Here is a 56450-nt window from a genome sequence, read left to right as displayed (position 1 = left end):
TTGCGCAATGGGCATAACAGGCTCCTGTGATGTTGTCGTCTTCAATCCTACTGCACTCTTTATCCCACTTCTTCCAGCGCTTGGGCCAGCGGCACATAAAACTCTTCAAACAGCGCATTCACCGCATCGCGAGATTGATCAGTAACGAAGCCGGCCTCCAGCACCAACACCTGATACACGCCCCGTTTAATGGCCTGTTCGCTCAGGTGGTTGGAGTTTTCCCGCGTGGTGCACAGAAAACGCACCCACGATGTGAGGATGATCCAGGCATTGAGGGTCAGGGATTCGATCTGAACCTTGTCCATGCACAGAATGCCGGCCTCGACGAAGCCCGCGTAGATGTGCGTGCCCTGGATCAGGCAGCGCTGGGAAAAGCGCCGGTAACGGGCAGCCAGTTCGGGATCGCTGTCGAGCAAGTGCTCGAGGTCGCGATGCAGGAAGCGGTAGCGCCACATGGCGGAGAGCAATTCCTTGAGGTAGAAGCGCTTGTCTTCGACTGTCGCGGCGCGACCCTGGGGCGGGCGCAGGAAGCTGTCCACCAGGTTTTCGTACTCACTGAACAACACGGCGATGATCGCCTGCTTGTTGGGGAAGTGGTAGTACAGGTTGCCCGGGGAAATCTCCATGTGGGCCGCAATGTGATTGGTGCTGATACTGCGCTCGCCCTGTTGATTGAACAGCTCCAGGCTGTTCTGCACGATGCGCTCGCTGGTTTTGATCCTAGGGGCCATGGCTTGAGCTTTAATTGTGCGATGGGGGCATCTTACGACCTATCCGCCCGTGGTTAAAACAAAGCCGCACCAAAGTGCCATTTGACTTCCTAGAGCATAAACTCTAAAAAGTTCCTCATTACAATAAATCCGGAGCCGACCATGCCTGCTGACATTGCCTACTTACAGAACCTGCAGCAGCCTCTGGAAGAGCTCCAAACCCTGTTCAACGCTCAGCGCGCGGCGTATGCAGCCAACCCGATGCCGCCCGCGGCACAGCGCCAGCAATGGCTAAAAGCATTGCGGGAGCTGCTGAGCACCGAACGCCAGGCCCTGATCGACGCCATCAGCCAGGATTTCAGCCACCGCAGCGCCGATGAAACCCTGCTCGCCGAACTGATGCCCAGCCTGCACGGCATTCACTATGCCAGCCGGCACCTCAAAGACTGGATGAAAGCCTCGCGGCGCAAAGTCGGCCTGGCCTTTCAGCCGGCGTCGGCCAAAGTCGTTTACCAACCGTTGGGCGTAGTCGGGGTGATCGTGCCGTGGAACTATCCCCTTTACCTGGCCATCGGGCCGCTGGTGGGTGCATTGGCGGCGGGCAACCGGGTGATGCTCAAACTCAGCGAATCGACCCCCGCCACCGGTTTGCTGCTCAAGGAATTGCTGGGCCGGGTTTTTCCCCAGGACCTGGTCTGCGTGGTGCTGGGCGAGGCCGATATCGGCGTGGCGTTCTCGCGGCTGCGTTTTGATCACTTGCTGTTCACCGGCGCCACCAGCATCGGCAAACACGTGATGCGCGCGGCGGCCGAGAACCTGACGCCGGTGACCCTCGAACTGGGTGGCAAGTCTCCGGCCATCGTTTCCCGCGACGTGCCGCTCAAGGACGCCGCCGAACGCATCGCTTTCGGCAAGACCCTCAATGCCGGGCAAACCTGTGTCGCCCCCGACTACGTACTGGTGCCGGAAGACCGCGTCGGCTCTTTCGTCGAAGCCTATCGTCAGGCGGTTCGTGGGTTTTATCCGACCCTGGCCGACAACCCGGACTACACCGCCATCATCAATGACCGACAACAGGCGCGGCTCAACGGCTACCTCAGCGACGCCACCAGCAAGGGCGCGCTGCTGATTCCGCTGTTCGATCAGGGCCAGGACCGACGCATGAGTCATAGCCTGCTGCTCAATGTCAGCGACGACATGACGGTGATGCAGGACGAAATCTTCGGCCCGCTGCTGCCGATCGTGCCGTACAAGGATCTCGATGAAGCATTTGCCTACATCAACCAACGGCCGCGTCCGCTGGCCCTGTATTACTTCGGCTACGACAAGCGTGAGCAAAATCGCGTCCTCGACGAAACCCATTCCGGCGGTGTTTGCCTCAATGACACCTTGCTGCACGTCGCTCAGGATGACATGCCATTTGGCGGCATCGGTGCCTCGGGCATGGGCCACTACCACGGCCACGAAGGTTTCCTGACCTTCAGCAAGGCCAAGGGCGTGCTGATCAAACAGCGTTTCAATGCGGCGAAGCTGATCTATCCGCCCTACGGCAAATCCATTCAGAAACTGATCCAGAAACTGTTTATCCGCTAACGATCATCACCGCCGGGTAATAACAATAATGAGCCCAAGCCTGTTCGACACACCCGCGCTGTCACGGCGCGGCCTGCTTAAATTCAGCCTCGGCGCCACTGCCTTTCTGGCCACGGCCGGATTAGGCGCAAGCCTCAGCGGCTGCTCGTCGAGTACCCCGGCCAGCGGTTTCGCGATTTTGCGCAGCGGCGACCTGCTGTTTTTGCGGGCACTGATCCCGGTGATGCTCGACGGCGCCGTGGCCGTCGAAAAAATGCCGGACGCCGTGGCCGAGACCCTGCAGTACCTGGATAACGGTCTGAATCACCTGTCGCCGGAAATGCTCAAACTGACCCGGCAATTGTTCGATGTGCTGGGGATGAGCATCACCCGCGGCCCCCTGACCGGGATCTGGGGCAGCTGGGAAAATGCCAGCAGCGAAGCTATCCGGCGTTTTCTCGACCGTTGGGAAAACAGCTCATTGAGCCTGCTGCGCATGGGCCACAGCTCCTTACTGCAAATGGTGATGATGGCGTGGTACAGCCGGGCGGAGTCGTGGGCGCATTGCGGGTATCCGGGGCCGCCTTCGGTTTGAGACCGTGGAGCCCCCTATCGCGAGCAGGCTCGCTCCCACAGGGGTTACGCGATCCATGTGGGAGCGAGCCTGCTCGCGATAGCGTCTGCAGCCTCACCACAGAATCCAAAACAATAAGAGAACCCAAACATGCCCGTACCCGATCCGTTCCGCGAAGGCCTGGCCCGTGGCTGGAAAACCTACAACGGCGCCCGACTGAGCCAGGACCTGACCCTCGAAGCGGACGTGGCAATCATCGGCAGCGGTGCCGGCGGCGGGACCACCGCCGAAATCCTCAGCGCCGCCGGCTACAAGGTGTTGCTGATCGAAGAAGGCCCGCTCAAGACCAGCAGCGATTTCAAGATGCTCGAAGACCAGGCCTACACCAGCCTCTATCAGGAAGGCATCGGGCGCATGAGCAAGGACGGCGCGATCACCATTCTTCAGGGCCGGGCGGTGGGCGGCACCACCCTGATCAACTGGACCTCGAGCTTTCGCACCCCGGCCCCGACGCTGGAACACTGGGCCAAAGAACACGACGTCAAAGGCCACACGCCGACCGAGATGGCGCCCTGGTTCGAGCAAATGGAACAACGCCTGGGTGTCGCCCCCTGGATGATCCCGCCCAACGCCAACAATGACGTGATCCGCAAAGGCTGCGAAAAACTCGGCTACGCCTGGCATGTGATCCCGCGCAACGTGCGCGGCTGCTGGAACATCGGCTACTGCGGCATGGGTTGCCCGACTAACGCCAAGCAATCGATGCTGGTGACGACCATTCCGGCGACGCTGGAAAAGGGTGGCGAACTGCTCTATCTGGCCCGCGCCGAAAAGCTGTCGATCAAGGACGGCAAGGTCACTGGCTTGCACTGTGTGGCAATGGATGAGCGTTGCGTTGCGCCTACCGGACGCACGATTACGGTCCAGGCGCGGCATTACGTGCTGGCGGGCGGCGGGATCAACAGCCCGGCGCTCCTATTGCGCTCCGAGGCGCCAGACCCTCACAAGCGGCTGGGCAAACGGACATTCCTGCACTTGGTGAACATGTCCGCCGGACTGTTCGATGAGGTGATCAACCCGTTCTACGGCGCGCCGCAATCGATCTATTCCGACCATTTCCAATGGCAGGACGGCACCACCGGCAAGATGTCTTACAAATTGGAAGTCCCGCCATTGCACCCGGCGCTGGCCAGCACCTTGCTCGGCGGTTTCGGCACAGAAAGCGCCCGGCACATGGAAAACCTGCCGCATACCCACGCCATGCTGGCGTTGCTGCGGGACGGTTTTCACTCGGACAGCCCCGGTGGCAGCGTCGAATTGCGCAGTGACGGCACGCCAGTGCTCGACTATCAGGTTTCACCCTACGCCTGGGACGGTGTGCGCCGGGCCTTCCACAGCATGGCCGAGATCCAGTTCGCCGGTGGCGCCAACGCCGTGATGCCGATGCATGCCGACGCTCGTTATGTGAAAACCCTCGCCGAAGCGCGCGCATTGATCGACGAATTGAGCCTTGAGTTGTACCGCACACGCCTGGGGAGCGCCCATGTGATGGGCGGTTGTGCCATGGGTGAAGACCCGAAAAACGCCGTGACCGACAGCCTCGGTCGACATCACCAACTGCACAATCTGTCGATACATGACGGCTCGCTGTTCCCCACCAGCATTGGCGCAAACCCACAATTGTCGGTCTACGGGCTGACGGCGAAACTGGCGACTTCACTGGCCGAACGCCTGAAAAACCCATGAAAACGCGGAAGATTCCCATCGTCTATAGTGCTTTCTTACCCAACAGGCGACTTGGCCGACCGGGAAGGCTGCGATACCATCCGACTCCCCAACGGATTCCCGCCAGGACGACGCGATGAACCGAGTGTTGTACCCAGGTACCTTCGACCCTATTACCAAGGGCCATGGCGATCTGGTCGAACGCGCCTCGCGCCTGTTCGATCACGTGATCATCGCCGTCGCCGCCAGCCCGAAGAAAAACCCGTTGTTTCCCCTGGAACAACGTGTGGAGCTGGCCCGCGAGGTCACCAAACATTTGCCGAACGTTGAAGTCGTCGGTTTCTCGACGTTGCTCGCGCACTTCGCCAAAGAGAAGAACGCCAATGTGTTCCTGCGTGGGTTGCGCGCGGTGTCGGACTTTGAATACGAATTCCAGCTGGCCAACATGAACCGCCAACTGGCGCCGGATGTGGAAAGCCTGTTTCTTACTCCGTCCGAGCGTTATTCGTTCATTTCCTCAACGCTGGTCCGTGAAATCGCAGCCCTGGGCGGCGATATCACCAAGTTCGTCCACCCGGCGGTGGCCGACGCCCTCACCCTGCGCTTTAAAAAGTAGGAGCTGCCGCAGGCTGCGATCTTTTGGGGTTACCGCCGCCTGCGATCTGCTGCACTTGATCGCGCCCGCGTGCACTGCGGGCGCCAATGCGGCACAATTGCGCGCATTGGTTTATTGCGCCTGGGCCTGCCGCCCTGGCTGGAGTTAGCATGTCCCTGATCATCACCGACGATTGCATCAACTGCGACGTCTGCGAACCCGAGTGCCCGAACGCCGCCATTTCCCAGGGCGAAGAGATCTACGTGATCGACCCGAACCTATGCACACAATGTGTCGGCCACTATGACGAACCGCAGTGCCAGCAGGTCTGCCCGGTGGATTGCATCCCGCTGGACGAGGCCCATCCGGAGACTGAAGAACAGTTGATGGAGAAGTACCGGAAGATTACCGGTAAGGCTTGAGTCAGATATTTTTGTAGTGTTTGTGCCGGCCCCATCGCGAGCAGGCTCGCTCCCACATTGGATTTGTGAACGACACTGATCAAATGTGGGAGCGAGCCTGCTCGCGATGAGGCCATCAGCTACAGCGAAGACTCTGAATCTGCCTCACTCCTGCTGCTCAAACCCCTCCCCGATACACCCCAGGCAACGCACAAATGCGGCTTTCGCCGGGTCGACCACCAACGCCTGCCCAGCATCGCCAATGCCGCCACCCAGCGCGGTAAACGGCAACGACACCACAAACGCCCCGGCACCGATCACCGTCGCCACCACCAATAACGGTCGGGCAATCAGTAAATCGCCAAGCATGGCGTAGGCCGGTGGGTTCTGGATGGTGTAACGCGGATCGCCGCTGCCGTTCTCAGCCGCCAGCGCGGACGCACCGACACTCAGCAGCAGCGTGACGACAAGGGTTCGAAACAGATTCATGGCACGGTCCTTCGGCTAGGCAGTGAGAACACTGACTATAGACCGTAGCCGATATCAGCTCTGACAACGCGGACAAAAGACACTGGCGCGCTGCCCAAGCTTGACCTCTCGCAACCCCGTGCCACAGACCTTGCAGTGTTCACCGCCACGGCCGTACACGAACAGTTCCTGCTGGAAATAGCCCGGCTGACCGTCGCCACCGATAAAGTCCCGCAACGTGGTGCCGCCGCGCTCGATGGCGAGGGCAAGGATGCGCTTGATCTCGATCGCCAGCTTCAAATAGCGCGCCCGGGAAATGCTCTTGGCTTCACGGCGCGGGTCGATGCCCGCCGCAAACAACGCTTCGGTCGCGTAGATATTGCCGACGCCGACCACCACCGCGTTGTCCATGATGAACGGTTTGACCGCCATGGAACGCCCGCGCGATTGCTGGAACAGTCGCTCGCCGTCAAACAGGTCGGTCAACGGCTCCGGCCCGAGTCGGATCAGCAGTTCATGGTTGAGTGGGTCCAGACTCCAGAGCATCGCCCCGAACCGTCGCGGATCGGTGTAACGCAGGGCCAGGCCCGATTCCAGTTCAATGTCCACATGCTCATGCTTGGCCGCCGGCATGCCGACTTCCACCAGCCGCAGATTCCCCGACATGCCCAAATGACTGATCAGCGTGCCAACTTCGGCATTGATCAACAGGTACTTGGCGCGGCGCTCCACCAGCACGATGCGCTGGCCGGACAACCGCACATCCAGGTCTTCGGGGATCGGCCAGCGCAGACGGCGCTCACGCACGATTACCCGGCTGACGCGCTGGCCTTCCAGGTGCGGCGCTATCCCGCGGCGGGTGGTTTCGACTTCCGGCAGTTCAGGCATGGGGCTCTCGAATCAGGCGAGGTTCGACACTCAACGAGTGGCGAGGTCGCGAATCTCTTGTTTCTGGGTTTCGAAATCGTATTCCGATAGACCGATGTAATCGAGCACAAGGGGCCCGACACTGTTCCATTCATGGTCTTCGGACTGGTTGCCCAGCACCCGGAAGGAGGCGCAAATGTGCTCGGCCATCTTCAGGAGCGCCAGCAAGTTTTTCAGCGGCGTATTGCGCGACGACTCATCGCTGAAAATAGCCAGGGCGTTGTGATGATTGGCGATGGCCTGGGTGACATGTTCCGGCAGGCGCCAGGATTTGGCGGTGTAATACCCGACCACGGCGTGGTTGGTGTTGTATTGCTTGTTCTCGGTATCCACTACGCGGCATTCGGCGCTGGCATTGCCATAGGCCTGTTCCAGCACTTTCATGTAATCGGGGAATTTCTTGAGCATCAGCGGGATGCCGCAATCGTGGAACAGGCCCAGCGCATAGGCTTCATCACCGGCCTGGACACCGACGCGTTTGGCCAGGGTCAGGCACGTCATCGCCACGTCCTGCGCCGTGTCCCAGAAACGGTTGAGGGTGACGATGGCGTCGTCGTTGAGCTCGCCCTTGATCGACTGTGCATTGATCAGGTTGATGATCGAACGGCTGCCCAACAGGTTCACTGCCCGCTGGATCGCGGTGATTTTGTTGCTCAAGCCGTAATACGGCGAGTTGACGATTTTCAGCAAGGCGCCGGAAAGGCCCGGGTCCTGAGAGATCAGCTTCGCGATCACTTCCAGGTCCGGATCGGGCATGTACTGCTCCATCTGCAGATCCACCATTATCTGCGGCTGGGGCGGCACGCTGATGCCTTGCAGGGACTGTTGAATCTGTTCGGTCGTCAGTTCTTGGGACATCAGTACGCACTCCGGGTAAGGCGGGGATTCTAACCCTTAAGAAGATGGGTCCGACACATCCGCGGCTATGTCGCCGAAATTTCATTTATTGCCCAGAACAAATGCACTCCCTGTGGGAGCGAGCCTGCTCGCGATAGCGTCGGATTAGCCAACATTGATGCTGAATGTACCGCCGTCATCGCGAGCAGGCTCGCTCCCACAAGTTGCTGGCCCCTCACCGCATGTCCATCCGCCAAGCCGAGCCCTTGCGCAACACGTTATACTCCCGCTCTTTTTTCCGGAGCGACGTCATGTCCCTGCCTAGCCTGCGCCTCAAAGCCAACGCCGACCGTCGCCTGCGAAACGGCCACTTGTGGGTCTACAGCAACGAAATCGATGTAGCCGCTACTCCTTTGCACGGCTTCAAGGCCGGCGATCAGGCGATCCTCGAAGCCGCCGGTGGCAAGCCGCTGGGCATCGTTGCCATGAGTCCGAACAACCTGATCTGCGCCCGCCTGTTGTCGCGCGACATCAAGTTGCCGCTGGACAAGTCGCTGCTGGTGCATCGCCTGAACGTTGCCCTGTCCCTGCGCGATCGCCTGTTCGACAAGCCGTTCTATCGCCTGGTCTACGGTGACTCCGACCTGTTGCCAGGCCTGGTGGTTGACCGTTTCGGCGACATTCTGGTGGTGCAGATCGCCTCGGCGACCATGGAAGCTCACAAAGATGACGTGATCGCGGCGCTGACCCAAGTGCTCAAGCCAAGCGGCATTCTGTTCAAGAACGACTCCGCCGCCCGTGATGCCGAAGGCCTCAACCGCTACGTCGAAACCGTGTTCGGCCTGGTGCCGGAATGGGTCGCGCTGGAAGAGAACGGCGTGAAATTCGAAGCGCCGGTCATCCAGGGACAGAAAACCGGCTGGTTCTACGACCACCGCATGAACCGCGCGCGTCTGGCGCCTTATGCCAAAGGCAAACGCGTACTGGACCTGTACAGCTACATCGGCGGCTGGGGCGTGCAAGCGGCTGCCTTCGGCGCCAGTGAAGTGTTCTGCGTCGATGCTTCGGCCTTCGCCCTCGATGGCGTGGAGCGCAACGCCGCGCTGAACGGTTTCGCCGAAAAAATGACCTGCATTGAAGGCGACGTGTTCGAAGCCTTGAAGGAACTGAAAGCCAGCGAAGAGCGTTTCGACGTCATCGTGGCCGACCCTCCTGCGTTCATCAAACGCAAGAAAGACATGAAAAACGGTGAAGGTGCTTACCGTCGTCTGAACGAGCAAGCCATGCGCCTGCTTAGCAAGGACGGCATCCTGGTCAGTGCTTCGTGCTCGATGCACCTGCCGGAAGACGATCTGCAGAACATTCTGCTGACCAGCGCCCGTCACCTGGACCGCAACATCCAGATGCTGGAGCGCGGCGGACAGGGCCCGGATCATCCGGTTCACCCGGCGATTGCCGAGACCCGCTACATCAAGAGCATCACCTGCCGTCTGCTGCCAAACAGCTGAGTACGCTGGTTTGACGGGGAGCCAACAGGCTCTCCGTCAGCCGTTTTAACGCCACAACATCCTCTCTTCAATCCCGATGTCTTACTCTTGCGGTCCTACTGGCTTGCAGGACGTTTCCTTGCATCCATTATTTAAAAGTAGATAACTTACAAACTTGCTCCAACCTACAGATCGCTCCGACAATATTACTGGAATATTCCTACCTAATACCCCCTTGATAAGAATTCATTACCGCCTATGATTAAGTTGTCACCGCAAAGTGTGACACTCACTATCAATGACAAGGAGTCTAAAACATGAAAGCAATTACTCTGGAAGCTAACAAGATCGCTAATCTGGCTTTTCTGGTTGCGCCAAAAGCCCGCTAAGTAAATGAGACGCTGGGGAGTGCCGGCTACCCAGCGTTTTCTATGGCACAGTCCAGAGCGAACCGCCCATCATGCAGATAAACCCCTACCTGTTCATACTTCCCCGCACGCCCGGCCAGATAGTCTGGGACTACAAGAACCACAAACAATTTGAACTGAACCTGGAATACTCAACCCGACTTATACAACTTATCGACAACCCCAAACTGTATAACGACAACCATACAATAGACACTCAGCTTTTAAATGCCGGAATACTCACAACCTCAATACAAGAGGCTATTGAATGGGGCTGGGATGAACTGTCAAAAATATTCCATATCGGCACAAAGAACATTCCCTGCGAACATGTTCCTGAGAATATTCATGAATGGTCGAGACACTATTTGGACCATTGCACCGAAGTATTGAATGCGCCCACACCGGACGACAGACTTTCGGAGTGCCGCGCACATGAACTCATTGCTCTGCCAAAACCTTTCTGCCTGCCAGAAGGCTCTCTTGCAAACGCCCTCCTCGGCCGAAAAACCTGCCGCACTTTCACGGATGCAGCGGTTTCACTGAAGGATGTCAGCACTCTGCTTTACCTGTCCCTGGGTTATTTGCATGAGCGTGACAACGACGTCGACGAAACCATCGTCGAAGGTCTCGGTGCCCGGCGCAGCAGCCCGTCCGGGGGCGGACTGAATGCTTGCGAAGGTTTTCTTCTCGTACAAAACGTCAACGGCCTGAATCCCGGGCTCTACGCCTACCATCCCTGCGATCACTCATTGAGCTTCATCAACCCATTGCCTCGCTTGCCACTGGGGCAGTTGCTGTGTGGGCAACATTTCATCAATAACCTGCCAGTGGGTCTGTTCATCACCAGTCGATTCGACAAGCTGTGGTGGAAATATGAGCACTCGCGAGCCTACCGAATGGCTTACGTCGAAGCTGGCCATATTTCCCAAACCTTTCAACTGGTGGCCACTGCGCTGGGGTTAAACACGTGGCTGACCGGCGCGCTGACGGACGATCAGGTCGAAACGTTACTGACGCTCGAGAACAGCGCGGAACAACCGTTGTTTTTTGTTGGCTGTGGCCACAGCGACGGACAGGTGATGTGCAAGGAATTGAAAGATCTGCTGAACAATCGGGAGCCGCAACAATGACCGCCCCCATCATAGCGCCGGTAGACCGCCCCGTGTCCTGGGCTCTGCGTTTCACCCTCGGCGACTGGAATACTCGCGCGTCGGTACGAACCAGCGAGCATGACTACCTGTTACCGCCCGACCTGGAACAGCAACTGGAAACACGCCACTGGTCCCCCCCGATGTTCCTGGCCTACCTGAAACACCCGGCTATCCAAGCGCTGGGCCAGACCGTCATCCATCGGCTGTCGGCCAATCACCTGGTGTACTTCCTCGACTACACCACTTTGCTTGAACACCGCATCGTCAACCGATCCGTGGAAACCATCATCCACGGCGAACTGAAGGTCAACATCCCTTCGCGGATGAAAACCGCCGCGCTTCAGCTTTATACCGACGAGGGTTATCACGCGCTGTTCTCCAACAGCCTTGCCGAGCAGATTGCCGGGTTCTACGGGATCAGCCCGCGCCCGGTCATGCCGCACCGCATCATGCGATTGAACACCCTGCTCGACCGCACACCTGATAAACACAGGGCGCTGGCCTGGTTTCTCGTCGGGTTCGTATCGGAGACGATCATTGCCAGGGAACTGCTCGACGTCTGCCGTGACGACCTGGTGTCCAGCGTCCTGGCAATGCTCAGGGATCATCTGGCGGACGAGGCGCGCCACAGCCGCTACTTCTCTGAAGTGTTCCATTACCTGTGGCTGACGTTGAACAGCCGTCAACGAACGTTCGCCGCCAGGCTGCTACTGGACATCATCCGGATTTTCTTCGAGGTCGATGAGCGGTGGATGCGGCAAAGCCTGCAGGGCGCAGGTCTCGACGAGACCGTCGTCACGCAGGTTCTCGGCGAACTGACCAGCCCGCAAGCCACCCGTCAGCGTGCACGCTCCGGCGCTGGCGCGACGCTTCAGGCGCTGAAAAAAGCCGGCTTCTTCGACCTGCCTGACAACCGTCAACTTTTCATGAAGGCAGGACTGATCGATGAATGAAAGACGATCTGCACCGACCGTCAAACAACGTCGGGGGGCCGTCAGCCTGTTGTTGGCAATGGTGCTGCTTGGCGTGTTCCCGCTGGATGTCCTGCTTCCCTCATTCCCTGCGCTTGCCGAACACTTTCGCAGCGCGCCCGCCGACATTGCGCTCTCGATCAGTCTGTTTGCCGTTGGCATCGCGGCGTCTCAACTGCTGATCGGGCCGTTGTCGGATGTGATCGGGCGCAAAGGACTGCTGCTCGCCGGCATAACCGTTTCGATGCTCGGTGCGGTGGGCTGCATACTGACCACGGATTATTCCCACTTTCTTCTGTTCCGTATCATTCAGGCGCTCGGATGCGGGTGTTTCGTACTGTCACAAGCGCTGGTTCAGGATCTGTTCGAGGGTGAGGAACGTGACCGCTTGCGGATCCTGATGGTCACCGCCACCGGCATTTTCATCTCGGTCTCACCCTTGGCCGGTACGTTCCTGCAAGCCACCCTGGGTTGGCAGGGCAGTTTCTGGGTATTTACCGCACTGGCTGCCATCGTGCTGCTCAAAGCCTGTTTTTTTCTCGAAAACACTCGCCCGGCGGCAACCGGAGCGCGACCGGCTATCTTCCAGCCCTACCGCCGGGTCTTGTGCGATTTCGACTTCCTGTCCTACTGGCTGATTTCAGCCTTCGCTTTCGCCTGCCACTTTTCCTTCATCGTCATTTCACCGCTGATTTTCATGGATCAACTCCAGCTATCGGCCTATGACTTCTCGCTGATCCTGCTGGTATATGGCGGTGCCTACATCGTTGGCGGCAGTGTTGCGATTCTGCTGGGTAAGCACATCAGTCCCGGTCATCAAATCATCAGCGGGCTGAGCCTGATCCTGCTGTCCGGCCTGATCATGCTTTACCTCTCAAACCACTTTGCGCTGTCACCGATCACCGTGCTGATACCGATGCTCATCTGTACCGCCGGCACCACCATCGCCCGACCGGCCGCCACCTCCAAAGCCATGAGCCTGTTCCCTGAAAATGCAGGAACCTCGGCGTCGGCCGGCAGCACGGTGATTTTCATCTGCGGCGGGTTGATCAGTGCACTCATCAGCTTGAGCCCCGCCAACTTGCAATCCACGCTGGGATACAGCTTCATCGTCTTGAGCGGCGTGGCGCTGGCACTTAATAGCCGTATCAACAGTCGTGTCAAAAGCCCAAGAATCAGCCCAAGCATCGAATAATCCCGCCAGTCGTCATCCCACACGCCTCGTCAGCGCTGGATCAGCGCTTTCCGGCATTCCCTCCTGACGCCAGCGGTGTAGAATCGCAAGATTCATCGCCAGTCATCCCCCGGCGGGTTTATGAGCTCAAGCTGAAGCGCGCGGCGATCCCGCAAAGTTATCGGCAACTTCCGGACACACGGCCATTTCTGAGTGTTCCAGACGTCAATAGAAGCTCACTTCCCTTTTGATACCTGATTAGCCGCCCGGAGTGCTTCATGCCTGATTACCGCTCGAAAACATCCACCCACGGCCGCAACATGGCCGGTGCCCGCGCACTGTGGCGCGCCACGGGGATGAAAGATGACGACTTCAAGAAGCCGATCATCGCCATTGCCAACTCCTTTACCCAGTTCGTACCGGGCCATGTGCACCTCAAGGACCTGGGCCAACTGGTCGCTCGCGAAATCGAACGGGCCGGCGGCGTCGCCAAGGAATTCAACACCATCGCCGTGGATGACGGCATCGCCATGGGCCACGACGGCATGCTTTATTCGCTGCCGAGCCGCGAGATCATTGCCGACTCCGTCGAATACATGGTCAACGCCCACTGCGCCGACGCCATCGTCTGCATCTCCAACTGCGACAAGATCACCCCTGGCATGCTGATGGCCGCCTTGCGCCTGAACATCCCGGTGATCTTCGTGTCCGGCGGTCCGATGGAAGCCGGCAAGACCAAACTGGCCAGCCACGGTCTCGACCTGGTCGACGCCATGGTGATCGCCGCCGACTCCAGCGCATCCGACGAGAAAGTCGCCGAGTACGAGCGTAGTGCCTGCCCTACTTGCGGCTCCTGCTCCGGCATGTTCACCGCCAACTCGATGAACTGCCTGACCGAAGCCCTCGGTCTTGCGTTGCCGGGCAACGGTTCGACCCTGGCCACCCACAGCGATCGCGAACAGCTGTTCCTGCAAGCTGGCCGCACCATCGTCGAGCTGTGCAAACGTTATTACGGCGAGAACGATGAGTCGGTGTTGCCGCGCAACATCGCCAACTTCAAGGCGTTCGAAAACGCCATGACCCTGGACATCGCCATGGGCGGTTCCACCAACACCATCCTGCACTTGCTGGCCGCGGCCCAGGAAGCCGAGATCGATTTCGACCTGCGCGACATCGACCGCCTCTCCCGCCATGTACCGCAACTGTGCAAGGTCGCGCCGAACATCCAGAAATACCACATGGAAGACGTGCACCGTGCTGGCGGGATCTTCAGCATCCTTGGCTCCCTGGCCCGTGGCGGCCTGCTGCACACCGACCTGCCGACCGTGCACAGCAAGACCATGGCCGAAGGCATTGCCAAGTGGGACATCACCCAGACGACCGACGAAGCCGTGCATCACTTCTTCAAGGCCGGCCCGGCGGGCATCCCGACGCAAACCGCGTTCAGCCAGTCGACCCGTTGGGAAACCCTGGACGACGACCGTGAAAACGGCTGCATCCGCAGTGTCGAACACGCTTACTCGAAAGAAGGCGGCCTGGCCGTTCTGTACGGCAACATCGCCCTGGACGGTTGCGTGGTGAAAACCGCGGGCGTCGACGAATCGATCCACGTCTTCGAAGGCAACGCGAAGATCTTCGAAAGCCAGGACAGCGCCGTACGCGGCATCCTTGCCGACGAAGTGAAGGCTGGCGATATCGTGATCATTCGCTACGAAGGCCCGAAAGGCGGCCCGGGCATGCAGGAAATGCTGTACCCGACGTCTTACCTGAAATCCAAAGGCCTGGGCAAAGCCTGCGCCCTGCTCACCGATGGTCGTTTCTCCGGCGGCACTTCGGGCCTGTCCATCGGCCACGCTTCGCCAGAAGCCGCTGCCGGCGGCGCGATCGGTCTGGTGCAGGATGGCGACAAGGTACTGATCGACATTCCGAACCGCTCGATCAACCTGTTGATCAGCGATGAAGAAATGGCCGCGCGCCGCGCCGAGCAGGACAAGAAAGGCTGGAAACCGGTGGAAGTGCGTCCACGTAAAGTGACCACTGCACTGAAAGCCTATGCCCTGTTGGCCACCAGCGCCGACAAGGGTGCGGTACGTAACAAGGCGATGCTCGACGGGTTGTAATACTTAACCGTCGAACAAAAAAATGCCCCGCCAAGTGCGGGGCATTTTTTTGACCAAAATCCCCCAAACACTGGAGATCAACTGTGGGAGCGAGCCTGCTCGCGAAAGCGCCGGGTCAGTCAACACCAATGCTGAATGACACACCGCCTTCGCGAGCAGGCTCGCTCCCACATTTAGATCCTCGGTGCTTACTGAATCTCTTCCGGCTTCACGATCACCCAGTTCTTGTCCGCCGTCACCGCCAACCCTTCTTTGGCCTGGGCCGCAGCGTGCTTGGCCATCATGCCGTTAATCTGGGTCATGTACTTGTCTTTGCGGTTAACCCACAAATGAATGCCGCCCTTGGACACGTCGACGCTGTGGAACAGCATGTAACCGTCGCTGCTCGGCGTATCACCACCCACCAGCACCGGTTTTTTCCATTCATCGATGTAGGTCAGGATCGCCGCCTGCTTGCCGGCCATCCAGGTTGCCGGAGTCCACAGGTACGGGGTCAACTCGAGGCCAAGGTTGGCCTTCTCGTCATACTTGCCGGCCGTGATCTGCTTACGCGCCGTGGTCAGCTCGCCAGTCTTGCGGTCCTTGAGCATCGTGGTCACGCCGATCACGTTCTGCGGTTTGACGTTGTAGCCGTACTTCGGATCGGCAGCGACCATGCGCACCAATTCTTCGGAGGCGGCGGTCATCACGTAGACCTCAATGCCGTTCTCCATCAGCTTGTTGTAGAGCTCGGCCTGGCCGGTGAAGACTTTCGGTGGCTGGACGTCGATGGTCTTGACCACGTCGCCGTCGTAATAAGTGCTCGGCACCGGTTTGCCAGACGCCATCAGCTCATCGACGTTGCCCTTGAGCTCTTGAAGCGTGAAGCCGGAAAACACTTGGGCGACCCATGGATAGCAGACCATGTCGTCGATTTCGCAGAGACGATAGTAGTAGCTGAACAGGCTTTCCTTGTGGTCGGCGGTGTCTTTGAACGGGATCAGTTTCAGGGAGGGATCGAGGCTCTCGCGGGTGATCAGGCCCTTGTTTTCCATGAACGGCAGCAATGACTCTTCGAGGTCATAGCGGTAACTCGTGTTGTCCATGTCGAACACCGCGAAGTTACCCTTGTTGGCATTGGCCGCGATCATCGCGTCCAGCGCCTTGGCCTGATCGGCTGGCCAGTGCTTCAAATCGGTAGCGAATACCTGCCCGGCAAGGCCCAGGCCCAAACTCAATCCCAATGCGGCGGCTAGAAATTTCGGTGCAAGCTTCATCGGCGTTTCTCCCTGAGTCAAAGAAATCGACGCTAACAAATAAGTGTGACAGTCCTCGTCTGCCCGCGACCGCTTACATCCTGATCCCGCCAGAGGCATTCCCCACAGCGTCAGCCGCTTATTCCAAAAGCGACAGACAACCGCTGTTTTTGATATTAATTCATTACATATCAAGCTGTTAGGCTTGCCAGTTCGCAGCTGCGCCGGAATGCGGCTGACACGTTTATTGGAGCCTCTATGAATCTGCCGCTGATCCTCAATCTGCTGGTATTCCTCGCCTTGCTCGTTGGCCTGGCGCAAACCCGTCATACCACTTGGAGCCTGGCCAAAAAGGTTCTGCTGGCACTGCTACTGGGCGTGGTGTTCGGTGTTGCTCTGCACACGATTTACGGTGCGGGTAACCCGGTCCTGAAAGCCTCGATCGGCTGGTTCGATCTGGTGGGCAACGGTTATGTGCAGTTGCTGCAAATGATCGTGATCCCATTGGTGTTTGCCTCGATCCTCAGCGCCGTGGCGCGCCTGCACAACGCTTCGTCGCTGGGCAAGATCAGCTTCCTGACCATCGGCACGCTGCTGTTCACCACCGCCATCGCGGCGCTGATCGGCATCGGCTTGACCAACCTGTTCGGCCTCACCGCCGAAGGCCTGGTCGCCGGCACCCAGGAAATGGCTCGCCTGCAAACCATTCAGACCGATTACGCGGGCAAGGTCGCTGACCTGAATGTGCCGCAGCTGCTGCTGTCGTTCATCCCGCAGAACCCGTTCGCCGACCTCGCTCGCGCCAAGCCGACTTCGATTATCAGTGTGGTGATTTTTGCCGCGTTCCTTGGGGTCGCGGCGCTGCAACTGCTCAAGGATGACGTCGAGAAAGGTCAGAAAGTGATCAACGCCATCGACACCTTGCAAGCCTGGGTGATGCGTTTGGTTCGCCTGGTGATGAAGCTGACGCCATACGGCGTATTGGCGCTGATGACCAAAGTGGTCGCCGGCTCCAACCTGCAAGACATCATCAAACTCGGCAGTTTTGTGGTGGTGTCCTACGTCGGCCTGGGCTTGATGTTTGTGGTCCATGGCGTGCTGGTGTCTGCGGCCGGGATCAACCCGCTACGGTTCTTGCGCAAGATCTGGCCGGTGCTGACGTTTGCCTTTACCAGCCGCTCCAGCGCCGCCACCATTCCGCTGAGCATCGAAGCCCAGACCAGCCGTTTGGGGATTCCACAGTCCATCGCCAGTTTCGCCGCCTCGTTCGGCGCGACCATTGGCCAGAACGGCTGTGCCGGTCTGTACCCGGCAATGTTGGCGGTGATGGTCGCGCCGACCGTGGGCATCAACCCGCTGGACCCACTGTGGATCGCGACGTTGGTGGCGATTGTGACGCTGAGTTCGGCCGGGGTGGCCGGGGTCGGTGGTGGTGCAACCTTCGCCGCGTTGATCGTGCTGCCGGCCATGGGTTTGCCGGTGTCACTGGTGGCGTTGCTGATTTCGGTTGAGCCGTTGATTGATATGGGTCGTACGGCGTTGAACGTCAGTGGGTCGATCACCGCTGGGGCGATTACCAGCCAGATCATGCAGCAGACGGATAAAGCGTTGCTGGAGACGGATGAGCATTCGGAGTTGGCTCACGCTTAAGTCTTTCAGCGACTGGGCGGGCCTCTTCGCGAGCAGGCTCGCTCCCACAAGGGATCTATGGTGTTCACACGGTGTGTGTTTCACCACAGAACCAATGTGGGAGCGAGCCTGCTCGCGATGCTTTTAAACCTTTTCCCAAACTTCGAAGTTGTAGGCAGGCTTGTCACCCTCCGCCGGATTCGGAACATTCGACACCAGTTTCCACTGGTTCAAATCAAACGCCGGAAACCACGCATCCCCTTCCGGGCTCAGCGCCACGCGGGTCAGGTATAGCCGATCAGCCTGTGCCAACCCTTGCGCATACAACTGCGCGCCGCCAATCAACATCACCTCATCGACGCCCTGCTCGTTCGCCCATTGCTGCGCCCGAACCACCGCTGCCTCCAGCGACGGATACACCTCCGCGCCTTCCAGTTGCAGATCAGTCTGACGGCTGACCACGATGTTCAACCGGCCCGGCAGCGGACGACCGAGGGAATCCCAGGTCTTGCGCCCCATGATGATCGGCTTGCCGAGGGTGGTGGCCTTGAAGTATTTGAAGTCCCCCGGCAAGTGCCAGGGCATGCTGTTGTCGATGCCGATCACACGGTTTTCACCGAGGGCTGCGATCAGGCTGAGGGGGAGTGATTTAGTCATGTCGGCGAGGATACCAGAGCCTCCCTTACCCCGATAAGCGTCACAGCGGTTATGCTCATCGCTCAATTAAGCGACGGGATGGCGCGTGACTGAACTGACTCCACTGCAAAACCTCTGGCTGAGCGAAACCATCCGCCTGCGTGAAGAACACGCAGGCCCCTTGGACGATCTGGAAGCCAATCGAATCGCCCGTAGTGCCGGCGGCGACCTGCCGACGCGTATTCAACGTCGTGCCCAATGGCTGGCCGAGCGCGACGGACAGACCCGCGCCCTCAAACATTGGCTGCAAGGCGCGCGACTGGCGCTGATCGTGCTGGCCGTATTGGCGGCGATCAGCGGAGCCGGGCTGGCGTTTGCCGCGCTGGGCGACGGCCAGACCCCGGTCAATGTGTTCTGGGCGTTGGGCAGCCTGCTCGGGTTGAACCTGATTCTGTTGCTGAGCTGGGCCCTGGGCCTGGTGTTCGCCGGCGAACACGGTGCCGCCCTTGGACGCTTGTGGCTGTGGCTCAGTGAAAAATTCGCCCGCGATGCCAACGCCGCGCAATTGGCACCGGCCCTGCTGCTGTTGTTGCAGCGGCACAAACTCAATCGTTGGGCGCTGGGCGTGCTGGTCAATGGATTGTGGTTGCTGGCGATGCTCAGTGCTTTGGTGATGGTGCTGACACTGATGGCGACCCGGCGCTACGGCTTCGTCTGGGAAACCACCATTCTCGGCGGCGACACCTTCGTCGCCATGACCCAAGCCCTCGGCGCTCTGCCGTCCCTGCTGGGTTTCAGTGTGCCCAGCGTAGAGATGATCCGCGCCAGCGGCGATGCCGCATTGAACATCGAAAGCGCCCGTCAGGCCTGGGCGGCGTGGCTGGTGGGCGTGTTGCTGGTGTACGGCGTGTTGCCGCGCTTGCTGCTTGCACTGTTCTGCCTGTGGCGCTGGAAAACCGGCCAAGCGGCCTTGCGTCTGGATTTGAACCTGCCCGGCTATGCCCAACTGCGCGAACGGCTGATGCCCACCAGCGAACGCCTGGGCATCAGCGATGCCGCGCCTGAACAACTTCATCGGGCTGAAAACGCGGCCAGCGACCTGCAAAGCGATGGTGCGCTGTTGGTGGCCATCGAACTGGACGACCAACGCCCCTGGCCGCCGCAGCTGCCGAAAAACGTCAACAACGCCGGCATCCTCGACAGCCGTGAATCCCGGCACAAACTGCTCGAACAGCTGAGTCGCTTTCCCCCGGCGCGTCTGGCCATCGCCTGCGACCCGCAGCGCTCGCCCGACCGTGGCAGCCTGGCACTGATCGCCGAACTGGCTCGCAGCGCTACCGCCACCCGCGTCTGGTTGCTGCAAGCGCCGCCCGGCGCGGCGCTGGATGCCGAACGCCTGGGCGACTGGCATGTTGCGCTACAACAACTGGACCTGCCCTTCGCCGACTGCGCGCCGTTGAACTGGCTGGAGACGGGTCATGACTGACGCCTGGAAACAGCCCTTGAAACTCGCCGTGGTCGGTCACACCAACGTCGGCAAAACCTCGCTGCTGCGAACGCTGACGCGAGACGTCGGCTTCGGCGAAGTGTCCCATCGTCCCAGCACCACTCGCCACGTCGAAGGCGCGCGATTGTCGGTCGACGGCGAGCCGTTGCTCGACCTCTTCGACACGCCGGGCCTGGAAGACGCCATCGCCCTGCTCGACTACCTCGAGCGCCTGGAACGCCCCGGTGAACGCCTCGATGGCCCGGCACGGCTGGCACGATTCCTTGAGGGCAGCGAAGCCCGGCAGCGCTTCGAACAAGAAGCCAAAGTACTGCGGCAGTTGCTCGCCTCGGATGCTGGCCTCTATGTGATCGACGCCCGGGAACCAGTGCTGGCCAAGTACCGCGACGAACTGGAAGTACTGGCCAGTTGCGGCAAACCGCTGCTGCCGGTGCTGAACTTTGTCAGCAGCGCCCAGCATCGCGAACCTGACTGGCGTGAAGCCCTGGCGCGATTGGGCTTGCACGCATTGGTACGGTTCGACAGCGTCGCGCCGCCGGAAGATGGCGAACGTCGACTCTACGAAAGCCTCGCGCTGCTGCTGGAAAACTCCCGCGAACAACTGCAACGTTTGATCGCCGATCAACAGGCCCAACGCCTGGCCCGACAGCAAAGTGCAGCTCAGTTGATCGCCGATTTATTGATCGATTGCGCCGCCTGCCGCCGCAGCGTGGTCAGCGAGGCGGAGCAGGAACAGCAAGCGATCAGTGAACTGCGCAAAGCGGTGCGTGAGCGCGAACAACGCTGCGTCGAGGCCTTGCTCAAGCTCTACGCCTTCCGCCCACAAGACGCGGCGGCCAGTGACCTGCCGCTACTCGATGGCCGCTGGGGCGATGACCTGTTCAACCCGGAAACCCTGAAACAGCTCGGTGTGCGGGTCGGCGGCGGTATCGCGGCCGGCGCGGCGGCCGGGGCCGGGGTCGATTTGCTGGTGGGCGGCCTGACCCTCGGCGCGGCGGCACTGGCCGGGGCAATTGCCGGCGGCGCCCTGCAAACCGCCCGCAGTTACGGCAGCCGCCTGCTGGGCAAGATCAAAGGCCAGCGCGAACTGACCGTCGACGACGGTGTGCTACGGCTGTTGGCCTTGCGCCAGCGGCAATTGCTGCAAGCCCTGAACCAGCGCGGGCACGCGGCGATGGACAGCATTCAGGTCGCCACGCCGCAGGACAAAACCTGGCGCGAAGGCAAACTGCCGGAAGCGCTGAACAAGGCGCGGGCGCATCCGCAGTGGTCGTCGCTTAATCCGAATTCGAAGTTGAGTCAGGCGGAGCGGCAGGAGCAGGTTGAGGTGTTGGCGCAGCAGTTGTAAAAACCGGAATAATTGTGGTGTTTGGATTGGCCCCATCGCGAGCAGGCTCGCTCCCACAGGGGATTAGCGTCGTTTACAGATCCAATGTGGGAGCGAGCCTGCTCGCGATGGCAGCCACTCGGTTCCGAGGCCCTACGCGGCCAACAGCCGCAACGCCTTCTCCTTCAAGATGCCCAGATCAATCACCGGCACCCACATCTCCTTGGCCAACTCATCCCACTGACGCATCCGCAAACTGACGATACACAACGGATCCTGCTCGAACGCCTCAGCCTCGACAGCTGTCATCACCCCGCCCTGATACTCAAGCGTCCGCCGACTGGCTTCGCTCAAGCGCTCGTAGTACCCGGGCTCTTTGAGTGTCAGATAACGCTTGGCTTGAACGTGGTACTCCACCAGCCGCGCCAGGCGTTCGCTGAAGCCGGCGCGACGCAAATAATCTGCGCCCAGGCGCTCATGGCTGACCACGCCAAACCCGCCCATGCTCTCGGCACTCTCGCTACACAGGTGCCCGATGTCATGAAAGAACGCCGCCAGCACCACCTCGTCATCGAAACCCTCGGCCATCGCCAATTGGGCCGCTTGTGACATGTGCTCGATCTGCGACACCGGTTCGCCTATGTAGTCGTTGTCGCCAAAACGCTCGTACAGACCGAACACCCCGGCGATCACTTGCGCATGGCCGTCCATCAACCGTCTCCCAATAAAGCCGCGACGTTACGTTCAGCCATCGCCGGCCCGACGCTCATGCCGACACCGGTGTGCATCAGCGCCATGCTCACACCCGGCATCGGACGCAGAAAGGAGAACGGCCCCGGCCCGCGTGAACCGTAAACGCCCTGCCAGCGTTCGACCACTTGCACCTTGCAGCCCAACGTCTGCTCGGCCAGTTCAATCATCCAGTCGTCCACCTGCTCGGCATTGAACGGTGATGGATCGCTGCCGTAATGGTGGGAATCGCCGATGATCAACTCACCATAAGGGGTCGGGCTGATCAGCAAGTGAATGCCGTTTTCATGCAGATGGGGTGCATCGCGCAGAATTTGCGCCTGTACCGCGGCGGCTTCCGGCAAATCGGCGAAGGCGCCGTAATGCACACAACTCAGACCGGTGAGCAGCGCATGTTGCAGGTTGAGGTTGATCTGCGGGCGAGCGCGGAGCATTTGCAGACGGCAGATTTGCAGGTTGAGTTCGGCAATCGGCTCGGCCAGCAGCGTCTGATAATCGTGGCCGGAGCAGACGATGATTTGCTCCGCGCTGAAGGTGCCGGCGGTGCTGTGCAAGCGGCCCGGCTCGATGTCGCGCACCAGCGTGGAAAAGTGAAACTCGACGCCCAACTCGCGGCGCAGGTAATCGATCAACGCCGGAATCGCTTCGCGGGAATACAGCTGCTGGTCGTCCATGCCGTGCAACGCGGCGCGGTGATGGCTGAACTGGCCGCCGTATAAATCACGCAATGCTGCACCGCGCAGCAATTCGACGCGGTAACCGTGCGCCATGGCGCGACCGGCGCAGAAGGCTTCCAGCAGGTGTTCTTCCGCTTCGGTGCGGGCGAACAGGTACGAGCCGTTGCGCTTGAGTTGCAGGCCCGCCAGTTGTGCCCATTGACCCCAGATGTCGCGGCTGGCCTTGGCCAGTTCAAGCATCGGGCCGGGTGGCTGGCCGGTGACCAGTGCCTGGCCGAAGTTGCGCACCGAGGCGCCGAGTGGCGTTTCGCTGCGCTCGAAGACTTTGACCTTGAGGCCGCGTCTGGCGGCGGCATAGGCGTGGGACAGGCCGAGAATGCCGGCGCCGACGATCAGCATGTCGTTGTGGTGTGTCATGGGGTTTTGCCTTGAATTTAAGACCGCTATCGCGAGCAGGCTCGCTCCCACAGGGGAACGCATTCCAATGTGGGAGCGAGCCTGCTCGCGATGGGGCCCTGTCAGCCTACGAAGATTTACTTGGCAGCCACTTTCTCGGACTTGCCGTCATAACGCTTGCGCCATTCGGTGAGGATCTCGTCGCGATTCTTCGAGGCCCAGGCAAAGTCGTTCTTGATCAGGCGTTGCTCATAATCAGCCGGCAGTTCGGTCTGTGGCTTGGCGATACCCGGTTGCGCGAGCACCGCGAAGTTCTCTTTATAAAGCTCCATTGCCGCCGGGCTTGCAGAGAAGTCAGCCAGCTTCTTCGCCGCGTCTTCGTGCGGTGTGCCTTTGATCACGGCGGTGGCTTCGATCTCCCAGCCCAGGCCTTCTTTCGGCAGGATGATGTCCAGCGGCGCGCCCTGGCGCTTCAACTGAACGGCCGGGTACTCAAAGGAAATACCGATCGGGAATTCCCCGGCGGCGGCGAGTTTGCACGGCTTGGAACCGGAGTGAACGTACTGGCCGATGTTCTGGTGCAGGTCGTCCATGTACTGCCAGCCCTGCTTCTCGCCGAAGGTCTGCAGCCAGGCGCTGACGTCGAGAAAACCGGTGCCGGACGAGGCCGGGTTAGGCATGACGATTTTGCCTTTGTACTCAGGCTTGGTCAGGTCCTGCCAGCTCACGGGTTTGCTCAAACCCTGCTTTTCGGCCTCGACCGTGTTGAAGCAAATGGTCGCTGCCCAGACGTCCATGCCAACCCAGGCCGGTGGGTTTGCCGCGTCACGATAGTTGCCGCCGATCTTGCCCAGGTCCTTCGGCGCGTAGCTTTGCAGCATGCCTTGCTGATCGAGAATCGCCAGGCTCGACGCCGCCAGGCCCCACACCGCGTCAGCTTGCGGGCGGGCTTTTTCGGCCAGCAGTTTGGCGGTGATGATGCCGGTGGAATCACGCACCCACTTGATCTCGACGTCAGGATTGGCCTTTTCGAAGGCCTCTTTGTAGGTCTTCAGTTGTTCGGCTTCGAGGGCGGTGTACACCGTCAACTCGGTTTTCGCCGCAAAGGCGTTCAGGCTGAAAGCGGTGAGGACAGCAGCGGCCAGGGCCAAAGGCTTGAACATGATCGTTTCCTGTTTGAGTTGAGGTGTGTGGGGGCAAATCAATGGCCGGGCGCGGTCTGCCGCCAGGCCTGGGAGCGTCGCAACAAACCGCGCGAAGCCCAGGCCAGCAGCAGGGACACGCCCGCCGAAGTGAACAGAATCAGGGTCGACATCGCCGCCGCGCCGCCGACATTGCCGGCGTCGTCCATGTTCAGCACCGCCACCGCCGCGAGGAGGGTGTCGGGGCTGTAGAGGAAGATCGCCGCCGAGACGGTGGTCATGGCCGAGACGAACAGGTAGCGCACGATATCCAGCAACGCCGGCAGGCAGATCGGCACGGTGACCCGCAGGTAATGCCGGTACAGCGGCGCCTTGAGCGACAGCGCGGCGGCTTCGAACTCGGCATCGAGTTGGCGCAGCGCGGTGGTGGCGGTCATTTGTGCGGTGGTCAGATAGTGAGCAATGGTGCAGACCACCAGCAGGGTCATGGTCCCGTAGAGCACATGCAGCGGATTGCCGGTGAGGTTGAAGAAGAAAACGTAACCCAGGCCCAGCACCAGACCCGGCACCGCCATCGGTACGAAACTGAGCATGCGCAGTGTCAGATTCAGCCCACGCTGGCCCTTGGTTTTTTCCATCAGGTAGGCACCGGTGAAGATCAGCACACTGCCGATCAACGCCGTACACAACGCCATCTTCACGCTGTTGCCGTAGGCCAGCCAACCGCCGCCCGCCGTGTCGTTGAACTGGTAATGGCTGAGCGACAGCGACAGGTTGTACGGCCAGAATTTCACCAGCGATGAGTACACCGCCATGCCGAACACCAGCAGCAATACCGCGCAGATCAGCAGCACGATCGCCAGGTAGCAGCCGTCGCGCAGTTTCGACGGTGCCGGTTTGAAGACTTGTGCCCGACCGCTCATGGAGTCGCCATGACGCCGACGCAACCAGGCGTCGACACCGAAGCTGAACAGCGCCGGCAGCAGCAAGACCATGCCGATCAGCGCGCCGCGACCGAATTGTTGCTGGCCGACCACGGCTTTGTAGGCTTCCAGTGCCAGCACTTGATAGTCGCCACCGACCACCACGGGCACGCCGAAGTCGGTGATGGTCAGGGTGAATACGAGGCAGAACGCCGCGAACACCGCCTGACGGGTCGCCGGCCAGGTGATGCTGCGAAAGGCTTTCGCCGGACTCGCGCCCATGCTGGAGGCGGCATCGAACAGTCGCGCATCCGCCAGGGACAGCGCCGACAGCAAAATCATCAAGGCGTGTGGGAAGGTGTAGATGACCTCGCCCAGAACAATGCCCCAGAAGCCGTAGATGTTGTCCGAGAGCAAACCGCGCAGCATGCCCTGATTGCCGAACAGATAAACCAGCGCAATCCCCGGCAGCATCGACGGCGCCATCAGCGGCAACAGCGACATACCGCGCCAGATGCCTTTACCGGGAATCAACGTACGTTGCAGAGCGTAGGCAAACAGATAGGCCAGCGGTACGACGATGGCCGCGACGCTAAGGGACACTTTCAGGCTATTACTCAGCAGCCAATGAAAATTGGCGCTGGTCACCAGCTCACGGGCGGCAACAAGCCCCCCACCCTGTCCCGCTTCCGAGCTGAAGCCACGCCAGAAGATCGCCAGCAACGGCATCAACACCGCGACGCCGAGCAACACCAGCAACAGAACCTTGCCGCCGACCACGAACAGCCGATCGCCGATCTCGACACGGGAGGTCTGCCGAACCTGCTTGTGCGGTATCGGCAGCGCGACATTCGCGCTCATCAGGCAAACACCTGCAGGCTGCGCGGCGGCAAGGCGACCATGATCTGTTGGGCGCCGAGACGCGGCATGGCTTCCGGCGCCAGTTCCGCCAGCAATGCATGACCCGGCAGTTGATCGAGTTCGAAGCTCATGCGGCAGCGGTTGCCGAGAAAAGTGATCTCGCGAACCTTGGCCGGGAACAGATTCTCTTCATGCACCGGCGGGTTGACGTTGATCGCCTCGGGGCGGCAGAACAAACGGCCCGAGGCCGTTTTGGCACTGCCTTCGGCCAGGCGCATGTTCATCCCGCCAACCTGCGCATGGCTGTCGCTGCTGCGGTGGAACGGCAACCAGTTGCCCTGACCGACGAACTCCGCGACAAACGGTGTGGCCGGGCGGTCGTAGATTTCCTGTGGCGTGGCGTACTGCTCGACCTTGCCGTTGTTCATCACGGCGATGCGGTCGGCCATCAGCATGGCTTCGTCCTGATTGTGGGTGACCATCAGGGTGGTGACGCCGAGGTTGCGCTGCAATTGGCGCAGTTCGGTGCATAGATGCTCACGGACCCGGGCGTCGAGCGCCGACATGGGTTCGTCCAACAGCAACAAGGACGGCGCCGGAGCCAGGGCGCGAGCCAGTGCGACCCGTTGCTGCTGACCGCCGGATAACTGGCCGGGGTACTTTTTCTCACTGCCGGTCAGGCCGACCAGTTCCAGCATCTGACCGACACGCCGGCGCACTTCATCGCGACCACTGCCGGCGAGGCCGTAGGCAATGTTCGCCTCGACGCTGAGATTGGGGAACAGTGCGTAGGACTGGAAGAGAATGCCGTAGTCCCGTGCCTGAGGTGCCAGGTGGGAAACGTCGCGATCGCCCAGGTACAACTCGCCGCTGTCTTGTTTCTCAAGGCCGGCGATGCAGCGCAGCAAGGTGGTTTTGCCACAGCCCGACGGCCCCAACAGACACACCAATTCACCGGCCGCCACGTCGAGGGAAACGTTATCCAGCGCGGTAAATGCGCCGAAGCGTTTCTGCACACCGCGCACTTTCATCGGCGCGCCGGGGTTGGTCAGGGCAGTTGCAGTCGAGTGGTTCATGGACAGGCCTCATCAAGCAGATGAGGGTCATCCTAGGTTTGTAATGCGTCCGTCATGTGGCAGCGAGGCAAAAACGGCCGATAGTGGTATTCGGGGATTTTGGTTGGGGGTTCAGGTTCTGTGTTGTTTGATCTGGCGTCATCGCGGGCAAGCCTCGCTCCTACAGGGGAATGCGATCAACCTGTAGGAGCGAGGCTTGCCCGCGAAGAGGCCATCAGCATCGCCACACGTCTCAGGCCGGAGCCATTTCCTGCGCCAACCCCAGAAACGCCGCCGGCAGCCGCGCCCCTTTTCGCTCCTTGAGGCAGTACAGATACTCAGGAATCTGCGGCGCATTCTCGATAGTCAGCACCCGCAATTGCGGATCATGCGGCACTTCCTGCCGGGCAATGATGCTGATACCGATGTTGCGCAACACCGCCTCACGAATCGACTCGCGGCTGCCAATCTCCAGCAACGGCCCGAAACTCACCCCGGCGCTGGCCAACAGCTCTTCGGTCAAGCGCCGAGTGGTCGAGCCCGGCTCACGCATCAATAAGGTATGCCCCGCCAACGCGCTCAGCGGCACGTGATCGTGCACGGCCAACGGATGATGACGATGCACCGCCAGCACCAGCGGATCGCTGCCGAGCACCCGGCGGATCAGCCGCGCATCGTCCAGCAACTGCGAGGACGCGGCGACATCGACCCGGTAATCCTCCAGCGCTTCGAGCACCTGTTGGGAGTTGCCGATCTCCACCGACACCTCCACCTGCGGCAAGCGTTCGCGAAAGGTCTTCACCAGATCGAGGATGTAATACGGCGCCGTGGCGGCGATGCGCAACGTACCCTGGACCTGACCGCTGTTACGCAGGAAAAACTCGATGTCGGCTTCCTGCTGCAACAGCGCCTTGACCATCGGCAACAACCGCGCGCCTTCGTCGCTGACGCTGAGGCGGCGACCGCCACGGTAGAACAGCTCAACCGAGTACTGGCTTTCCAGATGCCGAATCTGGGTCGTCACCGTGGGTTGGCTCAGGCCGAGTTTTTTCGCCGCCAGGGTAATGCTGCCCAGCCGGGCAACCATGTAAAACGCCTTCAGCTCGGCACTCAGCACACCCTTTCCCCATCGTCTATTTACGCAACAGGCGCAAACCGTTGAACACCACCAACAGGCTCACGCCCATGTCGGCGAACACCGCCATCCACATGGTGGCGAGCCCGGCAAAGGTTACCCCAAGAAAGATCGCTTTGATGACCAATGCGAGGGCAATGTTCTGTTTGAGGATGCTCGAGGTCTGCCGCGACAGGCGGATGAAAGCCGGGATCTTGCGCAGATCGTCGTCCATCAGGGCGACATCGGCGGTTTCGATCGCGGTATCGGTACCGGCCGCCGCCATGGCGAAACCGATCTCGGCCCGTGCCAGTGCCGGGGCGTCGTTGATGCCGTCGCCGACCATCCCGACCCGATGGCCCTGGGCATACAGTTTTTCGATGGCTTGCAGCTTCTCGGTCGGCAACAGATCGCCCTGCGCCTGATCGATGCCCACATGGGCGGCGATGACCTGAGCGGTATGGACGTTGTCGCCGGTCAGCATCAGGGTTTTGATGCCCAACTCATGCAACTGCTGGATTGCTTCGCGACTGGATGCTTTCACTGTGTCCGCGACGGCAAACAATGCCAAGGGACCCGATTTGTCGAGCAACAGAACCACGGACTTGCCCTGTTTCTCCAGAGCGAACAGTTTCTCTTCCAGCGCTGGAGAACACAGGCCCAAATCTTCCACCAGGCGGTGGTTACCCAAGTGGTAGACCTCACCGTTGATCTCGCCGCGCACACCCCGACCCGCCAGGGCTTCGAAGTTATCCACAATCAGCGGCGCGCGCGGGCTATCCACAACGGCATCCACAGCCGCATTGGCGATGGCCAGCGATACCGGGTGATCCGAACGGCCGGCCAGCGCCGCCGCAATGGCCGGGGCTGTTTCATCCGCGGTCGGGTCGAGGGACAGATAGTCGGTCTGCGCCGGTTTGCCGTGAGTGAGGGTGCCAGTCTTGTCGAGGGCCAGGTAATCGAGTTTGTGGCCGTGCTCCAGGTAGACGCCGCCCTTGACCAGAATCCCTTTGCGCGCCGCTGCCGCGAGGCCGCTGACGATGGTCACCGGGGTGGAAATCACCAATGCGCACGGGCAGGCGACCACCAGCAACACCAGCGCCCGGTAAATCCAGTCGAACCACAATGCATCCATGAACAGCGGTGGAATCACCGCCACGGCCAGGGCCAGAATGAACACCGCCGGGGTGTAGATTTTCGAGAAGGCGTCGACGAAACGCTGGGTCGGCGCCCGCGCCCCTTGGGCCTGTTCCACGGCATGAATGATGCGCGCCAGGGTTGAGTGGCTGGCCTCGGCAGTCACGGTGTATTCCAGCGAGCCGGACTGATTGATGGTGCCGGCGAACACCTTGTCGCCGACGGTTTTCTCTACCGGCAGGCTTTCGCCAGTGATCGGCGCCTGATCGATGGTCGAGTTGCCGGACAGCACCTCGCCGTCCAGACCGATCCGCTCGCCGGGACGCACCCGCACCCGCGCACCCAGTTCGATATTTTTAACCGGTTGCACGAGCCAATTGCCGTCGGCCTGCTGCACCGTGGCTTGCTCGGGGGTCATCTGCATCAGCCCGCCGATGGCGTTGCGTGCCCGGTCCAGGGACTTGGCTTCAATCAACTCGGCCACGGTGAACAGGAACATCACCATCGCCGCTTCCGGCCATTGACCGATCAGGATCGCACCGGTCACCGCGATGCTCATCAGCGCATTGATGTTCAGGTTGAGGTTCTTCAGGGCGATCCAGCCCTTTTTGTACGTGCTGAGGCCACCGCTGAGGATCGAGATCAGCGCGATAATTGCCACCGCCCAGTTTGGCGCCGCATTGGTGAAGTGGATAACTTCAGCCGCCAGCGCACCAACGCCGGACAGCGCCAATGGCCACCAAGGTTTTTTCTCTGGCACAGGAGTTGGCGCTTCGACGCCTTGTTCCAGTGGCTCAGCGTGCATGCCGAGGGACTTGATCGCGTCGATGATCGGCATGGTGCTTGGCAGGTCATGGGTCACGCCCAATACCCGATTGATCAGGTTGAATTCCAGTTGCTGCACACCCGAAAGCTTCCCGAGTTTGTTCTGGATCAGCGTCTGCTCGGTCGGGCAGTCCATCGCCTCGATGCGGAAACTGCTCAGCCGCGCGCCGGCGGTCGGCGTCTCGCTCAACTTGATCAGCGATGGCGCCGCGGCTTTGGAGGAACAGCAGGAATCGCCGTGACTGCCATGGTCATGGCTTCCGTGGCCATGCTGGGGCACGGGCTGCAGCTTGTGGCTGTGATCGTGATCGTGATCGTGATCGTGATCAGCCTCGGGTTTGTGGGTGTGAAGAGAATCGCTCATTGGTCGCGTCCATGAAGGTGCCTGTTGCCAAGTAAAGACCCTGTAGCCACTATAGGGTCAAGCACCCTTTTGGAGATTGTCGCGATGAAAATCGGAGAACTGGCGAAACTCACCGACTGCGCCGTGGAAACCATCCGCTACTACGAGCGCGAAAACCTGCTGCCGGAGCCGGCCCGCAGCGACGGCAATTACCGCGTCTACACCCAGGCCCACGCCGAACGCCTGACTTTCATCCGCAATTGCCGAACCCTCGACATGACCCTCGAGGAAATCCGCAGCCTGCTGGCCCTGCGCGACAGCCCGCAGGATCAATGTGAAAACGTCAACGCGTTGATCGACGAACACATCCGCCATGTGAAGGCACGGATCGACGGTTTGCTCGCCTTGCAGACACAACTGCTCGACCTGCGCCAACGCTGCAGCGAAGGGCCGGATATCGATCAGTGCGGGATTTTGCAGCGGCTGGAAGTGAGCGGCGGGGTGGTGGCGACGGAGGTTGAGCATTCCCATGTCGGGAGAAGTCATGGGCATTGAGGACGCATTCGCGGGCAAGCCTCGCTCCTACAGGTTCACTCGATACTGTAGGAGCGAGGCTTGCCCGCGAACACCGCGAAGCGGTGCCTGAATCAGACCGCCATCGGCGCGGTCATCGGTGCGTGGTGCTCATAGCCTTCCAGCGAGAAATCGCTCGGCTCGATCTGCTCCAGCCACTCAGGCTGATAAACACCGGTCTTGGCAAACTCCGGCACGCGGTCGGAAATCACCAGTTTCGGCATCGGGAACGGCTCGCGCTTGAGCTGTTCGTTGAGCATGTCCAGGTGGTTTTCGTAGACGTGGGCATCGCCGATGAAATAGGTGAACCAACGCGGTGTGTAACCGGTCAGGCGACCGATCAGGCTCAGCAGCGCGGCGCCTTCGGTGAGGTTGAACGGCGTACCCAGGCCCAGATCATTGGAGCGGATGTAGAGGGTCAAAGAAATCTCTTTGGTCTCGACATTCGGGTGGAACTGGTACAGCAAGTGGCACGGCGGCAGGGCCATTTCGTCGAGCTGGGCGACGTTCCAGCCGTGGAACAGAATGCGACGGCTGCCCGGGTCCTTGATGATGGTGTCGACGCACTGGCGGATCTGGTCGATCGCCTTGTACAGCACCACGTAGGCCTGGCCGTCTTCTTCGCCTTCGGCAATCTGACGATAACCCTGGCTCAGCGTCTGCTCGATGGCGGCCTGGTTGCTGACCGGGATCTGTTTGTACGCCGGCCATTTGCGCCATTGCACGCCGTAGATCTCGCCGAGGTCGTCTTCACCCTGACGGAACGGGTTGGCCAGCCATTGGGCGTTTTCGTTGGCGTTCTGGTCCCAGACCTTGCAACCCAACGCACGGAATTCAGCGGCGTTGTTCACCCCCCGCAGAAAACCGCACATCTCGCCGATGGCGGATTTGAAGGCCATCTTGCGAGTGGTGATCGCCGGGAAACCTTCCTGCAGATCGAAGCGCAGCATTGCGCCCGGAAAGCTGATGGTGTTCACGCCCGTGCGATTGGCCTGTTTGGTGCCGTTCTTGATGACGTGGGCGACCAGTTCGAGATATTGCTTCATGAATTACCTGTGTCCTTGAACCCGGGACTGTCGCCCCGGGGTTCGAATTTTTAGCGCCTGCTTCTTACACAGCAGCTGCGGGGGCCGCCGGGGCGCGTCGATAAGCCAGCCAGATCAGGAACAGCCCGCCGACGATCATCGGTACGCACAGCACCTGGCCCATGGTCAGCCAGTTCCAGGCCAGATAGCCCAGTTGCGCGTCCGGTACCCGAACGAATTCGACGATGAAGCGGAAGATGCCATAGAACAGCGCGAACATCCCGGACACCGCCATGGTCGGCCGCGGCTTGCGCGAGAACAGCCAGAGGATCGCGAACAGGGCCACGCCTTCCAGTGCGAACTGGTACAGCTGCGACGGATGACGCGGCAACTGCGACGGGTCGCTGAACGGTGGGAAGATCATCGCCCACGGCACGTCGGTCGGCTTGCCCCACAATTCGGCGTTGATGAAGTTACCGATGCGCCCGGCACCCAGGCCGATCGGCACCATCGGCGCGACGAAGTCCATCAGCTGGAAGAACGACTTGTTGTTCTTTTTACCGAACCACAACGCCGCGAGCATCACGCCGATGAAGCCGCCGTGGAACGACATGCCGCCCTTCCACACTTCGAAGATCAGCATCGGGTTGGCCAGGTAAGCGCTCAGATCGTAAAACAGCACATAACCCAAGCGGCCGCCGACGATGACACCCATCGACATCCAGAACACCATGTCGGAGAGTTTCTCCTTGGTCCAGGTCGGGTCGAAGCGGTTCAGCCGACGGGACGCCAGCAGCCAAGCGCCGCCGATGCCGACCAGGTACATCAGGCCGTACCAGTGGATTTTCAGCGGACCGATGGCCAGGGCCACCGGGTCGATCTGCGGGTAAGGCAGCATTGCGACTCCTCGTTAAAGTTGAAACCTTCAAAATTCCCGGGCGACGCTGCCACCTCAGGATTAAGCCAGGATTGCGCTACGTCAGAGCAAGAAGTTCAAGCCGACGCAAAACAGCAAAGCGGCAAACAGTCTTTTCAGCAAGCGCGGCGATAACGTGTGGGCCAGTCGCGCACCTAAGCGGGCGAAGACCATGCTGGTCAGGGCGATCCCCAACAGCGCCGGCAAATACACAAAACCGAGACTATGGGCCGGCAGCAGTGGATCGTGCCAGCCCAGAATCATGAAACTTAATGCACTTGCCAAGGCGATGGGCAGGCCACAGGCCGACGACGTGGCCACCGCTTGCTGCATCGGCACACTGCGCCAGGTGAGGAACGGCACGGTCAACGAGCCGCCGCCGATGCCGAAAATCGCCGAGGCCCAGCCAATCACACTGCCGGCCACGGTCAGACCGACTTTACCGGGCACCGTTCGGCTGGCCTTGGGTTTGAAGTCCAAAGCGAGTTGAACAGCGATGATCAGCGCGAATACGCCGATGATCTTCTGCAAATGCGGCCCGGAGATCGCCTCGGCAGTCAGCGCGCCGAAACCGGCACCGATCAGAATGCCGACGGTCATCCAGGCAAAAATCGGCCAACGCACGGCGCCGCGGCGATGGTGCTCGCGGACCGCATTGACCGAGGTAAAAATGATCGTCGCCAAGGAGGTGCCGACCGCCAGGTGCGTCAGGATCGATGCATCAAATCCCTGCAAGGTGAAACTGAACACCAGCACCGGGACGATGATGATCCCGCCGCCTACCCCGAACAGCCCGGCCAGCACGCCCGCACAGGCGCCCAGCGCCAGATAGAGCAGAAATTCCATGGCCGCACCCCAAGCATCCCAAAACAGGAGCGGCATGGTAACGGATGCATGGCCTCGGGCTCCACTGTGGATGGCGATGGATCGATGAGCGATGTCTGCGTAGAGTGAGCAAAAAACACACAAGGACCACCTTATGTGCCTGATTGTTTTTGCCTGGCGGCCGGGTCACGCCCAGCCGCTGATCGTGGCGGCCAACCGCGACGAATTCTATGCCCGACCCAGTCTGCCCCTGGCGCAATGGCCGCATGCCCCACAGGTGTATGCCGGTCGCGACCTTGAGGCCGGCGGTACGTGGCTCGGTGTCGGCGCCAACAGGCGCTTCGCGGCACTGACCAACATTCGTGATCCCCTTCAGCCACCGGCGCGCAAATCGCGGGGTGAACTGGTGGCGCACTTTCTCAGCGGGGATATGTCGATTGGCGACTATTTTAGCGACGTTATTGCACGTTCGCCGGAATACGCCGGGTTTAACCTGCTGATCGGTGATGCCAATGAGCTATGGCACTTTAATGCCCGGGAGACGGAGGCAGTCATGCTCAACCCAGGGGTTTATGGGTTATCGAACGCGGGGCTGGATACGCCGTGGCCAAAAGTGCTCAAGGCCAAGGCAGCGTTGAGCGAGGTATTGGGTGATCCGCAGCCGCAGGCGCTGCTGGCCTTGCTCAGCGACCCGCAGACGGCGCCGCTTGTCGAGCTACCGGACACTGGCGTGGGACAGGCCACCGAGACGTTGCTGTCGAGCGTATTTATCAAGAGCCCGACTTATGGGACGCGGGCGAGCACGGCGTTGATCGTTCAGGCGGATGGGGCGCGGCATATGGTCGAACGGAGTTTCGGGCCGTATGGGGGGCATCTTGGAGAAGTAGAGGTCAGGATTTAGATCGGTATCGTCAGAACTGACCCCATCGCGAGCAGGCTCGCTCCCACATTGGATTTTCTGTGAACACAGATTTTGTGCACGACAGAAATCAACTGTGGGAGCGAGCCTGCTCGCGATGGGGCCAGTGCAGGCTTAGAGGGTTTTGACCGAAGCCGGATTAATCATCCGCGCCAACCCAAGGTTCTTCAGCGCCAACTGCAGCGAGCTGTGGATAACTTGCGGGTTGTCGATGGTCATCAGCTCCGCGAGCAATTCCTTGGCCTTGCTCAGGTTGATCTGACGCAGCATCCACTTCACTTTCGGCAAGTTGGTGGCGTTCATCGACAGGCTGTCGAAGCCCATCGCCATCAACAGCACTGCCGCTGCCGGGTCACCGGCCATTTCGCCGCAGATACTCACGGGCTTGCCTTCGGCATGCGCGTCGCGCACCACGTTCTGCAAGGCTTGCAACACGGCCGGATGCAGATAGTCGTAGAGGTCGGCCACCCGTGGGTTGTTGCGGTCCACGGCCAGCAGGTACTGGGTCAGGTCATTGGAGCCGACCGACAGGAAGTCCACTTGCCGCGCCAGTTCCTTGGTCTGATACACCGCCGCCGGAATCTCGATCATCACGCCAACCGGCGGCATCGGCACGTCGGTGCCTTCGTCGCGGACTTCGCCCCAGGCCCGATGGATCAGGTGCAGGGCCTCTTCCAGTTCGTGAGTACCGGAAATCATCGGCAGCAGAATGCGCAGGTTGTTCAGGCCTTCGCTGGCCTTGAGCATGGCGCGGGTCTGCACCAGAAAGATTTCCGGGTGGTCAAGGGTCACGCGGATGCCGCGCCAGCCGAGGAACGGGTTGTCTTCCTTGATCGGGAAGTACGACAGCGACTTGTCGCCGCCGATGTCCAGGCTACGCATGGTCACCGGTTGCGGATGGAACGCGGCGAGTTGCTCGCGATAGATCGCCAACTGCTCTTTTTCGCTCGGGAAGCGCTGGTTGATCATGAACGGCACTTCGGTGCGATACAGACCCACACCCTCGGCACCGCGCTTCTGCGCCCGCGCCACGTCCGCCAGCAGGCCAGTGTTGACCCACAGCGGCATGCGGTGACCGTCGACCGTCACACACGGCAAGTCCCGCAATGCATCCAGCCCCAGGGCCAGTTGCTTCTCTTCCTCGACCACATCGGCGAACTGCTTGCGCAGCACGTCACTCGGGTTGGTGTAGACCTCGCCGTGGTAGCCGTCGACGATCATCTGGATGCCATCGACCTTGGAATACGGCAGGTCGACCAGGCCCATCACTGTCGGGATGCCCATGGCGCGCGCCAGGATCGCCACGTGGGAGTTGCCGGAACCGAGTACCGACACCAGACCGACCAGCTTGCCTTCCGGCACCTCGCCGAGCATGGCCGGCGTCAGTTCTTCGCTGACCAGAATGGTGTTGTCGGGGTAGACCAGGGTCTGCTGGCGCTCTTCCTGCAAGTAGGCGAGCAAGCGCCGACCGAGGTCCTTGACGTCCGAGGCGCGCTCACGCAGGTAGGCGTCGTCCATCAATTCGAAACGGTTGACGTGTTCGGTGACCACCTGACGCAACGCGCCCTGGGCCCACTGACCGGTCTTGATCACGGTGGTGATTTCGCTGCCGAGCGAGGCATCGTCGAGCATCATCAGGTAAACGTCGAACAGCGCCCGTTCTTCAGGCCGCAGCTGGGTCGCCAACTTGGCGGACAAGGCCCGCATGTCGGCGCGCACGCCTTCGATGGCGGTCTTGAACAGACCAAGTTCCGCGTCGATGTCGACGATGGTCTTGTCCGGCACCACATCCAGATCGGCCGGCGGCAGCATGACGACCGCGGTCCCGACCGCCGCGCCCGGCGAACCCGGTACGCCGACGAACTTTGCTTCCTGGATACCTTTGCCCTGACGGCCCAGGCCACGGATCGAACCGGTGGCCTCGGCGTGGGCGATAACACCGGCGAGCTGCGCGCTCATGGTCACGAGGAAGGCTTCTTCACCTTCATCGAACTGGCGGCGTTCTTTTTGCTGAATGACCAACACGCCGACAACGCGACGGTGGTGAATGATCGGCGCCCCGAGGAACGAGGCGTAGCGTTCTTCACCGGTCTCGGCGAAGTAACGGTAGCGCGGGTGATCCGCGGCGTTTTCGAGGTTCAGGGGTTCTTCACGCGTGCCGACCAGGCCGACCAGACCTTCGTTGGGTGCCATGCTGACTTTGCCGATCGAGCGCTTGTTCAAGCCCTCGGTGGCCATCAGCACGAAGCGGTTGGTCTCTGGATCAAGCAGGTAGACCGAGCAGACCTGGCTGCCCATGGCCTCTTTGACGCGCAACACAATAATCCCCAACGCCGCCTTGAGATCCTTGGCGGAGTTAACTTCCTGGACGATCTTGCGCAGCGTATTGAGCATGGCTCGGGGTCGAACTCCGTCGTCAGTCGCGCGCTAAAAGGCGCGGGGCAAGCTCTTTGAGAGCGCGTCGATACACCTCGCGCTTGAATGTCACCACCTGGCCCAACGGATACCAATAACTGACCCAGCGCCAGCCATCGAATTCCGGTTTACCGGTCAAATCCATCCGCACCCGCTGCTCGTTGGAGATCAGGCGCAGGAGAAACCATTTCTGCTTCTGGCCGATGCACAGCGGTTGGCTGTGTGTCCTGACCAGACGTTGCGGCAAACGATAGCGCAACCAGCCCCGGGTGCAGGCGAGAATTTCAACATCTTCGCGCTCCAGGCCCACTTCTTCGTTCAACTCGCGGTACAAGGCGTCTTCCGGCGTCTCCTGGGGATTGATCCCTCCCTGTGGAAACTGCCAGGCATCTTGATTGATACGGCGAGCCCAGAGCACCTGGCCGGCATCATTCGTCAGAATGATCCCGACATTGGGGCGGAAACCATCGGGGTCGATCACGGCAACAACCTCGCAAACGCATGTCGTCGCATTGTTCCACAAAGGTTGTGAAAGCAGCAACGAGCCGACCTACCTTATGTGCACTCTTGTGAAAAGTCCGTATTCTGGACACCTTTCTACAGACTTTTCAGCGAGTAACTGCAATGCGCCTGGCTTTATTCGACTTGGACAACACGCTTCTGGGCGGTGACAGTGACCACGCCTGGGGCGATTATCTGTGCGAACGCGGTTTCCTCGACGCCGTCGCCTACAAGGCACGCAACGACGAGTTCTATCAGGACTACCTGGCTGGCAAGCTGGATAACGACGCGTACCTGAACTTCTGCCTGGAAGTCCTCGGTCGCACCGAGATGGACACGCTGGATCAATGGCACATGGACTACATGCGCGACTGCATCGAACCGATCGTGCTGCCCAAGGGCCTCGATCTGTTGGCCCAACACCGCGAGGCCGGCGACAAGCTGGTGATCATCACCGCCACCAACCGCTTTGTGACCGGGCCGATTGCCGCACGTTTAGGCGTTGAAACCCTGATCGCCACTGAATGCGAAATGATCGACGGCCGTTACAGCGGGCGCAGCACCGACGTCCCATGCTTCCGTGAAGGCAAGGTGACCCGGCTGCTTCGTTGGCTGGAAGAGACCGGCCATAACCTGGAAGACAGCTATTTCTACAGCGATTCGATGAATGACCTGGCGCTGCTGGAACGGGTGGCAAACCCGATCGCTGTCGACCCGGACGTGAATCTGCGCGCTGAGGCCGAGAAGCGTGGCTGGCCGGTGATTACGCTGCGCGATTGAAATCGCCATCGCGAGCAGGCTCGCTCCCACAAGGGATTTGCGTCGATCACAAACGTGTGGCCATGCACCGATCCTTGTGGGAGCGAGCCTGCCCGCGATTGGGTCAACTCGGTCTGATGCTTAAACCGGCTTGGCCCCCATCAACCCCGCAATGGCGATAAAGCAGACAAAGCCGAGGAGAGCCAACGCAAACGTAAACTTCCCGTTTCCCGCCCCGGGCGCCTTGCGCAGCCGCACCACCAGCCAGCACCAGCTCAGCGCCGCCACGGCGTATAGCACGCTGGAAGCCAGCAGCCAGAGCTGCCCCAATGGCCAGCCCACCAGATGCACCATCCACCAGCCGGTGAACGGCATGCTCAGCAGCGCCAGGCCCATCAACAGCCAGATGAACACCAGCGGTCGTTGCAAGGTTCGAGTGTGAGCCGTCGCATCACCGTTACGGCGTGTGCGCCAGACCCAGATCGCCAGCCCCAGTGCGCTGATCAACAGCACCGCCGTCGCCACCATGTGAGCGATTTTAAGGGCAGTTAACGTTTCCATTGTTCGAATTCCTTATGACTTGCCCAACAGCGTAGCCACTCAGCCGAGAAACAACTGATAGGCCGGGTTGTCGCTTTCGTCCCAGTACGGGTAACCGATTTCTTCCAGTGCCGCCGGGACCAGATGACGCTCGTCGTGCGGTACTTGCAGGCCCGCGACCACGCGGCCATCGGCCGCGCCGTGGTTGCGGTAATGGAACATCGAAATGTTCCAGCGCCCGCCGAGCTTGTTGAGGAAGTTGAACAGCGCCCCCGGACGCTCCGGAAACTCGAAGCGAAACACCACCTCATCGACAACATGAGCGGCATGCCCGCCAACCATGTGGCGAATGTGCAGCTTGGCCAGTTCATTGTCGGTCAGGTCGAGTACCGGGAAACCTTGCTCGGCCAGGCTGGCGAGCAACACACTGCGCGGGTCGCTTTCCGGATGCGTCTGCACGCCGACAAAGATATGCGCTTCGCTGCCGGTGTTGTAGCGGTAGTTGAATTCGGTGATCTGGCGCTTGCCGATGGCTTCGCAGAAGGCCTTGAAGCTGCCCGGCTTCTCGGGGATGGTCACGGCGATGATGGCTTCGCGGCCCTCGCCCAGTTCGGCGCGCTCGGCGACGTGACGCAGACGGTCGAAGTTGACGTTGGCACCGGAATCGATGGCCACGAAAGTGTGACCGGTGATGCCGTGTTGCTCGACGTATTTCTTGATCCCGGCCACACCCAAGGCGCCGGCAGGTTCGGTGATCGAGCGGGTATCGTCGTAAATATCCTTGATCGCGGCACAGATTTCGTCGGTGCTGACGGTCAGCACTTCATCAACGTAGTCTTTGCAGATATCGAAGGTGTGCTGACCGATCTGCGCTACCGCGACGCCATCGGCAAAGAGGCCCACGCTCGGCAGCACCACGCGCTCGCCAGCCGCCATGGCGGCTTGCAGGCAGTTGGAGTCGTCCGGTTCGACGCCGATGATTTTGATGTCCGGGCGCAGGTATTTCACATACGCCGCGATCCCCGCGATCAGCCCGCCACCGCCCACTGGAACGAAGATCGCATCCAGACGCCCCGGGTGCTGACGCAGGATCTCCATGGCCACTGTGCCCTGCCCGGCAATGGTGTGGGGATCGTCGTAGGGGTGAATGTAGACGTAGCCTTTCTCATCAACCAGTTTCAGCGAGTAGGCCAGGGCTTCCGGGAACGAATCCCCGTGCAGCACCACTTTGCCGCCGCGCGAACGCACGCCTTCGACCTTGATCTCTGGAGTGGTCTTGGGCATCACGATGGTCGCTTTCACGCCCAGTACCTTGGCCGCCAGGGCCAGGCCTTGCGCATGGTTGCCCGCCGAAGCGGTGACCACGCCGCGCGCGCGTTCTTCAAGGCTCAGCTGCGTGAGCTTGTTGTACGCGCCGCGAATCTTGAACGAGAACACCGGCTGCAAGTCTTCACGCTTGAGCCAGATCTCGTTGCCCAGCCGCTCGGAGAGCTGGCGGGCAGTCTGCAATGGGGTTTCTACGGCAACGTCATAAACGCGCGAGGTGAGGATCTTTTTGACGTACTGTTCAAGCATCGGAAAGCATCACTGAGCGGGTTGGGCAGGATCAAGGAGTCTAACCCGGCTTTTGGGCGGGCGACCACACGAATCAAGAGGTTTTAGCCTCACCTGGGGAACATGACATCTGTAGGAGCGAGGCTTGCCCGCGAAGAACGATCACGCGGTGCATCATTTGTTACGTGTCGCTCCGTTCGCGGGCAAGCCTCGCTCCGACAGTTATCCGTTGTCGGGCGTACGCATTTGACCCGCCAATCGGGCAATGACCTTCCCCATCGCGAGGCCTATAATGCCGGCCTTTCGTCCCCCTTTCGGCACCCCGGAGCCCGCATGACCCAGGATCAACTCAAACAGGCCGTAGCCCAGGCTGCCGTCGACTTCATCCTCCCGAAACTCGACGACAAGAGCATCGTCGGCGTCGGCACCGGCTCCACCGCCAACTGCTTCATCGACGCCCTGGCCAAGCACAAAGGCGCGTTCGATGGCGCGGTGGCCAGCTCCGAAGCCACCGCCGCCCGCCTCAAGGGCCATGGCATTCCGGTGTATGAGCTCAATACTGTCAGCGACCTGGAGTTCTACGTCGACGGCGCCGACGAAAGCGACGAGCACCTGCACCTGATCAAGGGCGGCGGCGCGGCCCTGACCCGCGAGAAGATCGTGGCGGCCGTGGCCAAGACCTTCATCTGCATCGCCGATGCCAGCAAACTGGTGCCGGTCCTCGGTGCGTTCCCACTGCCGGTGGAAGTGATCCCGATGGCCCGCAGCCATGTAGCCCGCGAACTGGTGAAGCTTGGCGGCGATCCGGTTTACCGTGAAGGCGTGCTGACCGACAACGGCAACATCATCCTCGACGTGTTCAACATGCAGATCACCAACCCGGTGGAGCTGGAAACACAGATCAACGCCATCGTCGGCGTGGTCACCAACGGCTTGTTCGCAGCCCGCCCGGCCGACTTGCTGCTGCTGGGAACGAGTGAAGGTGTGAAAACCCTGCGCGCCCAGTAAGACAGACACAAAGCAAAACCTGTGGGAGCGAGCCTGCTCGCGATAAGGCCATCTCATTCAACATCAATGCTGAATGACAGGCCGCTATCGCGAGCAGGCTCGCTCCCACATTGGTTGTGGGGTGTTTGTCAGGGTTGCGGTGGTTTTTTGAAGACGTAGAACAGGTTCGGCTCGCTGACGAGGTACATCGTGCCGTCGTCGTCCATCGCGATACCTTCCGCTTGCGGCACAGCCCTCTGCAATCCCTGACGCCCCTTGCTCAGTGACAGGGTGCTCAGCGGTCGTCCGTCGACATCCAGTTCCAGAATCAGTCGCGACTCATCAGACAACGCCAGCAAATGGCCGCTGCGTTCGTCGTATTGCAGGCTCGACAGGTCTCGCACGAACAACCCGGCATCGCGCCTGGGGTTGTTCACCACATGCACCGCGTAGGATTTCTCCGGGTTGTAATGGGGGAAGCCCTGCACTTCGTAGATCAGCATCGGGTCGCGCTCCTTGGCGACGAACAAGCGCTTGCCCACCGAGTCATAGGCCAACCCTTCGAAACCCTTGTTGCCGTTCGTGTGCACGCCGAGGGTCATCTGTTCGGCATCCGCCGCGTCGAGAAACGTCGCGTCCTTCTCCAGATGAATCTTGATCAGCCGTTGCTGGTGTTCGTCAGTGACGACGTAAGTGTCGGCGCTGATGAACTCCACCGCTTCCGGGTCGCCGAACCCGACCAGCGCCACGCGCCGCAGGACTTTGCCCTCAAGGGACAATTCGATCAGCTCGGCGTTTTTGTTGGTGACGGTGAACAGGCTCTTGCGCACCGGATCGAAGGTCAACGCCGAAACATCAGCGTCCAGACCGTCAATGACTTGCGCCTCGATCGCGACCTGATACTGATCCAGGCCAATGGACCGGGCATTCATCGGCTGCCAGAGCGCCTGCACATTGAACCAGGTGCGCTCGAACAGACGCAGGTGCTGGCCGACCGCAACCAGCACGATCAGCGCCATGACCGGCAGGATCAGCATCAAGGGTTGGGGGCGGGCAAGTCGGCGCATTCAGGCAGCTCGGAAACAGGACGGGCGGATGAAATACCACGCCCGTGTGAATTCAAGCTTAATGGCCACTGCCCTGACACCACAACTGGCGGAGGTGATCAGTGTAGGAGCTGCCGCAGGCTGCGATCTTTTGATCTTCTGGCGGTGCAGATCAAGATCAAAAGATCGCAGCCTGCGGCAGCTCCTGCGGGGTCAGCGTTGTTTTTCGAACCGGTAGAACAGGTTCGGCTCACTCACCATGTACAGCGTGCCAGCTTCGTCCATCGTCACGCCTTCGGCACGGGGAATGGTTTTCTTCAGACCATTGAAACCACCGAGCAAGGTCATGAAACTGACCTGCTCGCCTTTCTCGTCCAATTCCAGCAACAGGTGAGAGTCGGCGGACAACACCAGGGTATGACCAGTGCGTGGGTCGACGGCCAAGGCCGACAGGTTGCGGATATCCAGCTCGTCGCTGGACAGCTTTTGCTTGTCGCCCTTGAGGGTCTGGCTGCCGTCGCTTTTCCAGCTGAACAGCGCTGGCGGACGCTCTTCACCCAGCAATATTTGCTGATTGCGTGCATCCCATACGACTCCCTCGAAGCCTTTATTCTGGTTCTTCGACGGGCCGAGGTCGTATTTCGGGAAATTGGCGATATTCAGCTCGCGAGTATCGGCATCGACCTTGACGATGGAGAGCAGGTGTTCGCGCTCATCGGTAATCGCCAGCAAACCGTTGCCCATCACGGTCACCCCTTCCGGGTTGCTCCAGCCCACCAGCGGCATTTTGCGCAATACGTCGCCCTGCAAGGTCAACTCGACCAGGAACGGGTTCTTGCCCATCACTGAAAACAGGGTTTTGGTCTGCGGGTCGTAAGACACGTCCGATGCTTCGTCCTTCTCCATGCCCGGGAGCAGCTTGGCGTCGATCACCGCCCGGTAATCCGGCAGCCAGACACTCTTCTGGCGCTCGGCCGGGCTTTCGAAGCGCTCCATCACCCAAAGCACGCCGCGATCATCCCAGTGCATTGCATGCAAGAGGCCATACGTAGCGGCCGCCACCAGCAAAAGCCAGGAATACCACCGCATGACAAAGCGCGAGCGGCGGGCAGTTTTCAGCTTGGGCAGCGGTTGGGTGGTCATGCGGGGATGCGTTCCAGAAATTCAGGCTATGGGTAATAGCACATTGGGATTGGCTCAGATGCCAGATGCCCCGGAATTATCCAGACAAGATGTGAAAAAAACGGAAAATGGCGGGATTGCCCTTTGTCGGCCTTCACAAAAAACCAATGTGGGAGCGAGCCTGCTCGCGATGAGGCCAGCACATTCAACAATGATGTCGAATGACAGACCGCTATCGCGAGCAGGCTCGCTCCCACAGGGTTCAGCGGTGTTTCCGGCTAGCGCACGCTGCTGGTGAAACGGCTGACGCCCGGCAATTCGAGCACCAGTTCGTCACCGACATTCAGCGGGCCAACGCCCACCGGTGTCCCCGTGAGGATCACATCACCGGCCTGCAGCGAGAAGCAGCCAGCCATGTGCTGGATCATCGGCACAATCGGATTGAGCATGTCCTTGCTGTTGCCATCCTGGCGGACTTCGCCATTGATGGTCAGGCGGATGCCAATATCGGTCAGGTCGGCAAACGTGCTGCCCGCCACGAACGGCGCAAGCACTGCCGCACCGTCGAAAGACTTGGCGATTTCCCAAGGCAGGCCCTTGGCTTTCAGCTCCGCCTGTTTGTCACGCAGGGTCAGGTCCAGGGCCGGGGCGATGCCGGAGATGGCATCCAGCACTTCTTCACGGCTCGGCTTGGTCGACAACGGCTTGCCGATCAACACGGCAATTTCCGCTTCGTAATGCACCGAGCCACGTTCGGTCGGAATGCTGAAACCGCCTTCCAGCGGCACCACGCAACTGCCCGGCTTGATGAACAGCAGTGGCTCAGTAGGCACCGGGTTGTCCAGTTCCTTGGCGTGTTCGGCGTAGTTACGGCCGATACACACCACTTTCCCCAACGGGAAGTGAATACGCGTACCGTCGACATACTGGTGCTGATAGCTCATTACCGACTCCTGTTTCGTTGATTCAAGCAGCGAAAATCTTGCCCGGGTTCATGATGCCGTTCGGGTCGAATACCGCTTTGACGGCTTTCATGTACTCGATCTCAACCGGCGAGCGGCTATAGGTCAAGTAATCACGCTTGGTCATGCCCACACCGTGTTCAGCGGAAATCGAACCGTTGTACTTCTCGACGGTTTCGAACACCCACTTGTTGACGGTGGCGCACTTGGCGAAGAACTCGTCCTTGCTCAGGTTGTCCGGCTTGAGGATGTTCAAGTGCAGGTTTCCGTCACCAATGTGACCGAACCAGACGATTTCGAAATCCGGGTAATGTTCGCCGACGATCGCATCGATTTCTTTCAGAAACCCTGGGACTTTCGACACAGTGACCGAAATGTCGTTTTTATACGGCGTCCAGTGGGAAATGGTTTCGGAGATGTACTCGCGCAATTTCCACAGGTTCTGCAACTGGGTTTCGCTCTGGCTCATCACGCCGTCCAGTACCCAGCCCTGCTCGACGCAATGCTCGAAAGTTTCCAGGGCGTGGTTAGCCACTTCTTCAGTGGTCGCTTCGAATTCCAGCAGCGCATAGAACGGGCAGTCGGATTCGAACGGTGCCGGCACATCACCGCGCGCCATGACTTTGGCCAGGGCTTTATCGGAGAAGAATTCGAAAGCAGTCAGGTCAAGCTTGCTCTGGAACGCGTGCAACACCGGCATGATCGAGTCGAAATCGGCGGTACCCAGGACCATCGCGGTGAGGTTTTTCGGCGCCCGGTCCAGGCGCATGGTGGCTTCGACCACAAAGCCCAGCGTGCCTTCGGCGCCGATGAACAGCTGACGCAAATCGTAGCCGGTGGCGTTCTTGATCAGGTCTTTGTTCAGTTCCAGCAGATCGCCCTTGCCGGTGACGACTTTCATGCCGGCCACCCAGTTGCGGGTCATGCCGTAACGAATCACCTTGATCCCGCCGGCATTGGTGCCGATATTGCCGCCAATCTGGCTGGAACCTGCCGAAGCGAAGTCCACCGGGTAGTAAAGCCCGTGCTCTTCGGCCTTGTTCTGCAATTGCTCGGTAACCACGCCTGGCTGACAAACGGCCGTGCGGTCGGTCAGGTTCACATCGAGGATCTGGTTCATGTAGTCGAAGGACACGACCACTTCGCCATTGGCCGCTACCGCCGCAGCGGAAAGCCCGGTACGACCGCCGGACGGCACCAGGGCAACCTTGTGCTCATTGGCCCAACGGACAATCGCCTGAACCTGCTCAGTGGTCTTGGGGAATACAATGGCCGTCGGGGCCGGGGCGAAATGCTTGGTCCAATCCTTACCGTAAGCATTCAGGGAGTCGGCGTCGGTCAGCACCTTGCCAGGCTCAACCAGGGTCTTCAGCTCATCAATCAGGGCAGGATTGGTCATCGACAGAACTCTCGAACAATTCATGGTCATCCTGAAGACGCTTCACGTCGCAGGAATGAGTGTTTAGCGGGGTGCATATGCTAGCATACCGACCCCGCAGGGTAGTGCCCAAAGGCTGTTCTGCGGTGACGGCTTTCTTGCCGTCCGGGTCAGCTCACGCTGTCCGATTCCCTGCCATTTTTTCTCCGGGACACAGGTTTACGCAGATGAGCAAGACTTCTCTCGATAAGAGCAAGATCAAGTTCCTTCTTCTCGAAGGCGTCCACCAATCGGCTGTCGACGTCCTCAAGGCGGCGGGCTACACCAGCATCGAGTACCTCACAGGTTCTCTGCCGGAAGCCCAGCTGAAGGAAAAGATCGCTGATGCTCACTTCATCGGCATTCGCTCCCGCACTCAACTGACCGAAGAGATCTTCGATCACGCGAAGAAACTGGTGGCTGTCGGCTGTTTCTGCATCGGCACCAACCAGGTCGACCTCAACGCGGCTCGCGAACGCGGCATCGCGGTATTCAACGCGCCGTACTCCAACACTCGCTCCGTAGCCGAGCTGGTACTGGCCGAGGCGATTCTGCTGCTGCGCGGCATCCCTGAGAAGAACGCTTCCTGCCACCGTGGCGGCTGGATCAAGAGCGCGGCCAACTCCTTCGAAATCCGTGGCAAGAAGCTGGGTATCGTCGGTTACGGCTCGATCGGTACCCAACTGTCGGTTCTGGCTGAAGGCTTGGGGATGCAGGTGTACTTCTACGACACCGTGACCAAGCTGCCATTAGGCAACGCAACGCAAGTTGCCAGCCTGACCGAGCTGCTGGGCATGTCCGACATCGTCACCCTGCACGTTCCGGAAACCGCAGCCACCCAGTGGATGATCGGCGAGAAGGAAATCCGCGCCATCAAGAAGGGCGGCATTCTGATCAACGCTGCTCGCGGCACCGTGGTCGAACTGGACGCCCTGGCGGACGCGATCAAGGACAAGCACCTGATCGGCGCGGCCATCGACGTGTTCCCGGTGGAGCCGCGCTCCAACGAAGAAGAGTTCGAAAGCCCGCTGCGTGGCCTCGACAACGTGATCCTGACCCCGCACATCGGTGGTTCTACTGCTGAAGCTCAGGCCAACATTGGTCTGGAAGTGGCGGAAAAACTGGTCAAGTACAGCGACAACGGTACTTCGGTATCGTCCGTGAACTTCCCGGAAGTGGCCCTGCCGGCTCACCCTGGCAAGCACCGCCTGCTGCACATCCACGAGAACATTCCGGGTGTGATGAGCGAGATCAACAAGGTCTTCGCCGAAAACGGCATCAACATTTCCGGTCAGTTCCTGCAGACCAACGAGAAAGTCGGCTACGTCGTGATCGACGTCGATGCCGAGTACTCGGACCTGGCGCAAGAGAAGCTGCAGCACATCAACGGCACTATTCGTTGCCGCGTGTTGTTCTGATCGCGTTTTGAGCGACAAAAAAGGGAGCTCCTCGGAGCTCCCTTTTTCATGGCTGCTTTTTCACGGCCGCTTTTTCATGGCTGTGGAAAAGTTACTTCACATTCACGGTGATTTTTTTCGAAACGATTGGCGGATCGAACGGCATGTGACCGCTGTCGCCCAGTTCGAGCTGCAAGGTGTGCTTGCCCGGCGCCAGTTTGATTTCGGCCTGGGTCTGCGCTTTGCCGAAGTGCATATGGTTGGCATCCGCTGGAATCGGAGCACCCGCGGCCGGTAGTTTGTCCACATCGATCAGCAAATGGTGATGGCCAGTGTTTTTGGTGACATCGCCCGCTGGCGCCAGCGCGATTTCCTTGACGCCGAATTTCACGGTAAAGGTTTGCGCGACCGTGGCTCCGTTCTCGGGAGATACGATAAATACTTCAGCGCCTTTCGGAGCGGGTGTGGCAGCCGTTGCCAGCATCGAAGCCCCCATCAGCAGGCCAGCCAATGCTGCTCGTGACATAAAGGTTTTCATTCTCTTCTCCAGTTTTTCCGTAAAATTCGCTTGGCCGAGACAACTTCACGGCCATTCGTTGTCGAAGGCACTCGATAACCATAGCAAAGCGAGCCTGAACAGCGCGTCGCGATAAATAAAATCAAAGGAGTGACCATGCGTTTTTTGCCTGGCCTGATCTGCCTGCTACCCCTTTTGAGCCCTTTGGCTCATGCCGAACTGATGGACGATGTAAACGACCGCGGCGAATTGCGCATTGCCCTTGAGGCTAATACACCGCCCTTCAATTTCAAGGATGACGACAAACTGACCGGATTCGAGGTCGAGCTGGGTCAACTGCTGGCCAATGAACTGGATGTACGGGCCGACTTCGTCGTGACCGATTCCGGCGATCTGTTGAGCGGCGTTGAAAGCGGCAAGTACGACGTTGCCATCAATCACATAGCACAGACCCCGGAGCTGAAGGATCGTTTCGACTTCAGCGAACCTTACATTCACACCGATGCGCAATTGATCGCGCAAAAAGAAGAGCAGCCGCGTTCAATCCTGTTGGTGCAGTCGCTGACGGAGCAAAAGCCGAAAGCCGCCCCTGTGAGCCTGGCGATTCCGTTTCAGAAGGGTAACCCGGCGTTTCATGCCAGCCTGGAAAACGCCTTGCAGCGGATCAAGGCCGATGGCCGGCTGGAGACGCTGGAGCAGAAATGGTTCGGGGCGGATACGGGTGTGGCGCCGAAACCCTGAAATCGCGGAGAAACCTGTGGGAGCGAGCCTGCTCGCGATGGGGTCATAACAGTCAACATTGATGCTAAATGTAAGACCGCTATCGCGAGCAGGCTCGCTCCCACATGGGTTTTGCGCAAGGCGCTAGTTCAGGGTTGCCAGAGTTATCGCCGCTTCAGCCAACTCCAACTCGCTGAAAACCTGGACGCCATTGCGCTTGAGCAATGCCGCGGTGACCCCCTCACCGCTGACCTTCACGCCACTGAATGTCCCGTCGTAGGTCAACAGATTCCCGCAAGACGGGCTGTTGGCCTTGAGCACGGCAACCCGAATGCCGTGCTGTCGCACCAGCTCCAGCGCCTGATAAGCCCCCGAAAGAAACTCGGCACTGACGTCCTCGCCCTCGGTGGTGATGACCGATGCAAGGCCATCAAGCACTTCACCGCCCTGCCCGCCCGGGATTTCCGCCGCCGCCCTTGGCGTCGGCAACCCGCCGGCGACTTCCGGGCACAACGGCACCACCCGGCCTTCGGCAACCCATTGGTCCAACAAGTCAAACGGCCCACTGGCCCCGCCGTCGTAACGGACGCGGTGCCCCAGCAAACAGCGGCTTACCAGAATCTTGTGCATGATCAGAACGGCTCGTTGCCACGACGTCGGAACCAGCCCGTCAACGACAGGCGATCTCGGGTCGCGGGCAGCACTTCGTGGGGGACTTCGCCCGACAGGAACACCACCAGGCATCCGCCGGTGGGCACCACATCGCGTTCGACGCCTTTGTCCAGGTACATGCGCAACTGACCGCCGTGCGCGGGCAGCCAGCCGTCATTGAGGTAGATCACCGCCGAGACCATGCGCCGGTCGTCGTCGCGAAAACGGTCGACATGCTTGAGGTAAAAAGCGCCGGGCGGGTACAGGGCAAAATGGCTTTCGAAATCTTCCAGGCCCAGAAACAAACCGCGATTCAAGGCCTCACGCAGGCGGTCCATCAACCCCAGATAGCGGTCGCAAGCCTCGGCCTGACCGGGCTCGAGCCACTGGATATGGTCGCCGCGAATACCTTCGCGGATTTCCGAAAACGGTCCGCGCCCCACGGCGGCCGGGGCGAGCTCACCCTCGGCGGCACGTTTACGGCATTCGGCCGCGAGGGCCCGGGTCAGATCCTGAGGCAGGAAAATATTCTGCTGCGACCACCCGCGCTCAGCCAGGTCGTCGACGATACGTAACAGCAGCGGGTGATCAGAGGGTATGTGCATGGCGCGCATATTATTCCTGTGCCCGCAAATCCGACAGAGCCGCGTAGCGGAGGATTGGTCGGATAAGGCACTCAACCTGATACGAATTCTCGACAAGTACGAATGCCGCACGGAGAATAGTCGCCTGCTGACAGGAGTCCCTATGCGTCGCTTGCTTTTTTCACTGCTGATGTTCTGCGTTTTGCCCGCCTGGGCAGACGGCCACGACCGGTTGTACAAGGTCGCCGGTTGGCCAGAACAACGCGCGCATTTCAACGATGCTCTTTCAGCCGCTCAGCAGCGTTACCAAAGCAGCCTGCCGCCAGCGGTGTTTCAGGCCCTGGTCAACAACAGCAATCAACGTTTCGCTCCCAATGCCATGGACCAGCGTGCCGAGGCGCAACTGCGCAAGAACCTCGCCGATCCGAACCCTGCACTGACCTTCTTTCAATCGCCCCTGGGCAAAAAAATCATCGCCGCCGAACTGCTGGCAACCCGTCGCGATCAATTGGCGAAAAACGCCAAGGGCTTGCCGAAAATACAGGCCAGCGATACTCGTCAGTTGATCATCGGGCACCTGTCCCAGGCCCTGCCCGCCCGCGAGGCCGGCGCTGAAGTCAGCCTGGCAATTGCGGGTGTGGCAGCCGACAGCCTGAGTTCGATGATCCCCGGCCTGCTCGGCGGTGGTCAGGCTCAAGGCATGTTGAACGGTCAGCGCCAGCGCCTGATGGAGCAGATCGGCGCCGACCTGAACAACACGCTGCTGTATGTCTATCGCGACCTGTCGGATGAAGAGCTGGAAGAGTTCGCGACCTTTGCCGAGTCCACGGAAGGCAAGGCTTATTATCAGGCGGCATTGGCGGCGATTCGGGCGGGGTTGGCGGTGGGGCAAAGCACGTCGAGCCTGGCCCAATAATCTGCAGCGACTGGTAGATCGCTATCGCGAGCAGGCTCGCTCCCACAGTTGACCGGGTTGCCCAGGCAGACACGGTCTAATGTGGGAGCGAGCCTGCTCGCGATAGGGTCGCAATGACCGCTAAAGATTCCGCCCCTTGATCCGCTTGCTCAAAAACCCGAAATACTCCTTTCGCAATCCCGCTGACTCATTCGCCAAATGATGCCGCGCCTCAGGCAGCATCAGCACCTGAGGCCGATCGAACTTGCCTCGCAATACATCAAGGTTGTGCTTCCAATCCACCGTCATGTCCGCCTGCCCCTGCACAATCAGTGGCCGTCGTGGGCTGCTCGGTGCCGCTTCGATACGCTTGATCCACCGCCCCAGCGCACCGACCCAGGCCGTCGGCAGACGCAGCGGTTGCAGCGGATCGGTTTGCAGGAACGCCAGGAAGCCAGGGTCGTTGGAGTTTTCGCTGAAGCGCCGGGCAATACCTTTGACGAACGGCTTGAGCAGGTAATAACTGAGCTTGGACCAACCCCAGGCTCGCGGCCGTACCAGTGGCGACAGCAGAATCACCTGCCCCTGAGCCGGACTGTTCGCACCCTGATTGAGCACATGGTCGATCACGATCGCCCCGCCGGTGCTTTGCCCGCACAAGTGCCAGGGCTGCGGAAGGCCCAGCGACTGCGCCTCGGCCAACAGCCCTTGCAGAGTATCCTGATACTCGGCGAAGTCCTTGATGCTCGCCCGTTCGCCACTGGACAGACCATGCCCCGGCAGGTCACAGGCGATCACCGCAAAACCCTGGTCCAGCGCCCACTCGATCACATGCCCATAGAGCCCGGTGTGATCGTAGAAACCGTGAAACAAAAACAGCGTCGCCTTCGCCCGCTCGGGCCACCAGAGTTGGCTGACCACTTCATAGCCATCGACCTCGAAACGCCCCAGGCCACTGCGCAAGGTTCGCTGGGGAAAATCCAGCCCATAAAAGTGCTGATAGGCCATGGCTTCCGTCGACAGCGGCTGCCACTCGGCCAATGGCCGCAGGCTGGCACGCAAATGATCGGGGTCGAAAGTGGCAGACATGGGCTATTCCAAAGCGCTAAACGGACTTTATGGGCCTGCGATATTCATCTGTCGCGGCAAGCATGGCAAGCTAGCCGACCTTCGAGGATTGAAACCCATGCGTCCGGCCTACCGCACCACACTGCTTGCCTGCCTGCTCGCCCTTGTGTGTGCCGGCGTGCTGTGGGCCGCCTATGACTGGTTTCAGGGGCGTTACTTGCGAGCCTTCAGTTCGCACACCGCCGTGTTCTCCGGCGACCCTTTGCGCCTGCCGGACGAACTGGCCGGCCCCGGCGCCATCCGTCTGGTGCACTTCTGGGACCCGGCCTGCCCGTGCAATGTCGGCAACCAACAACACTTGACCGAACTGGTTGAGCGCTATGCACCGCAGGGCGTGGAGTTCTATGCGGTACAAAAGCCCGGCAGCCATGGTCAGTTGCCCAGCACCTTGAGCCGCCTTAAAACCATCACCGTCCTGCCAGGCTCCGAACAAATCCCCGCCAGCCCGGCGGTGGCGATCTGGGACCGCAGTGGCAAGCTGGCGTATTTCGGTCCGTACAGCGAGGGCCTGACCTGCAATTCGAGCAACAGTTTTATCGAGCCCATCCTGCAAGCGCTGAACGAAGGCCGGGCGGTGAACGCCACCCATACGCTGGCGGTGGGTTGCTACTGCCCGTGGCCCGCCGAGGTGAAGTAAGGCATTCCTGACTTTTCCAGGACCGCGATGCCCGGCACAGGAGGTCTGTGCTACACGTTTGCAGCCCACACGGGCGGCAATCCCGACCGAACAAGGAGTCACCATGAAACGCGTCCTGACCGTACTTGCCTTGCTGATCGTCGTGCTCGTCGCCGGGGGCGGCTGGTATGTGTACAGCAAGCAACCGACGCGCCAGGGCCAGGTGCAATTGCAGCACCTGCAAGGTTCGGTGACCGTGCGCTACGACGAGCGCGGCGTGCCGCATATCCGCGCCGAAAACGAAACCGACCTCTATCGCGCCCTCGGCTACGTGCAGGCCCAGGACCGACTGTTCCAGATGGAAGCCGTGCGGCGTCTGGCCCGTGGGGAGCTGGCCGAAGTCCTCGGCCCGAAACTGCTCGACACCGACAAACTGTTTCGCAGCCTGCGCATCCGCGAACGTGCTGACCGTTACGTGGCCGCGCTGGATCGTCAGTCGCCGGCGTGGAAGGCCCTGCAAGCTTATCTGGACGGCATCAATCAATATCAGGACAGCCACGCTGCGCCGGTAGAGTTCGATGTGCTGGGGATCCCCAAGCGCCCTTTCACCGCCGAAGACAGCATCAGCATCGCCGGCTACATGGCCTACAGCTTTGCAGCGGCGTTTCGCACCGAACCCTTGCTGACGTATGTGCGTGACCAACTGGGCGCCGAGTACCTGAACATCTTCGATCTCGACTGGCAGCCCCAGGGCGTGTTGGCCAAAGGGCGCGCAAATCCTGCACCGGCCCTCACCGCCAACGACTGGAAGGATCTGAACGCCCTCGCCCGCTTGAGTGAGCAAGCGCTGGCCGACAATGGCTTGCCACAGTTCGAAGGCAGCAATGCCTGGGTGATTTCCGGCAATCGCAGCAAAAGCGGCAAGCCACTGCTGGCCGGTGACCCGCACATTCGCTTCTCGGTGCCGTCGGTTTGGTACGAAGCGCACCTGTCGGCGCCGGGCTTCGAACTTTATGGCTACCATCAGGCGCTGGTGCCGTTTGCGTTTCTCGGCCACAACCTGGACTTCGGCTGGAGCCTGACGATGTTCCAGAACGATGATCTGGACTTGATCGCCGAGAAGGTCAACCCGGACAACCCGAACCAGGTCTGGTATCGCGGCCAGTGGGTCGACATGGTCAACACCGAACAACAGATCGCGGTCAAAGGCCAGCCACCGGTCACGCTGACCCTGCGCCAGTCGCCCCACGGCCCGATCATCAACGATGCGCTCGGCACAGCTGCGGGCAAGACACCGGTTGCCATGTGGTGGGCCTTCCTCGAGACCCCGAATCCGATCCTCGACGGTTTCTATCAGCTCAACCGCGCCGACACCCTGGCCAAGGCCCGCGCCGCGTCGGCCAAGGTTCAGGCTCCGGGGCTGAACATCGTCTATGCCAACGCCAAGGGTGACATCGGCTGGTGGGCCTCGGCGCTGCTGCCCAAGCGCCCGGCCGGGGTGAAACCCGGGTTCATCCTCGACGGCAGCACCCCTCAGGCAGACAAGGAAGGGTTTTACCCGTTCAGCGCCAACCCGCAGGAAGAGAACCCGGCGCGGGGCTACATCGTCTCGGCCAACTTCCAGCCGGTATCGCCGACCGGCATGGAAATTCCCGGTTACTACAACCTCGCCGATCGTGGTCAGCAGCTCAATCGTCAACTCAGCGACAAAAACGTGAAATGGGACAACGAGGCCAACCAGAAGCTGCAACTGGGCACCACCACCGCTTACGGTCCGCGTTTGCTGGCGCCGTTGCTGCCGGTGCTGCGTGAAGTGGTGAGTGATCCCACCGAGCTCAAAATGGTGGAGCAACTGGCGCAGTGGAACGGCGATTACCCGCTGGACTCCATCAGCGCCACGCTGTTCAACCAGTTCTTGTTCAACCTCGCCGACGCAGCGATGCGCGATGAACTGGGCAATGACTTCTTCGAAACATTGCTCCCGACCCGGGTGATCGATGCCGCGCTGCCACGTCTGGCGGCCTCCGCCGATTCACCGTGGTGGGACAACCGCAACACCCCCGGCAAGGAAACCCGCGCCGATACGGTCAAGGTGGCCTGGAAAGCGAGCATCGCTCACCTCAAGACCACCCTGGGCGCCGATTTCACCCAATGGCAATGGGGCAAGGCGCACACCCTGACCCACGGCCATCCATTGGGGATGCAGAAGCCGCTGGACCAGATCTTCAACGTCGGGCCGTTCGCGGCACCCGGCAGCCACGAAGTGCCGAACAACCTCTCGGCGAAAATCGGCCCGGCGCCGTGGCCCGTGACCTACGGCCCGTCGACGCGGCGGCTGATCGATTTCGCCGACCCGGCCCACAGCCTGACCATCAACCCGGTCGGCCAGAGCGGCGTGCCGTTCGACAGCCACTATGCCGACCAGGCCGAGGCGTATATCGAAGGGGTTTACTACCAGGCGTATTTCAATGATGAAGAAGTGACGGCCAATACCCGCAGCACGTTAAGGCTGTTGCCGGCGCGGTAGATTTTTTGCTGGCCGGGCTGACGCCTTCGCGGGCAAGCCTCGCTCCTACGGTTATGGGCAAGTCATCAATTTGTGAACGACATACCGTAGGAGCGAGGCTTGCCCGCGAAGAGGCCATCTGGACCAATACATATCCAGATTCCGCGCTGCCCTTTCTCCGACGCCGCGGCCTTCAAACCATCGCCGCAAAATTCAACCTGAACTGCTGCGGCGTCACCCCCAGCCTGCGGTTGAACACACTGCGCATGTGCTGGGCATCGCGAAACCCGCACTGGTACGCCACGGTTTTCAGCGGCGCACGGGTGCTTTCGAGCATCACCCGCGCCGCGTCCACCCTTGCCTGTTCGACGAATTCCGCCGGAGTGATTTTCGCCTCCTTGGCAAACACCCGGGAAAAGTTGCGCGCGCTCATATTGGCCGCGTTGGCCAGATCGGCGAGGGTCAGGTCGCCATTGAGGTTGGCCAACACGTAGAGCTGGACCAGTGCCACCGCCGACGTGGGTTCGGCGTGAGGCGTAAGGAACGGGCTGAACTGCGATTGCCCGCCAGAGCGCTGGGTGAACACCACCAGCCGCTTGGCCACGCTGAGTGCCACGTCCGGCCCGTGATCCCGGGCCAGCAGATATAACGACAGATCGATCCCCGCAGTGACCCCGGCCGAGGTGTAAAGCTCGCCGTCCTGCACGTACAAACGATCAGCCTCGACCTGAGTCGACAGGCACAACTGCGCCAGCGCCGCCGCGTCGCCCCAGTGGGTGGTGACTGTTCGCCCATCGAGCAGTCCGGCCCGGGCAAGCATGAAGGCACCGTTGCAGATCGAGCCAAAACGTTGCGCCCGCGCGCAGGCATCGCGCAGCCAGGCATCGAACGCCGCGCCAAAATTCAGGAACGGCAACTGCGGCCCGCCCGCCACCAACAGCAGGTCATAGGCCTCCAGCGCGTCACTGAAATGCCGATGGGCATTGAGCGACAAACCGTTGGAGCACGCCATCACCCCATGCTCGACACCGATCACCTCCAGTCGATAGTGATTTTCCGGCGCGAGGAAACGATTGGCTTCGGAGAACACATCCATGGGGCCCGTGACGTCCAGTGACTGGACGCCTGGGAAAATGACGATGGCGACGGTTTTGTGCATGGTTCAAGTTCACCTTCAAATTGAAAAGATCGCAGCC

Annotated in this window: 52 protein-coding genes (1 of these 52 running past the window's edge); 22 read left to right on the top strand and 30 right to left on the bottom strand. The window is 60.4% G+C overall.

Features of this window, described 5'->3' with window-relative positions:
• Positions 1-15, bottom strand: the beginning of a protein-coding gene (locus KGB14_RS18870) for a sulfurtransferase (RefSeq protein WP_223488249.1). The gene continues 840 nt to the left of window position 1, outside the view; 15 of the gene's 855 nt are visible here — the first part of the coding sequence; the start codon lies at positions 13-15; its stop codon lies off the left edge, out of view.
• 44 nt (positions 16-59) lie between these two features.
• The gene (locus tag KGB14_RS18865) at positions 60-731 is read right to left on the bottom strand and encodes a TetR/AcrR family transcriptional regulator (protein ID WP_223488248.1); all 672 of its coding nucleotides are present in this window, start codon (positions 729-731) and stop codon (positions 60-62) included.
• A 141-nt stretch (positions 732-872) separates the two neighbouring features.
• Between KGB14_RS18865 and KGB14_RS18860 the strand changes: the two genes are divergently transcribed.
• From KGB14_RS18860 to KGB14_RS18840, 5 genes are all read left to right on the top strand, one after another.
• Complete coding sequence (locus KGB14_RS18860; RefSeq protein ID WP_223488247.1) at positions 873-2303, top strand: coniferyl aldehyde dehydrogenase; 1431 nt, start codon at positions 873-875, stop codon at positions 2301-2303.
• 28 nt (positions 2304-2331) lie between these two features.
• On the top strand, positions 2332-2877 hold the full coding sequence (locus KGB14_RS18855) for a twin-arginine translocation pathway signal protein (RefSeq protein WP_223488246.1): 546 nt from the start codon (positions 2332-2334) through the stop codon (positions 2875-2877).
• A gap of 129 nt (positions 2878-3006) precedes the next feature.
• Entirely contained in the window at positions 3007-4602 is a 1596-nt protein-coding gene (locus KGB14_RS18850) for a GMC family oxidoreductase (protein ID WP_223488245.1), read from the top strand.
• A gap of 115 nt (positions 4603-4717) precedes the next feature.
• Positions 4718-5197, top strand: coding sequence for a pantetheine-phosphate adenylyltransferase (gene coaD / locus KGB14_RS18845; protein WP_007897855.1), 480 nt, complete (start codon positions 4718-4720; stop codon positions 5195-5197).
• Between the two features lie 149 nt (positions 5198-5346).
• The gene (locus tag KGB14_RS18840; RefSeq protein WP_003195146.1) at positions 5347-5598 is read left to right on the top strand and encodes a YfhL family 4Fe-4S dicluster ferredoxin; all 252 of its coding nucleotides are present in this window, start codon (positions 5347-5349) and stop codon (positions 5596-5598) included.
• A gap of 144 nt (positions 5599-5742) precedes the next feature.
• Here the strand turns inward: KGB14_RS18840 and KGB14_RS18835 are convergent, their stop codons facing one another.
• The 3 genes from KGB14_RS18835 to KGB14_RS18825 are packed head-to-tail and all read right to left on the bottom strand — an operon-like array spanning position 5743 to position 7776.
• The gene (locus tag KGB14_RS18835; RefSeq protein ID WP_223488244.1) at positions 5743-6066 is read right to left on the bottom strand and encodes a multidrug transporter; all 324 of its coding nucleotides are present in this window, start codon (positions 6064-6066) and stop codon (positions 5743-5745) included.
• Between the two features lie 54 nt (positions 6067-6120).
• Positions 6121-6933 (bottom strand): bifunctional DNA-formamidopyrimidine glycosylase/DNA-(apurinic or apyrimidinic site) lyase, encoded by an 813-nt coding sequence (gene mutM / locus KGB14_RS18830; RefSeq protein WP_008007376.1) that lies wholly within the window; start codon positions 6931-6933, stop codon positions 6121-6123.
• 30 nt (positions 6934-6963) lie between these two features.
• Positions 6964-7776 (bottom strand): HDOD domain-containing protein, encoded by an 813-nt coding sequence (locus KGB14_RS18825; RefSeq protein WP_223488256.1) that lies wholly within the window; start codon positions 7774-7776, stop codon positions 6964-6966.
• A 344-nt stretch (positions 7777-8120) separates the two neighbouring features.
• Here KGB14_RS18825 and KGB14_RS18820 point away from each other — a divergent pair, with 344 nt between their 5' ends.
• The 5 genes from KGB14_RS18820 (at position 8121) to ilvD (ending at position 15122) form a co-directional block, all read left to right on the top strand.
• Entirely contained in the window at positions 8121-9317 is a 1197-nt protein-coding gene (locus KGB14_RS18820) for a class I SAM-dependent rRNA methyltransferase (RefSeq protein WP_017341306.1), read from the top strand.
• Positions 9318-9756: 439 nt separating this feature from the next.
• Positions 9757-10836 (top strand): SagB family peptide dehydrogenase, encoded by a 1080-nt coding sequence (locus KGB14_RS18815; protein ID WP_223488243.1) that lies wholly within the window; start codon positions 9757-9759, stop codon positions 10834-10836.
• Positions 10833-11810 (top strand): diiron oxygenase, encoded by a 978-nt coding sequence (locus KGB14_RS18810; RefSeq protein WP_223488242.1) that lies wholly within the window; start codon positions 10833-10835, stop codon positions 11808-11810. Before KGB14_RS18815 ends, KGB14_RS18810 begins: the two co-directional genes overlap by 4 nt.
• A complete protein-coding gene (locus tag KGB14_RS18805) occupies positions 11803-13023 on the top strand; it encodes an MFS transporter (RefSeq protein ID WP_223488241.1) in 1221 nt (406 codons plus the stop codon). Before KGB14_RS18810 ends, KGB14_RS18805 begins: the two co-directional genes overlap by 8 nt.
• 257 nt (positions 13024-13280) lie before the next feature.
• Entirely contained in the window at positions 13281-15122 is a 1842-nt protein-coding gene (ilvD, locus tag KGB14_RS18800; RefSeq protein ID WP_223488240.1) for a dihydroxy-acid dehydratase, read from the top strand.
• A gap of 188 nt (positions 15123-15310) precedes the next feature.
• Here the strand turns inward: ilvD and KGB14_RS18795 are convergent, their stop codons facing one another.
• Complete coding sequence (locus KGB14_RS18795; RefSeq protein WP_223488239.1) at positions 15311-16378, bottom strand: haloacid dehalogenase-like hydrolase; 1068 nt, start codon at positions 16376-16378, stop codon at positions 15311-15313.
• 237 nt (positions 16379-16615) lie between these two features.
• Between KGB14_RS18795 and KGB14_RS18790 the strand changes: the two genes are divergently transcribed.
• Complete coding sequence (locus KGB14_RS18790) at positions 16616-18007, top strand: L-cystine transporter (protein ID WP_223488238.1); 1392 nt, start codon at positions 16616-16618, stop codon at positions 18005-18007.
• Between the two features lie 123 nt (positions 18008-18130).
• On the opposite strand, the gene KGB14_RS18785 is transcribed toward KGB14_RS18790, so the two are convergent.
• Entirely contained in the window at positions 18131-18643 is a 513-nt protein-coding gene (locus KGB14_RS18785) for a dihydrofolate reductase (RefSeq protein ID WP_223488237.1), read from the bottom strand.
• A gap of 85 nt (positions 18644-18728) precedes the next feature.
• On the opposite strand from KGB14_RS18785, the gene KGB14_RS18780 reads away from it, so the two are divergent.
• Together KGB14_RS18780 and KGB14_RS18775 are read left to right on the top strand one after the other, a co-directional pair.
• Positions 18729-20108, top strand: coding sequence for a DUF2868 domain-containing protein (locus KGB14_RS18780; protein ID WP_223488236.1), 1380 nt, complete (start codon positions 18729-18731; stop codon positions 20106-20108).
• A complete protein-coding gene (locus KGB14_RS18775) occupies positions 20101-21477 on the top strand; it encodes a GTPase/DUF3482 domain-containing protein (RefSeq protein ID WP_223488235.1) in 1377 nt (458 codons plus the stop codon). The genes KGB14_RS18780 and KGB14_RS18775 overlap by 8 nt, the downstream gene beginning before the upstream one ends.
• A 132-nt stretch (positions 21478-21609) precedes the next feature.
• On the opposite strand, the gene KGB14_RS18770 is transcribed toward KGB14_RS18775, so the two are convergent.
• The 7 genes from KGB14_RS18770 to KGB14_RS18740 all read right to left on the bottom strand — a co-directional run bounded on the left by KGB14_RS18770 (position 21610) and on the right by KGB14_RS18740 (position 30700).
• Positions 21610-22167, bottom strand: a complete 558-nt coding sequence (locus KGB14_RS18770; RefSeq protein ID WP_223488234.1) for a phosphonate degradation HD-domain oxygenase — start codon at positions 22165-22167, stop codon at positions 21610-21612.
• Positions 22167-23300, bottom strand: coding sequence for a TIGR03364 family FAD-dependent oxidoreductase (locus KGB14_RS18765; protein WP_223488233.1), 1134 nt, complete (start codon positions 23298-23300; stop codon positions 22167-22169). Before KGB14_RS18765 ends, KGB14_RS18770 begins: the two co-directional genes overlap by 1 nt.
• Before the next feature lie 116 nt (positions 23301-23416).
• Positions 23417-24442: a putative 2-aminoethylphosphonate ABC transporter substrate-binding protein gene (locus KGB14_RS18760; RefSeq protein ID WP_123719723.1), complete on the bottom strand. Its 1026-nt coding sequence runs from the start codon at positions 24440-24442 to the stop codon at positions 23417-23419.
• A 38-nt stretch (positions 24443-24480) separates the two neighbouring features.
• Positions 24481-26205: a putative 2-aminoethylphosphonate ABC transporter permease subunit gene (locus KGB14_RS18755; RefSeq protein ID WP_223488232.1), complete on the bottom strand. Its 1725-nt coding sequence runs from the start codon at positions 26203-26205 to the stop codon at positions 24481-24483.
• The gene (locus tag KGB14_RS18750) at positions 26205-27281 is read right to left on the bottom strand and encodes a putative 2-aminoethylphosphonate ABC transporter ATP-binding protein (RefSeq protein WP_223488231.1); all 1077 of its coding nucleotides are present in this window, start codon (positions 27279-27281) and stop codon (positions 26205-26207) included. The genes KGB14_RS18755 and KGB14_RS18750 overlap by 1 nt, the downstream gene beginning before the upstream one ends.
• A gap of 232 nt (positions 27282-27513) precedes the next feature.
• On the bottom strand, positions 27514-28377 hold the full coding sequence (locus KGB14_RS18745; RefSeq protein ID WP_223488230.1) for a LysR family transcriptional regulator: 864 nt from the start codon (positions 28375-28377) through the stop codon (positions 27514-27516).
• A gap of 16 nt (positions 28378-28393) precedes the next feature.
• Positions 28394-30700, bottom strand: coding sequence for a heavy metal translocating P-type ATPase (locus tag KGB14_RS18740; protein ID WP_223488229.1), 2307 nt, complete (start codon positions 30698-30700; stop codon positions 28394-28396).
• Between the two features lie 84 nt (positions 30701-30784).
• Between KGB14_RS18740 and cadR the strand changes: the two genes are divergently transcribed.
• Entirely contained in the window at positions 30785-31234 is a 450-nt protein-coding gene (cadR, locus tag KGB14_RS18735; protein ID WP_223488228.1) for a Cd(II)/Pb(II)-responsive transcriptional regulator, read from the top strand.
• A gap of 92 nt (positions 31235-31326) precedes the next feature.
• Here the strand turns inward: cadR and KGB14_RS18730 are convergent, their stop codons facing one another.
• The 3 genes from KGB14_RS18730 to KGB14_RS18720 form a co-directional block, all read right to left on the bottom strand.
• Positions 31327-32298, bottom strand: coding sequence for a thymidylate synthase (locus KGB14_RS18730; RefSeq protein ID WP_223488227.1), 972 nt, complete (start codon positions 32296-32298; stop codon positions 31327-31329).
• A gap of 64 nt (positions 32299-32362) precedes the next feature.
• Complete coding sequence (lgt, locus tag KGB14_RS18725; RefSeq protein ID WP_223488226.1) at positions 32363-33175, bottom strand: prolipoprotein diacylglyceryl transferase; 813 nt, start codon at positions 33173-33175, stop codon at positions 32363-32365.
• Positions 33176-33256: 81 nt separating this feature from the next.
• On the bottom strand, positions 33257-34039 hold the full coding sequence (locus KGB14_RS18720; protein ID WP_223488225.1) for a sulfite exporter TauE/SafE family protein: 783 nt from the start codon (positions 34037-34039) through the stop codon (positions 33257-33259).
• Positions 34040-34172: 133 nt separating this feature from the next.
• Between KGB14_RS18720 and KGB14_RS18715 the strand changes: the two genes are divergently transcribed.
• Complete coding sequence (locus KGB14_RS18715) at positions 34173-34919, top strand: NRDE family protein (protein ID WP_223488224.1); 747 nt, start codon at positions 34173-34175, stop codon at positions 34917-34919.
• A gap of 132 nt (positions 34920-35051) precedes the next feature.
• Here KGB14_RS18715 and ptsP read toward each other — a convergent pair whose 3' ends face one another.
• Both ptsP and KGB14_RS18705 read right to left on the bottom strand, forming a co-directional pair.
• Positions 35052-37331, bottom strand: coding sequence for a phosphoenolpyruvate--protein phosphotransferase (gene ptsP / locus KGB14_RS18710; RefSeq protein WP_223488223.1), 2280 nt, complete (start codon positions 37329-37331; stop codon positions 35052-35054).
• Between the two features lie 22 nt (positions 37332-37353).
• Positions 37354-37833, bottom strand: a complete 480-nt coding sequence (locus KGB14_RS18705; protein ID WP_007897732.1) for an RNA pyrophosphohydrolase — start codon at positions 37831-37833, stop codon at positions 37354-37356.
• A gap of 143 nt (positions 37834-37976) precedes the next feature.
• Between KGB14_RS18705 and KGB14_RS18700 the strand changes: the two genes are divergently transcribed.
• Complete coding sequence (locus KGB14_RS18700) at positions 37977-38633, top strand: HAD family hydrolase (protein ID WP_223488222.1); 657 nt, start codon at positions 37977-37979, stop codon at positions 38631-38633.
• A gap of 120 nt (positions 38634-38753) precedes the next feature.
• Here the strand turns inward: KGB14_RS18700 and KGB14_RS18695 are convergent, their stop codons facing one another.
• Together KGB14_RS18695 and ilvA are read right to left on the bottom strand one after the other, a co-directional pair.
• Complete coding sequence (locus KGB14_RS18695) at positions 38754-39173, bottom strand: DUF2269 domain-containing protein (protein WP_223488221.1); 420 nt, start codon at positions 39171-39173, stop codon at positions 38754-38756.
• A gap of 39 nt (positions 39174-39212) precedes the next feature.
• Positions 39213-40727 carry a threonine ammonia-lyase, biosynthetic gene (ilvA, locus tag KGB14_RS18690; RefSeq protein WP_223488220.1) on the bottom strand — a complete coding sequence of 505 codons (1515 nt, stop codon included), beginning with the start codon at positions 40725-40727 and terminating at the stop codon, positions 39213-39215.
• Between the two features lie 312 nt (positions 40728-41039).
• Between ilvA and rpiA the strand changes: the two genes are divergently transcribed.
• Positions 41040-41714: a ribose-5-phosphate isomerase RpiA gene (rpiA, locus tag KGB14_RS18685; RefSeq protein ID WP_223488219.1), complete on the top strand. Its 675-nt coding sequence runs from the start codon at positions 41040-41042 to the stop codon at positions 41712-41714.
• Between the two features lie 128 nt (positions 41715-41842).
• Here the strand turns inward: rpiA and KGB14_RS18680 are convergent, their stop codons facing one another.
• From KGB14_RS18680 to KGB14_RS18665, 4 genes are all read right to left on the bottom strand, one after another.
• Complete coding sequence (locus tag KGB14_RS18680) at positions 41843-42760, bottom strand: SdiA-regulated domain-containing protein (RefSeq protein WP_223488218.1); 918 nt, start codon at positions 42758-42760, stop codon at positions 41843-41845.
• 192 nt (positions 42761-42952) lie between these two features.
• Positions 42953-43882, bottom strand: a complete 930-nt coding sequence (locus tag KGB14_RS18675) for an SdiA-regulated domain-containing protein (RefSeq protein WP_223488217.1) — start codon at positions 43880-43882, stop codon at positions 42953-42955.
• A gap of 257 nt (positions 43883-44139) precedes the next feature.
• The gene (locus KGB14_RS18670; RefSeq protein ID WP_223488216.1) at positions 44140-44805 is read right to left on the bottom strand and encodes a fumarylacetoacetate hydrolase family protein; all 666 of its coding nucleotides are present in this window, start codon (positions 44803-44805) and stop codon (positions 44140-44142) included.
• Between the two features lie 22 nt (positions 44806-44827).
• Positions 44828-46222: an FAD-binding oxidoreductase gene (locus KGB14_RS18665; protein ID WP_223488215.1), complete on the bottom strand. Its 1395-nt coding sequence runs from the start codon at positions 46220-46222 to the stop codon at positions 44828-44830.
• Between the two features lie 206 nt (positions 46223-46428).
• Between KGB14_RS18665 and serA the strand changes: the two genes are divergently transcribed.
• Positions 46429-47658 (top strand): phosphoglycerate dehydrogenase, encoded by a 1230-nt coding sequence (gene serA, locus KGB14_RS18660; protein WP_223488214.1) that lies wholly within the window; start codon positions 46429-46431, stop codon positions 47656-47658.
• 91 nt (positions 47659-47749) lie between these two features.
• On the opposite strand, the gene KGB14_RS18655 is transcribed toward serA, so the two are convergent.
• Complete coding sequence (locus KGB14_RS18655; RefSeq protein ID WP_223488213.1) at positions 47750-48175, bottom strand: DUF4399 domain-containing protein; 426 nt, start codon at positions 48173-48175, stop codon at positions 47750-47752.
• A 135-nt stretch (positions 48176-48310) separates the two neighbouring features.
• On the opposite strand from KGB14_RS18655, the gene KGB14_RS18650 reads away from it, so the two are divergent.
• Positions 48311-48895 carry a transporter substrate-binding domain-containing protein gene (locus KGB14_RS18650; RefSeq protein WP_223488212.1) on the top strand — a complete coding sequence of 195 codons (585 nt, stop codon included), beginning with the start codon at positions 48311-48313 and terminating at the stop codon, positions 48893-48895.
• Between the two features lie 123 nt (positions 48896-49018).
• On the opposite strand, the gene KGB14_RS18645 is transcribed toward KGB14_RS18650, so the two are convergent.
• Together KGB14_RS18645 and KGB14_RS18640 are read right to left on the bottom strand one after the other, a co-directional pair.
• Positions 49019-49504: a DUF523 domain-containing protein gene (locus tag KGB14_RS18645; protein ID WP_223488211.1), complete on the bottom strand. Its 486-nt coding sequence runs from the start codon at positions 49502-49504 to the stop codon at positions 49019-49021.
• A gap of 2 nt (positions 49505-49506) precedes the next feature.
• The gene (locus KGB14_RS18640) at positions 49507-50139 is read right to left on the bottom strand and encodes a 2OG-Fe(II) oxygenase (RefSeq protein ID WP_223488210.1); all 633 of its coding nucleotides are present in this window, start codon (positions 50137-50139) and stop codon (positions 49507-49509) included.
• 133 nt (positions 50140-50272) lie between these two features.
• On the opposite strand from KGB14_RS18640, the gene KGB14_RS18635 reads away from it, so the two are divergent.
• Entirely contained in the window at positions 50273-51025 is a 753-nt protein-coding gene (locus KGB14_RS18635) for a DUF2059 domain-containing protein (RefSeq protein WP_223488209.1), read from the top strand.
• A gap of 120 nt (positions 51026-51145) precedes the next feature.
• Here KGB14_RS18635 and KGB14_RS18630 read toward each other — a convergent pair whose 3' ends face one another.
• Positions 51146-52093 (bottom strand): alpha/beta hydrolase, encoded by a 948-nt coding sequence (locus KGB14_RS18630; RefSeq protein WP_223488208.1) that lies wholly within the window; start codon positions 52091-52093, stop codon positions 51146-51148.
• A 97-nt stretch (positions 52094-52190) separates the two neighbouring features.
• On the opposite strand from KGB14_RS18630, the gene KGB14_RS18625 reads away from it, so the two are divergent.
• Positions 52191-52769 carry a DUF6436 domain-containing protein gene (locus tag KGB14_RS18625; RefSeq protein WP_223488207.1) on the top strand — a complete coding sequence of 193 codons (579 nt, stop codon included), beginning with the start codon at positions 52191-52193 and terminating at the stop codon, positions 52767-52769.
• 103 nt (positions 52770-52872) lie between these two features.
• The gene (locus KGB14_RS18620) at positions 52873-55275 is read left to right on the top strand and encodes a penicillin acylase family protein (protein WP_223488206.1); all 2403 of its coding nucleotides are present in this window, start codon (positions 52873-52875) and stop codon (positions 55273-55275) included.
• Between the two features lie 172 nt (positions 55276-55447).
• On the opposite strand, the gene KGB14_RS18615 is transcribed toward KGB14_RS18620, so the two are convergent.
• On the bottom strand, positions 55448-56413 hold the full coding sequence (locus tag KGB14_RS18615; RefSeq protein WP_223488205.1) for a GlxA family transcriptional regulator: 966 nt from the start codon (positions 56411-56413) through the stop codon (positions 55448-55450).
• Positions 56414-56450: the final 37 nt, after the last annotated feature.

The organism is Pseudomonas sp. A-RE-19, from assembly GCF_019956555.1.
Classification (GTDB): domain Bacteria; phylum Pseudomonadota; class Gammaproteobacteria; order Pseudomonadales; family Pseudomonadaceae; genus Aquipseudomonas.
The sequence above is the reverse complement of the archived record's forward strand: the minus strand, read 5'-3'. Positions and strand labels throughout refer to the sequence as shown.

Excerpts from the sequence above, each read along its gene's own strand:
- KGB14_RS18865 (WP_223488248.1), bottom strand. The coding sequence starts at position 731 with ATGGCCCCTAGGATCAAAACCAGCGAGCGCATCGTGCAGAACAGCCTG.
- KGB14_RS18860 (WP_223488247.1), top strand. The coding sequence starts at position 873 with ATGCCTGCTGACATTGCCTACTTACAGAACCTGCAGCAGCCTCTGGAA.
- KGB14_RS18855 (WP_223488246.1), top strand. The coding sequence starts at position 2,332 with ATGAGCCCAAGCCTGTTCGACACACCCGCGCTGTCACGGCGCGGCCTG.
- KGB14_RS18850 (WP_223488245.1), top strand. The coding sequence starts at position 3,007 with ATGCCCGTACCCGATCCGTTCCGCGAAGGCCTGGCCCGTGGCTGGAAA.
- coaD (WP_007897855.1), top strand. The coding sequence starts at position 4,718 with ATGAACCGAGTGTTGTACCCAGGTACCTTCGACCCTATTACCAAGGGC.
- KGB14_RS18840 (WP_003195146.1), top strand. The coding sequence starts at position 5,347 with ATGTCCCTGATCATCACCGACGATTGCATCAACTGCGACGTCTGCGAA.
- KGB14_RS18835 (WP_223488244.1), bottom strand. The coding sequence starts at position 6,066 with ATGAATCTGTTTCGAACCCTTGTCGTCACGCTGCTGCTGAGTGTCGGT.
- mutM (WP_008007376.1), bottom strand. The coding sequence starts at position 6,933 with ATGCCTGAACTGCCGGAAGTCGAAACCACCCGCCGCGGGATAGCGCCG.
- KGB14_RS18820 (WP_017341306.1), top strand. The coding sequence starts at position 8,121 with ATGTCCCTGCCTAGCCTGCGCCTCAAAGCCAACGCCGACCGTCGCCTG.
- KGB14_RS18815 (WP_223488243.1), top strand. The coding sequence starts at position 9,757 with ATGCAGATAAACCCCTACCTGTTCATACTTCCCCGCACGCCCGGCCAG.
- KGB14_RS18810 (WP_223488242.1), top strand. The coding sequence starts at position 10,833 with ATGACCGCCCCCATCATAGCGCCGGTAGACCGCCCCGTGTCCTGGGCT.
- KGB14_RS18805 (WP_223488241.1), top strand. The coding sequence starts at position 11,803 with ATGAATGAAAGACGATCTGCACCGACCGTCAAACAACGTCGGGGGGCC.
- ilvD (WP_223488240.1), top strand. The coding sequence starts at position 13,281 with ATGCCTGATTACCGCTCGAAAACATCCACCCACGGCCGCAACATGGCC.
- KGB14_RS18795 (WP_223488239.1), bottom strand. The coding sequence starts at position 16,378 with ATGAAGCTTGCACCGAAATTTCTAGCCGCCGCATTGGGATTGAGTTTG.
- KGB14_RS18790 (WP_223488238.1), top strand. The coding sequence starts at position 16,616 with ATGAATCTGCCGCTGATCCTCAATCTGCTGGTATTCCTCGCCTTGCTC.
- KGB14_RS18785 (WP_223488237.1), bottom strand. The coding sequence starts at position 18,643 with ATGACTAAATCACTCCCCCTCAGCCTGATCGCAGCCCTCGGTGAAAAC.
- KGB14_RS18775 (WP_223488235.1), top strand. The coding sequence starts at position 20,101 with ATGACTGACGCCTGGAAACAGCCCTTGAAACTCGCCGTGGTCGGTCAC.
- KGB14_RS18770 (WP_223488234.1), bottom strand. The coding sequence starts at position 22,167 with ATGGACGGCCATGCGCAAGTGATCGCCGGGGTGTTCGGTCTGTACGAG.
- KGB14_RS18765 (WP_223488233.1), bottom strand. The coding sequence starts at position 23,300 with ATGACACACCACAACGACATGCTGATCGTCGGCGCCGGCATTCTCGGC.
- KGB14_RS18760 (WP_123719723.1), bottom strand. The coding sequence starts at position 24,442 with ATGTTCAAGCCTTTGGCCCTGGCCGCTGCTGTCCTCACCGCTTTCAGC.
- KGB14_RS18755 (WP_223488232.1), bottom strand. The coding sequence starts at position 26,205 with ATGAGCGCGAATGTCGCGCTGCCGATACCGCACAAGCAGGTTCGGCAG.
- KGB14_RS18750 (WP_223488231.1), bottom strand. The coding sequence starts at position 27,281 with ATGAACCACTCGACTGCAACTGCCCTGACCAACCCCGGCGCGCCGATG.
- KGB14_RS18740 (WP_223488229.1), bottom strand. The coding sequence starts at position 30,700 with ATGAGCGATTCTCTTCACACCCACAAACCCGAGGCTGATCACGATCAC.
- cadR (WP_223488228.1), top strand. The coding sequence starts at position 30,785 with ATGAAAATCGGAGAACTGGCGAAACTCACCGACTGCGCCGTGGAAACC.
- KGB14_RS18730 (WP_223488227.1), bottom strand. The coding sequence starts at position 32,298 with ATGAAGCAATATCTCGAACTGGTCGCCCACGTCATCAAGAACGGCACC.
- lgt (WP_223488226.1), bottom strand. The coding sequence starts at position 33,175 with ATGCTGCCTTACCCGCAGATCGACCCGGTGGCCCTGGCCATCGGTCCG.
- KGB14_RS18720 (WP_223488225.1), bottom strand. The coding sequence starts at position 34,039 with ATGGAATTTCTGCTCTATCTGGCGCTGGGCGCCTGTGCGGGCGTGCTG.
- KGB14_RS18715 (WP_223488224.1), top strand. The coding sequence starts at position 34,173 with ATGTGCCTGATTGTTTTTGCCTGGCGGCCGGGTCACGCCCAGCCGCTG.
- ptsP (WP_223488223.1), bottom strand. The coding sequence starts at position 37,331 with ATGCTCAATACGCTGCGCAAGATCGTCCAGGAAGTTAACTCCGCCAAG.
- KGB14_RS18700 (WP_223488222.1), top strand. The coding sequence starts at position 37,977 with ATGCGCCTGGCTTTATTCGACTTGGACAACACGCTTCTGGGCGGTGAC.
- KGB14_RS18695 (WP_223488221.1), bottom strand. The coding sequence starts at position 39,173 with ATGGAAACGTTAACTGCCCTTAAAATCGCTCACATGGTGGCGACGGCG.
- ilvA (WP_223488220.1), bottom strand. The coding sequence starts at position 40,727 with ATGCTTGAACAGTACGTCAAAAAGATCCTCACCTCGCGCGTTTATGAC.
- rpiA (WP_223488219.1), top strand. The coding sequence starts at position 41,040 with ATGACCCAGGATCAACTCAAACAGGCCGTAGCCCAGGCTGCCGTCGAC.
- KGB14_RS18680 (WP_223488218.1), bottom strand. The coding sequence starts at position 42,760 with ATGCGCCGACTTGCCCGCCCCCAACCCTTGATGCTGATCCTGCCGGTC.
- KGB14_RS18675 (WP_223488217.1), bottom strand. The coding sequence starts at position 43,882 with ATGACCACCCAACCGCTGCCCAAGCTGAAAACTGCCCGCCGCTCGCGC.
- KGB14_RS18670 (WP_223488216.1), bottom strand. The coding sequence starts at position 44,805 with ATGAGCTATCAGCACCAGTATGTCGACGGTACGCGTATTCACTTCCCG.
- KGB14_RS18665 (WP_223488215.1), bottom strand. The coding sequence starts at position 46,222 with ATGACCAATCCTGCCCTGATTGATGAGCTGAAGACCCTGGTTGAGCCT.
- serA (WP_223488214.1), top strand. The coding sequence starts at position 46,429 with ATGAGCAAGACTTCTCTCGATAAGAGCAAGATCAAGTTCCTTCTTCTC.
- KGB14_RS18655 (WP_223488213.1), bottom strand. The coding sequence starts at position 48,175 with ATGAAAACCTTTATGTCACGAGCAGCATTGGCTGGCCTGCTGATGGGG.
- KGB14_RS18650 (WP_223488212.1), top strand. The coding sequence starts at position 48,311 with ATGCGTTTTTTGCCTGGCCTGATCTGCCTGCTACCCCTTTTGAGCCCT.
- KGB14_RS18645 (WP_223488211.1), bottom strand. The coding sequence starts at position 49,504 with ATGCACAAGATTCTGGTAAGCCGCTGTTTGCTGGGGCACCGCGTCCGT.
- KGB14_RS18640 (WP_223488210.1), bottom strand. The coding sequence starts at position 50,139 with ATGCGCGCCATGCACATACCCTCTGATCACCCGCTGCTGTTACGTATC.
- KGB14_RS18635 (WP_223488209.1), top strand. The coding sequence starts at position 50,273 with ATGCGTCGCTTGCTTTTTTCACTGCTGATGTTCTGCGTTTTGCCCGCC.
- KGB14_RS18630 (WP_223488208.1), bottom strand. The coding sequence starts at position 52,093 with ATGTCTGCCACTTTCGACCCCGATCATTTGCGTGCCAGCCTGCGGCCA.
- KGB14_RS18625 (WP_223488207.1), top strand. The coding sequence starts at position 52,191 with ATGCGTCCGGCCTACCGCACCACACTGCTTGCCTGCCTGCTCGCCCTT.
- KGB14_RS18620 (WP_223488206.1), top strand. The coding sequence starts at position 52,873 with ATGAAACGCGTCCTGACCGTACTTGCCTTGCTGATCGTCGTGCTCGTC.
- KGB14_RS18615 (WP_223488205.1), bottom strand. The coding sequence starts at position 56,413 with ATGCACAAAACCGTCGCCATCGTCATTTTCCCAGGCGTCCAGTCACTG.